Origin of the sequence: Virgibacillus halodenitrificans (genome assembly GCF_001878675.1) — a bacterium.
Classification (GTDB): Bacteria; Bacillota; Bacilli; order Bacillales; family Amphibacillaceae; genus Virgibacillus_Q; species Virgibacillus_Q halodenitrificans.
In genome coordinates this window covers 748,625-806,295 of the sequence record NZ_CP017962.1, presented here as the reverse complement: position 1 = coordinate 806,295, position 57,671 = coordinate 748,625, and the positions used below count along the sequence as shown (strand labels likewise).

Below are 57,671 nucleotides of genomic sequence, written 5' to 3'. Positions count from 1 at the left end.
TGTAGTTCTATTTTTCTTAAGAACTTCCAATGCTTGCTGAATAATTGCCTCTGTTTCAGTATCTATATTAGCAGTAGCTTCATCAAGAATTAGAATTGCCGGATCAAATGCAAGAGCTCTTGCAAAAGATAACAATTGTCTTTCACCTAAGGAGAATGTACTTCCACCTTCTGTTACCTCTTCATGATATTGATTAGGCAGTTTTTTAATAAACCGATCAGCACCTACAGCTTTTAAAGCATGTATCGCCATTTCTTCAGTTATTTCAGGATCGTTCATCGTAATATTTGTAAGGATGGTACCAGTAAATAAAAACGGATCCTGTAACACGATTCCCATATGGCTCCTTACCTGCTGTCGCGACCACTCCTCTGTAGTATACCCATCAATGGTTATCTTTCCTTTTTGCGGATCATAGAAACGGAAAAGCAAATTCATTATCGAGCTTTTTCCAGAACCAGTGTGACCGACAAAAGCAGCTGTCGTTCCCGCTTTTACTGTAAAAGATAAATCATGTAAAACATCTTCTTTCCCATCATACGAAAAAGTGACATGGTCAAACTCAATTCTTCCTCGATACCTTTCAATTGGCTGATTATCTACATCCTCACCATCCTGATCAAGCAATTCAAATACACGTCCACCAGCGACCCTTGCCTGTTCAATTAATGGCAGTTGATTCACTATATCAGTTACTGGTTCGAATAGCCGTGTCAGATAATCAACAATCGCATAAAGCATTCCAATGGAAATAAGACTTCCAGGATCTAAAGACATCGAACCGAAATACCAAATAAACCCTACAAAAGTTAGATTACGAAAAACTGTAACAAGGTTATAGGAAGTTAAGGCACTTAATTTTACAAGCTTGCGCTGGAAGGTAAAATGCCGTTCATTCAATACTTCAAAGTCTTCCTTTGTTTTCTTTTCTCTACGAAAAGCCTGAATAATAGGCATTCCTTGAATTGCTTCATTAATATTGGCATTGATTTCACTAATCGTTGAGCGAATTACTTTATTGTATTTTGATCCAAAGTGCTTATATACCTTCATCCAACCGATAATTAAAGGAATAATAAATAAGCACATTATTGCCAGTTTTACATCAAGGATAAATAAGGCCACAAATATTCCCGCCATATAAATAACACTTGTTACGACAATGGACAATACCCGCTCATACAAATCCCGGATCGCTTCTGTATCATTCGTAATTCTCGCAACAATTTTACCTGCAGGTTGATCAACAAAATACGTAATAGGAATGCGTTGTGTCTGGGTAAATAGATCGTTTCGCATTTTTTTCACTATTTGATTGGATGATTTCTGTAGTAAATAGGTTTTGAAAAATTGAAAAAAACCTGCTACTAACAACAGTATTATATATAAACTTAGTAAGAATATAATAGGCTTTTTCTCTGGAGTAAAAAATGGATAGACTTCTGAGAAAGTTAGTTTTTCACCATTAAATTCCGTGACTTTTTCACCTTCTGTTATTTTAATCGTGCCATTATCCACAGTTCGTTTTCCTTTTGTAGGAACTTCAGCGTCAACGAAGTAATAAGAAGTGCCAATTTGTAATAAGGAAACGGGGGAACCGACTGTTTTGTCTTGTGCTTGCACACGATCTTCCCGTTTATAATAATCTCCTTCAAACGCTACTGAATTCTCATCCTTATCGGCAACTTGCTGCCAAGTACCTTCTACTCCAACAATATGTTCATCAATTACTTTTTTGGCAATTAGTGGTCCGGCAAGCTCCAATGCTACCGCTACCATTAAGCAGGCTAAACCTATAAATATTTGTTTTTTATATTGTAGCGCATAATTAAATAATCTTCTTTCAGTTGATGGTTTACTCATTATTCCACCTCCCCATCTTCCAATTGTTGTTGAATATACTGTTCTTTATACCAGCCATTATTATTCAGCAATTGTTCGTGCGTACCTTCTTCAGCAATCTTGCCATCTTCCAGTACAATAATATGATCAGCATGTGTGACAGCAGACAAACGATGTGCTGCTATAAATGTTGTTTTGCTTTTTCTTACCTGTCTTAAGTGATCAATAATTTTTGATTCTGTTTTCCCGTCCACAGCGGATAAGGAATCATCTAAAATCAAGATTTCAGGCTCCTTAATAAAGGCACGAGCTAAAGCAACACGCTGCTTTTGGCCACCCGATAAGGTAACTCCACTTTCTCCTACCTGTGTATCCAGTCCATTTGGTAGTTGTTTTATATCATTTAGAAAATGTGCGAGCTCCATTACACGGAAAATTTCTTTGTCTGTTGCATTTCCTTTACCAAACTGAATATTTTCCCTGATGGACTTGGAGAACATAATTTGATCTTGAGGGACATACCCGATCCAAGAGCGAATTTGATCCAAGCTTAATTGATGTAAATCTACATCAGAAATCTTTATTTCTCCTTTCACTCCAGGATACTGTCTGAGTAACAATTTAAATAAAGTGGTCTTACCTGCTCCAGTTTTCCCTACCACACCTATCGTCTGCCCCTGTTTCACATGTAGAGAAATATGGGATAACTGATCAATTGAGCTGGTAGGATACGCAAAAGAAACATCTTTAAACTCAATGTTACTCACTTGGTTTACGTAGAAAGGATCTCTTGCTTCACGTATATCTGCTTTGTAGTCTAATGTTTCATTTACCCTATCAAGGGACGCATTTCCCCGTTGAAGAATATTAATCAGCTCTCCTACAGCAAACATTGGCCAGATCAGCATACCTAGATATACGTTAAAAGTAACTAAATCACCGAGTGTCATTTGGTTTTCAAATACCAGCATTGCCCCATATCCAAGGCCTATAGTATAGGACAGACCAACTAAGATTTTCATTGTAGGCTCAAATAAAGCATCTATTTTTGCTACTTCAATATTTTTTTCATACACCTCATTAGTCATATTCTCAAAACGTTTGGCATCCTGTTTTTCCTGTACAAAAGCTCGAATCACCCGAACACCTCGTATTGATTCCAAAACATCATTATTCATTTCGCCAAAAGCTTCCTGTGCTTTAGTGAATCTGGAATGAATAGCTGCCCCATATTTATTCATTACAATTGCCATTACAGGCAAAGGGATCAGTGCAGCCAACGTAAGGTTCCAGCTAATTGTAAACCCCATCATTGCAATAATCATTAACATAAATATACTGGAATCGACTAGGGTAAGTACTCCGAAACCTGCTGTAAGACTAATTGCTTTTAAATCATTGGTTGATCTTGCCATTAGATCACCGGTACGATATTTCCCAAAAAATGTTGGGGTCATAGATAAAAAGTGCGACATTAACTTGCTCCGTGTCCACCTTTCAAGAATAACCGCCCCTCCAAATAAGGTATAATCCCATAAAAATGATATGGCATAATGAACAACGATTAATATAAGATATCCTAAAATAAGCGCAATTAATAATTTAGAAGTCAGTGTATCAAATTGAATGTGATCAATTGTATACCCAGCCAGCTTTGGCGGGATCAAGCCAATAGCGCTTGCAATAATTAACGCAATGATTGCAAATAAATATCTCTTCCAATAATGTTTAAAAAACCAATCCAGTTTTTTAAATACCGCAAACATGTTATCACCTTCTCTATCTCTCTAGATTTGCATAGTGAAAATCATCGATGGAGCTTTTTCGTTACAAAATGTCCTTGCTCCAATTTAGACAATTTGCTTACCTGATTTCTGCCAACTGAACGAATGATGGCTTAGCCTTGTTCTGTAAATATTCGCTAGTATACGGGTTTATAATAAATAAAAAAAGCATGTGTTTGTGACAACACATGCTTAAAGGTTAGAAAAATTCGTAACTACCCTATATAACAACAAAAAGGCCACAAATAAATTGTGACCTTTTTAGTACAGAAACAATAAGCCATAGTTAGCTAATTATTCCATAATCCGTCCAAGGCAGGTCACAGCAAGTATGAAGTTGTTGGTTTGAATAATTACATTGTTTTCCATGGTCTATGACCTCCTTTCTTTTTTTGTTCTCAATAATTATATTATTTATATTTTTTAAAGTCAACTACTTTTCAAATTATTTTTAATTTAGTGTGACTTTAAATTATAAAACAAAAGAGAACTACTCCTTACGTGAAGTAATTCTCTTTTTAATCTATTTGAGTATTTTATTTTCATGTTTGCTGCTTAATCCTAATTTAACCATATTTTTAACCTTCTCTACATCTACATTTGTTGACGTAGATATTTCTTCAACAGAAACAAGTGGGTGCTTCCTGATGAAGCTACGAACGCGATCTCCTTCTATCAGGCACGTTGGGCACATCATAAATGGACTGCTTTCCATTGGTTCTTTGCACAATCGACAATTACGTACAAACTCTCCCATACTCCCACCCCTCAACAAATTGTTACTCTCATCATAACTCACTTAATATGGACAAACAATACGTATGTTTAAATTTTCCAAAAATGAGTCTTTGGGCTTAAGAGAAAAAAGTAAATTTTGTCGAAATTAGCTTTCTACTGTACACTTACTAAAAAAAACTGCTATATTTTAATAGGAAAAACTATTTTAAAGGAGTGGAAATATGCACTTGGAAGAAATGCTGGAATATAATAAACAATTTGTAGAAGGAAAATCCTACGAACCATACAAAACGGATAGTATCCCTAACAAACGAATGGTTATTTTCACTTGCATGGAATCTCGTTTAGTAGAACTTCTGCCACGGGCATTAAACATTCAAAACGGAGATGTAAAAATGCTCAAGAACGCTGGAGCAATTATCCGCAAGCCTTTTGACAGTATTATGAAAAGTATTCTTGTAGCAGTGTACCAACTTCAGGCTGAAGAAGTAACCGTAATTGGTCACCATGATTGCGGTATGTCACATGTTGACACAGAAGCATTAGCAGAAAAAATGGAAGCACGTGGCGTCGATAAAAAGACACTTGATACTATTACACATAGTGGAATAAATTTGGATGAGGAGTTCCATGGCTTTGATACTGTTGAAGAATCTGTCATGCAAAGTGTCTCTATTATACGTAACCATCCATTACTTCCTAAAGAAGTGAAGGTTCACGGATTGGTTATTGATCCACACACTGGTAAAGTCGATGTTGTTTCAAAAGAAGATTAGTTTTTCATTATCTGCAGAGATTAATTTCTCTGCATTTTTTATGGCTTAATCATTGTTATTCCTTCCTATTTACCCCTCCATCAATACTTCATTTTCTGCCTATACTTCATCTACATAAAATACTATTTTAGCAACATACTATTATGGATTGGATAAATTCAGGAGGAAGAAAATGAAGACAAGGAATAAAAAGAAACTCCCAATGAAGGTAGATGATCTGGAATCCTTTTTAAAAGAAAAATTTGAGAAGAACCCAGATTTAGTATTTTCCAAATATGAGCAGCAAAACGGTAAAAAAGTCGGTGTATGTTTTATAGGGTATCAAGTAGACACGGACAAAGTGGAAGAATTTTTATTACAGCCACTCTTATCCATGGAAGAAAAATGGACAAATAAAGAGATTATAAATCGGACACCTTTAAACGATGTAAAAACTTCTCATTCATTAGAAGAGATACTTCAAAAATTATTAGTTGGAGAGGTATTTGTTTATGTAGAGGGAGAAAAAGAAGTACTCTCTTATCTGCTATTAAATAAGGAAAAACGTTCTCTGGAAAAAGCAGAGACCGAATCACTTGTATTGGGGCCTAAAATTGGATTCACAGAGTCGATTGTAACGAATATGAATATCGTTAGGTGGAGAATAAAATCCACCGATTTAGTGCTAGAAGATTATACCATTGGTAAGTTAAATCCACGAGATATTCGTTTAATCTATCTAAAATCTATTGCTAATGAAGAAGATGTAAATACTATGAGACAACGAATTAAAGAACTTGATGTGGATGAAGTGGAGGACAGTGCTGTTCTCTCACAGTATCTTGCTGATTCGCAATCTAATATTTTCCCTTCTTTTCAATCAACGGAATTGCCTGACAGATTCACTTATGCCATTACTAAGGGTAAAGTAGGGATTTTAATGGAAAATAGCCCTACAGGTATCATTGCCCCTGCAAACTTATTTAGTTTTATCGAATCTACGGAAGACTTGTACATGAATTGGTATGCAGGTACATTTTTAAGGCTTCTTCGCTTTATTGCAATGTTCTTTACAGTCATTGTTACACCCTTATATGTTGCTATTATTACTTATCAATATAGTATTATTCCTACACAGTTATTAATTTCTATCGGGCAGTCACGAGCAGCAGTACCCTTCCCTCCCTTAATAGAGGCTCTGATTTTGGAATTCTTAATTGAGCTTTTACGAGAGGCTGGCGCTCGTCTTCCAACGAAGGTGGGGCAGACAATGGGTATTGTCGGAGGTATTGTTATTGGACAGGCAGCAGTTGCAGCTGGTTTAACTAGTAATATTCTAATTATTGTTGTAGCTATGAGTGCTTTAGCATCGTATACTTCACCAAGTTATTTATTGGGAACAACCATTCGAATAATTCGATTTCCGCTTATAATATTAGCTGGGCTTTTTGGTTTAATAGGAATTATGTTTGGATTATGCTTTCTTATCATCCATTTGCTACGTCTCACTTCATTAGGTCGGTCATACTTGATTCCACTGTATCCATTACAATTACAAGATTTTAATAAAGTTTTTTATCGCACTCCCTTTAAATTTGAATATAAGCGAGCAAAATCTTATTTACCAAAACGTCTCTACCGTTTTAGTAAAAAGGATGCAGGTCAAAAACGAGACATAGACGAGTAGGTGACATATGAAAATAACGAACGTAATTGCACCTGGAAAAAGAATACGAGCTTTTTATCTCTTTTTTATTATCTGCACTGTTCAACTTGGCGCAGGTATAATGGGGGCACCATCATACATTTTTGGTTATGCCCGTCAAGATGCATGGATATCTATTCTTATTGCAGGAGTGGCTCTAATCCTAATCCTTTCAGTTATCATCTATATTCTAAGTCAATATGAAAACTCAGATATATTTGGTATTCAAGTAGACATATTTGGATCTTTTATAGGCAAGGTATTAGGTTCTATTTATATAATTTATTTAGCAATGGCTTTGCTATCAGTTATGTTAACTTATATTGAAGTTGTTCAAGTATTTATACGTCCAACCATGCCCTCCTATGTTATAGGCGGTCTTATACTAATCCTTGTTATTTATTGTATCTGGGGCGGAGTCAAAGTAATAGTAGGAGTAGCTTTTTTATTTTTCATCCTGTCTCAGTGGTTACTTATTTTATTATATGATCCTATTTTGCGAATGGATTGGTCTCATTTACTTCCAGTTTTAGACGCTTCTCTTATCGAGCTTTTAAAAGGAGCAAAAGCAAGCAGTTATACTTTACTTGGTTTTGAAATCCTCCTTATTATTTATCCTTATATTGATAATAAAAAAGAAATTAAATTACCAGTATTTCTTGCTATTATCTATTCTGTTTCGACCCTATTAATAACTACAATAATAAGCATTGGATATTACAGTTTAGAAAACCTGCGGGATAGCGAGTGGACGGTTATCACACTATTTAAAAGCGCCTCATTTAGTTTTGCTGAAAGACTAGATTATATAGTTGTAATGGAATGGATGATGATTGTAGTTCCTAATAATATTTTTTTAGCCTGGGCTACTACTTACGGAATTAAACGATTATACAACATTCAGCAAAGAAAAAGCTTGTATATACTTTGTAGTTTGTTATTAGTGAGTATTAGCATTTTAAAATATGACTATATGATACTTCAATTTACCACTATTGTCAGCAATATGGGGTTTTGGATTAATTGTGTGTATCCTTTTATCTTGGCAACCCTTGTTTTTTTTAAAAAGAAAAGGTCTAAACATAAAGGAATGAATACTACATGAAAAGCAAACTAATTATTTATACGTTCATTATATGTTTATTCTTAACAGGATGCTTTAAAGAAAATCAAATTGAAAAAATGGGAATTATTAATGCACGCGGAATAGATAAACAAGAAGATGGTCTAGTTCAAGCTTCCCTTGTACTCTTCCAGTTTGAGGCCCAAGCCAAGGATATAACAAAATTAGTAAAAGGAACAGGTAATTCCACAAAAGGGGCTATTAACAATGCAAACTTGGAAACAAACTTCCTTTTAGATTCAGGGAAGCTACAAATTGAGTTGTACGGAAAAGAAACTGCTCAAGAAGGAATTTCACCATACTTAGACACCTTGCTAAGGGATGCCCGCGTGCCTGATACCAGTTATATGGCAATTGGAGAACCCACTGCAGAAGACATACTTACCGTTCAGGAGAGTGGTATATCTATGAATATCGGGCAGTATCTCCATGGAGTTATTGAAAACAGTGCTAGTGACAAATTATTTCCAAAGGTCTCCTTAGTTAAATTTAGCAGACTGAAGAATGATATTGGGGTGGACCCGATTTTACCTGTCTTTGAAATAAAAGAAGGTATCCCAAAAATTACTAATATTGGCGTATTCCAAGATGACAAATATGTAGGAGATATATCCATAGAAAATAAAATCCTATTTAATCTTTTAGACGAAAGCTTACTTAGTGAGTGGTTAGAAATAACTCTTCCCTTTGAACCTTTTAAAAAATATAAAAGAAACTCTTCTAGCTCAACTACAGAAAAATTACATGTTGCGCTAAACACTTTACGAAACGATTCAACGATAAGAGTAACTGATTTGGAAGACCTTACATTTAAAATAAATTTGAACATAGAAGCAAGTCTTTTAGAAATTTCTAATCAGATTAAATTAGAAGATAAGCGGGTATTGAAGTTACTTGAAAAAGAAATAGAAAAGAACATAGAAAAAAAGTACGAAGAATTATTAAAAAAACTTCAGGAGTTCAACTCTGACGCAATGGGGTTCGGATCAGTCTATCGTTATAGTAAGAAGGGGAAACCATTAACTAGAGCGGAATGGAGAAAAAAATATCCGGAAGTAAAAGCTGATTTTAATGTGAATTTAAAGATAATTCACCACGGTGAAACTTTTTAAATAGACAGATTTAGCAAGGAAATCATAGTAAAGATACATTACAGCAGTTAGTACCCTCCTCTTGATTTTCAAGAAGAGGGTACTTATTTATTTCTGCACTTCGCTAATAATTTCCATTACTCGATCACGTGATTTTTCACTTTTAAATTCCTTCATATGATCGATCATTATAGGGGCCATCTCACTTAACTGGTTAACTTCTTTAATCAGAGTTTCTTCCGTAAGGTTCTCTTCCTCCACCACTCTGGCATAACGTTTTTCCGCAAATGATTTTGCATTAATAATTTGGTCACCTCTGCTTGCTTGTCTGGATAATGGAACAAGCAGCATTGGGATTCTTAATGCAAGAAATTCAAAGATGGCATTAGAACCTGCCCTGGATAAAATATAATCTGTCGCAGCAAATATATCTTTTAATTCCTCATTAATATATTCAAACTGTGTATATCCTTCTGCTTCTATAGATGCATCAACTTTGCCCTGACCGCAAAGATGAATAATCTGAAAGTACTTTAGGAGTTCCGGTAGTGCTGCTCTTACTGTTTCGTTTATTTTTTTGGCACCACCACTACCTCCCATTATTAATAGAACTGGCTTTTTATTCGTCAGACTGGCAAATTTCAGACCCGCCTCCCTGTTTCCTTTAAATAACTCCTCACGGATCACCGCTCCTACATACTCCGCCTTTTTCTCCGGTAAGTATTGCATTGTTTCCGGAAAAGTTGCCAGTACTTTCTTGGCAAATGGAATAGCTATTTTATTTGCCAGACCAGGAGTATAATCCGATTCGTGAATAATGACCGGTACCCCTCGTAGTTTAGCTGCAAGTACTACCGGAACTGAAACAAACCCACCTTTAGAGAAGATAACCCTTGGTTTTCTTTTACCAATGAAACTGGCAGCCTGGAAAATACCTTTTATAACTTTAAAAGGATCTTTCATATTTTCTTTGGAAATATAACGTCTGAGTTTCCCTGTAGATATCGGGTGATAAGTAACTCCTTCTAATTCCCCAATCAGCTTCCTTTCAATACCATCATATGACCCTATATAATCAATTTCCCATCCTTGTTCCTGATACTTTGGAATAAGTGCCAGATTCACAATAACGTGTCCGGCAGTTCCTCCACCAGTAAAAAGAATTCGTTTATTTTTCATACATGTACGTCCTTTCTTTCCTACTGCAAAATAAAACGGTATAATAGTGCTTATTATTCTCTATTATATCCTATTAGAAAAACGAAGAAAAAGGAAGTATATTATGTATGTTACCTCAAGTTTAAAAGAAAAATTAAAGCTTTTTACCGTTATATTAATTCCTATCCTTATTACACAGGTTAGCATGTATATGATGAACATCTTTGACACAGTCATGTCAGGCAGGGCAAGTGCAGAGGATTTGGCTGGTGTCGCTATCGGCTCCAGTCTATGGGTACCCATTTTCACAGGAGTTAATGGAATATTATTAGCAATTACACCCATCATTGCCCATTTAACCGGGGCTCACTCAAATAAAGAGATCTCCAATAAGGTGCAGCAGGGGATTTATTTGTCCGTAGCATTGAGCATAGTAGTATTTATTATTGGGGCATTTGCGTTAAATCCTGTTCTTGAAATCATGGATCTCGAACCCAAAGTCCGGCACATTGCAAAATATTATTTAATTGCTCTTGGTTCAGGACTAATACCACTGTTTATTTTTAATACATTGCGTTGTTTTATAGATGCCCTTGGCCAGACAAGAATTTCCATGGTAATTATTTTGATTTCTTTACCATTGAACCTTTTATTTAATTATGTATTTATATTCGGTAAGTTTGGTGTCCCTGCATTTGGTGGTATTGGAGCAGGGATTGCTACTTCAATTACATACTGGCTTGTTTGTATTATTGCTTTAGGGGTTGTATATCGAGTTGCACCCTTTCGCCAATTCCATGTATTTTCCAATTGGATTAAGCCATCCATTCAAGCATGGAGAGAGCAGCTTAAAATTGGTGTTCCAATTGGGGTTGCAATGTTCTTCGAAACGAGTATTTTTTCAGCAGTCACATTATTAATGAGTGTGTATAGTACGTATACAATTGCTGCACATCAGGCGGCAATTAACTTTGCTTCCTTACTTTATATGATCCCATTAAGTGTAGGTATGGCATTAACTATCGCGATTGGCTTTGAATTGGGTGGCCAACGATTGAAGGATGCTCGAATTTATGGATATATTGGAATCAGTGGCGGCCTTTTTATTGCCTTATTTGCAGGAGCGGTTTTATATGTAACAAGAGATTGGGTAGCTGAAATGTATAATTCTAACCCGGAAGTAATTGAACTAACAAAGCACTTCATTAATTACGCGATTTTCTTTCAATTAGCAGATGCTTTTGGGGCGCCTATTCAAGGAGCCTTACGAGGATATAAAGATGTAAATGTAACATTAATATTAGCCTTGATTTCTTATTGGATTATCGGATTACCTGTCGGCTGGATTCTGGCTAACTATACATCATTGGAGCCATTTGGTTACTGGGTAGGAATTATTGTTGGCTTAAGCTGTGGGGCGATCGCGTTATTAGCCAGATTGTTTCACATACAAAAACATTATACGAACAAGGTACAATCACAGACATAAAGAAACTATTCATGTTGATGATTTTAGATCATTTAAAAAAAAGCGAGGCTTACACCTCGCTTTTTTTATAGGTTTAACACAATTAATCTTTCTTCTGTCATTTCTTCAATGGAGAACTTAGGTCCCTCTTTTCCCCAACCACTATCTTTTACACCACCATATGGCATAAGGTCAACACGGTATTGGGAAGAATCATTAACCATAAGTCCTCCTACTTCCACATTTCGCGCAGCATAAAACGCAGTATCAAGATTCTCAGTGAAAATACCACCTTGCAACCCATATGGAGATTCATTTACCTCACTTATACAGGACTGCAGATCCGAATATGGAATTATAGTAACAACTGGTCCAAATATCTCTTTACTCACTACGTTCATGTCTTTAGTTACTTGAGATAATACAGTTGGTTCGTACATGGCGCCTTCCCGTTTTCCACCTGTTAAAATATTCGCACCTGCTTGAACGGCGGTATCCACCCAGTTTTCAACACGTTTTGCTTCTTCTTCTGAAATTAAGGGGCCAACAACAGTATCTTCATCAAATGGGTCTCCTACTTTTAGATTTTGCATCTGATCTAGTAGCTTTTCCTGGAATTCTTCCAATACATTCTGATGTACATAAATACGCTGTGGTGTGATACATGTTTGGCCTGCATATGCGAATCCTGCTACTGCAAGTGTCTCTGCTGCTTTGTCGATAGCTGCATCTTTGTCTACAATGACTGGTGAATTATTCCCCAGTTCGAGAATTAGCTTGTTAAGACCTGTATTTTGTTTCAGCTTCAATCCAATTTCAGCACTTCCTGTAAAAGTGTATGTGGAAATCCGCTCATCTTCCTGCATTTGCTTTCCTACTTCAGAACCGGATCCGATAATTACCTGAAGATAACCTTTTGGCAGTCCTGCTTTTGCAAATAGCTGAGCTAGTTTTAATGAAGTAACCGGTGTTGCGCTCGCAGGCTTTAAAACCACCGAATTACCTGCAGCCAATGCCGGACCAATTTTATGTGCAACCAAATTAAGCGGGAAATTAAATGGCGTAATTGCGCCTACCACCCCAACTGGGACTCGAATAGTGAATGCCATACGGTTTTCTGATCCTGGCGCAGCCTCTACTGGTACCCCTTGACCACTGATTCGTTTCGCTTCTTCTGCAGCTACTTCAAAGGTTTGAATCGCACGGTCTACTTCCGTACTTGCTTGCTTACGTGGCTTCCCAGCTTCACTTATAATAGAGTCTGTGAACGATTCTTTTTCTTCCTGCAACAACTCGGATACTTTTTTAATTATTTCATAACGCTTATAAGGTGGAAGTTCTTCTTGCTTAAATGCTTTTTCTGCTCCTTCTATTGCCTTATTTACTTCTCTTTCCCCAGCTTTAGAAACCTCCGCATATGTTTCTCCACTATATTTATTCAATACCTTCAATTTGTCATTTGTTTCTATCCATTCTCCATCTATAAATAAATTCAACTGATTATTCATTATATAGCCACTCCTCTCTGCTAATTATCTTTCCTTTCATAGAAGTGTCTAAACATTGTTATCCTTATTAATTTCTGAAGCACAATCATCTTACCTTAAGATTAACTATTACTAAAAGACCATTCAATAAATGATAGTTACTGATATGCCTTAGTTACTAGTGAGAGATTAAGCCACAGTAGAAGCGGGATAACCCCATTGATTTCCGCTGCAGGGGGACGCTTTCCACCGGCATGGCTTCAGCCGCTCCCGAAAAGCGCAGTATTTTACGTAGCGGTGGCGTAATCAGACTCAATATTTCAGTGGACTTTCCAGCAATAAATTTATTTTTCATACTTAGATTAAGCATCAAAAGTTATTTCATATTTATATATTTTGTGCTTTAGATGAAAGCTCGATACAACAAAAAAGACCACCCATAAGGGTAGCCTTCAACATTTATAAAAATAGTCCAACAATAGTGGCGGATAGAATAGAAGCTAGTGTAGCACCTACTAATAACTTAAGACCAAAACCGGATACGCTGACAGCTTTCTCACTATCAATTCCTTTAACTGTACCAGCAATAATACCGATTGAGGAGAAGTTAGCAAAACTTGTAAGGAATACGGATACAATCCCTACTGTTTTTTCAGACATATCTGCAATCATAGGTTGGAAATCAAGCATAGCTACAAATTCGTTTGTAACAATTTTTGTACCCATAACAGAACCGGCTTGTACCACTTCTCCCGGTGAAATTCCCATTAAAATTCCAATTGGTGATAAGATATACCCTAGTATTTCCTGTAACGTTATACCAGCGAATACCAATTGAATTAACCAGTTAACGAGTTCCAAGGAGGCAATAAAGGCTATTAACATAGCAGCAACGATTAAAGCAATTTTACCACCTTCTAATGCCCCGTTACCCATTGCTTCAAAAATACTTTTATCATTAGTAACATCTTTAATATCAACAATATCTTTTTCTTTTGGCACGCGAACAGGAGCAATAATGGATGCAACCATTAAAGCACTAAACATATTTAGTGGTAGTGCTACCAAAACATACTCTGGGGGAAGCATTTGCAGATACGCTCCAACAATGGAAGCTGATACAGATCCCATCGCGGAAGCACTTACAATATAAAGACGATTATCATTTAAATGATGGAACTGTGTCCGTATTGCAATTAGTGCTTCTGATTGACCAAAAAAGATACTGTTAACCGCATTAAAGGATTCAACTTTAGGAAGTCCGGTAATTTTTGAAATTAAACCACCCAAATACTTTATAATTGGAGGAAGGATTTTCAAATAAGTTAGTACAGATAAAATTGTTGCGAAGAAAATTATAAGTAATAGAACGTTAAAAAAGAAAACGCCTCCTTCTTCAACAACAAATCCACCAACAACAAAATTAACCCCTTCTGTCCCAAATTCAATTAATTTATTAAAACCTGCAGAGATTTTATTAATGATAAATTGACCAATCTCGGTTGTAAACATGAACCAGGTTGTTAACAATTGTAAAACTAACATTATTCCTATGCCTTTATAATTAATATTTCTTTTGTCATTAGACATTAGAAATGCTAGCCCGAGGACCACGATAATTGCTACTATTCCAAGAAGAATTGCCACGGAATGAGCCTCCCTTATTTTTTGTAAATGTTTTCATTTCTACTTTCTATGCCAATTGTACCAAGTTGTCAGACGTCTTTCAAGTGAAAGTTTTTTCTGTAAATTTCTTTAACATCTTATCAATTCCCTACTTTACGCCTTTTTAACATAGAGATTCAGTTAAATTTCATATGAATACTTATATTCTACAATACTATAAAAACAGTACTTTTTTCAGAGGACTTCCGATTTACTAAATGATTGACTATCGAAATGCTCTCGTATTTTATCTAGACTTGCGACAACCACAAACATTATAGACAAAAAACAACCGCTATCTGCTTGTCCAGATAACGGTTGTTTTCTTTCATTATATTAGCCTTCCAATAGAAGGTCATATGGATCTTCAAGTAATTGTTTCACTCTAACTAGGAACTGTACTGCTTCCTTTCCATCAACAATGCGATGATCATAAGAAAGAGCTAAATACATCATTGGGCGTACTTCAATTGTATCATCTGGCATCACCATAGCACGCTTTTGAATATTATGCATTCCTAAAATACCAACCTGTGGCGCATTTAGGATAGGGGTAGATAGCATGGAACCAAATGTGCCACCATTTGTAATTGTAAATGAACCACCTTGTAGGTCCTCCATTGCTAACTTCTTATCCCGTGCTTTTTTACCGAGATTTCCGATTTCACGTTCTACGCCTGCAAAATCAAGACGGTCAGCGTCACGTACTACCGGAACTACTAATCCATCATCTGTGGACACAGCAATACCAATATCATAGAATTTTTTAAGAACAAGCTCATTACCTTGAATCTCAGCATTTAATAGTGGGAATTCTTTTAATGCGCCCACAACTGCTTTGGTAAAGAAGGACATAAATCCAAGCTTTACTCCATGCTTGTCAATAAACTTTTCTTTTCTCTCACTACGAAGCTTCATTACATTGGTTAAGTCAACTTCGTTAAATGTAGTAAGCATTGCTGCTTCATGTTGTACTTCTACAAGACGCTTTGCAATTGTCTGACGACGACGTGACATCTTCACACGTTCTACTGGCTTATCAAATTCTGTTTTTTCCTCTGTCTTTGGTGCTTCTTTTTTAGCTGGCTTGGATTCTTTCTTCTCTGATGTATCCTTGGCAGCAGCATCTACGTCTTCCGGACGGATCCTTCCAAGTGGATCACGGGAGCTGACTGTGCTTAAATCAATTCCAAGTTCTCTAGCTCGTTTTCTCGCTGCTGGAGAGGCAATTACGTCTCCTTTTTTGTCGTCCTTTTGATCCTTCTTTGATGCTTCTTCCGTGTTTTCAACTGTAGCTTCTTCTTTATCTTCTTTTTTCTTATCTTCTTTCGGTTCTTCTTTTACATCTTCTTGCTTCTCTTCTTTTGGCTCTTCATTGCTGGAAGTATCAGCGCCAGCTTCCCCATTTTCATCTAGCTTGGCAATAATATCTCCCACTTCAACGTCTTCACCTTCACCTTGAACAATTTCAGTGATGACACCCGCATAGTCGGAGTTCACTTCGACATTAACTTTGTCTGTTTCTAATTCAACTACTGGATCACCTTTTTCTACTTTGTCGCCTTCTTTGACTAACCACTCTGCAATAGTACCTTCAGTAATGGATTCGGCTAGCTCTGGTATTTTAATTTCTTTCACTGGAATCTCCTCCTTTAGACGGGTTAATTGCTTGTTGTACAATCTGATTTTGCTCTGTTTTATGCACATTCGGCACACCAACAGCAGGTGATGAACGATCCGGCCGTCCAATATACCGTAATGACTGGTTTTCTTGTAAAAGATCTCTTAAATAATCATCTACAAAATCCCAGCTCCCCATATTTTTTGGTTCTTCCTGTACCCAAACTATTTGTTCCAGATTAGGCAGTTCTTTTATCTCTTTTTCTAGTTCCTTTTTAGGGAATGGATAAATTTGTTCAAGTCGCAACACGCGTAACCAATCAAATTTTTCTTCAGAATTAGCAATAGCCTCTTCAATATCGACCATTACTTTCCCACTTCCAATTAATAACCGTTTGGCATTCTTTTTACTTACCTTTAAGTTTGGCTGAGAACGTAAGGGCTGGAATTTACCATTTGTGAATTCCTCTGCAACAGAAGCTACGCGCTGGTTTCTCAATAAGCTTTTAGGTGTCATTAATATTAATGGTCTAGCTTCTTCTTTCCCACGCATTGCTGCCTGCCTACGGATCAAATGGAAGAATTGAGCAGAAGAAGTCACATTAGCTACAATCCAGTTATTTTCTGCAGCCATCTGCAAAAATCTTTCCAAGCGAGCACTTGAATGCTCAGGTCCCTGCCCTTCATATCCGTGCGGAAGCAACATAACCATATTGGATTTTTCACCCCACTTGGCACGAGAGGCTGAAATAAACTGATCAAAGATTACCTGACCAGCGTTTGCAAAATCTCCGAATTGCGCTTCCCAAATTACTAGAGTATTCGGTGATTCAACACTATAGCCATATTCAAAGCCTAGTACGCCTGCTTCAGATAAAGGACTGTTTCGGATATCGAACGATGCCTTCGCCTGTTCAAGACCATGCATCGGACAATATTTTTCATTTGTTTCCACATCATGAAGTACTAGATGGCGATGTGCAAATGTTCCTCGCTCTGAATCTTGACCAGTCAATCGAATTGGAATACCATCTTGAAGAATGGAAGCATAAGTTAACGCCTCTCCAGCGCCCCAATCCGCTTTGTTACCTTCCTCAAGCACATTTTTGCGTCGGCTTAAAATCTTTTCCAATTTTTTAAAACCGTTAAAGCCTTCAGGTCTGTTCAATAATCCCTCATTCAGAGCTTTTAACGTATCCAAATCCACAGCTGTTTCAAATCGATCCAATCCATTTGCCAATACTTTTGGCATGTTTGGAACTTCTACAGAGCCTGCTTCATTTTCTTTCATACTATCATAAATTCCACGAAGATGATCCTCTACATCCTCTTGTATTTTTTTGAAAGTATCTTCCCCAATAACACCTTTATCTCTTAACACTCCAGCATAAACATTCGCTACAGTAGGATGCTCATCAATCTTCTGATAAAGCGCCGGCTGTGTAGTTCGAGGTTCATCCATTTCATTGTGACCGTAACGACGATATCCTACTAAATCAATCAAGAAATCTTTATTAAATTTTTGACGATAATCATATGCAATCTTAATTGCTGAAATACAAGCAATTGGATCATCTGCATTAACGTGAATAATTGGAATTTCAAATCCTTTGGCTAAATCACTTGCATATCTGGTTGAACGGCCATCTGTTTGATTTGTCGTATAACCTACCAAGTTGTTTGCAATGATATGGAGCGTTCCTCCTGTGGAATACCCAGGTAATCCACTCAAATTCAACGTCTCTGCTACTACACCTTCTCCAATAAAGGCAGCATCGCCATGAATAAGTACACTGAATGCCTTATTCAAATCACCTTTTGGATATCCCTTTTGAGATCGTTCATCCTGTGCAGCACGCGCAAACCCCTCCACCACAGGGTTCACGAACTCAAGATGAGAAGGATTATGAGCGAGTGTTATACGTGTTTTTGTCTCATCGCCTTCTTTAACATCTCTAGTAGCTCCAAAGTGGTATTTCACATCTCCAGTCCAACCGTAATTAATTCCCATAGAACCTTCAGATGGTATTAATTCTTTATCAGGTGAATGGTGAAACTCAGAGAAAATTTTATCATACGGTTTCCCCAATACATGTGCAAGTACAGACAAACGTCCGCGATGCGCCATTCCCATCATTATATTTTCAATTTTATCTTCCGTAGCATATTTTACAATCTGATCAAGCATCGGAACCATTGATTCCAATCCTTCAATTGAAAAACGTTTCTGACCAACGAAAGTTTTTTGAAGGAAGCTTTCAAAACCTTCTACATGTGAAAGTCGTTCAAGTAGTTGCTTCTTCTCTTCATCTGAAAGATCAAGACGTGCATGCCCTGCTTCAATCAAATCAAGAAGCCACTTACGCTCCTCATCATTATTCATATGGTCATACTCAAAAGTAATTGTTCCTGAATAATATTTCTTTAATTCCTTAATAACATCCAGCCCATTCTTAACATTACTTGGCGCTTTCTCCCATAGCCAAGCTGCTGGCATGTTTGCCAAATCATCCTCACTTAAACCGTAAGTTTGCGGCTCAACTAAAGGTGATTTTCTTACTTCCTTAGGCCCAACTGGATAAATATCCGCCTCTAGATGACCAAAACGACGAATAGCCTCAACAAGTTTCATTGCTGAGGTAAGCTTCTTAATATCCTTTATTGAGGTCCCTTGTTGCTCTTCTTGCACACTGCTATTAGGTTGTGTTAACCATTCAGGAGCCCCGTGCCGATCGAACATTTGCTTAATAGATTGATCGACAAGATTTGGATCCTCTTTGTAAAGCTCATATTGTTCCTCAACATACCCCATGTTAGGACCATGAAATTCTGCCCAGAATCTTTCATTAGATTCTACATTCTGTGCCACGTTTTTATACCCCCATTAGAAGTTAGCGTTATCCGTTATGTAACGGTTATTCACATCCATCTACATTATAGAACTGACGAATGACTTCATCAACTAATATACCCTATTTTATTACCTTAAACAATATAATGTTACCAGTATTTTTATTGTAAGTTTTTTCAAACTACCTGTAGGGAAAAATAATGGATTTCTCTGGTTCACATAAAGCGAATATTTAGGTATAATAAGGACATAATTACATCTAATCGTTCTTTTACATACAAAGGAGGAGTTTCGCATGAAATTAGCATTACTAATGGGAGTCGTTTTAACTTTTATTATCTCAACCTTCACTTCCGGATATGAAGCAAAGCCGGCAGTCCCAAAGAAAAATCAATAATGTTTATCTAATTCCAAAAGCCGTGATGTATAGTTGCATCACGGCTTTTCATGTTATTGAAATAGTTTATCAGATTACATTTTTCTCCAAACAGGAGCCTCCCTAAGAATTATAATAGTCGGTGCAGGTCATTTTTACTAAGACAAATCTGGAAAACCTTGCTGACGCAGTACCTCATATATAATAATAGCCGCCGTATTCGATAGATTTAAAGACCGTACTTTATCGTTCATATGAATACGGAGGCATTGCTCTTCTTTTCCCTCTAATAATTGAAGTGGGATCCCATCTGTTTCCCGGCCGAAAACAAAAAACAAATCTTCCTCTTTGTTAGAAAAATCATAGTCTGTATAATGTTTGGTTCCAAAGTTTTCTATATAATAATATTCACCTTCAGGATATGTGTTGTAAAGCTCCGTTATGTTCTTATACTCCTTGATATCCACATTCTTCCAATAGTCCAATCCAGCTCGACGAAGCATTTTATCATCTGTTGAAAACCCTAGCGGATGAACTAAATGAAGTGTTGTATCTGTTGCTAAACAAGTTCTGGCAATATTTCCAGTGTTCGCTGGTATTTCTGGTTGAAATAGAACGACATGTAAACTCACTTTTCTAATCTCCTTACGTTGTTTGTACTGTTCTAGTATATCACTTACTTGTCACCAATGCGGAAAAATTTATACTTAATATCAGGTGTCCATGCTGCTGAATCCTCATAAGACCAATAGCGGTTCCGGCTATTATTTGTATGTGCATTAACCAACGGCATTCCATAAGCATCTTTAGTCACAACAATCGTGTTATGGTTCCAACTCCCATCCCCTTCGAAGTCATAACAAATAATATCACCCGGGAGCAGTTCTGAGGCATTATCTAATTCCGTGCCTTGTAGTCCTTGGGTGGAACCACTTAAATACCAGCGTAATGAATGGGCTACTGCCCAGCTAAAACTCCAATTATCGTTTTGATACCACCATCCTTTTTCTCTAGAAGGCGCCCCTCTCATTGGGGCGCCCCCAGCATATAAGCATTGAGAAACATAATTTGTACAATCGACATCAAATTTTTTATATGCAGGATTATAACTATTCCACCATCTCTCTGCATAGCGGACAGCTTCGTTGCGATCATAAGAAAACCTTTCTAATAAAGCATCATCTCCACGAATTTCCTCAGGTAAAATACTGGGTTTGTCAGGCTGTTCATATTGTATTGGATAATGATTAGTTACCGCTCCGCCATCATACCGAAATTCATACGGGATTAATTCCTCCTCCAGATAAAAAAACTCATCTTGCTTAATGAGGTATGATAAATGGATAAGATAGTGGTATATACGTTGATTATCAGAGGAAAACTCTCTGTATAGCCGACCATCCCCATGAAGACGAACAATTTCAGCATTTCTTTCTTTACACAAGCTGCGTTTTTTTTGCCACCAACCGGTTGTTTGTTTTTCAGATAAGAAATAATCCAGCCATACCTTTTTAATTTTTTCCATAAAAATCCCCTCCATTAAATATATATGGAGAGGATGCTTGTCAGATTGCCTTAATTTCAATCTGTTGCTTCATGTTTCAAAAGAAATTCCTTTTTATCCAAACCGCCATTATAACCAACTAGTTTTCCGTTTGCTCCAATTACGCGATGACAAGGGACTACAATAGAAAATGGATTCTTATTAACAGCCCCTCCCACCGCTCTCACTGCTTTCGGGTTACCGATTATTTCTGCAATCTCTTTATAGGTTTTGGTCTCCTTGTATTCAATACAGTCATAGAGTGCTTGCCAAACCTTTTGTTGAAAGCTGGTCCCATAAAACTTAAAAGGAATAGAGAACGTCTGCTTCTGATGTTTAAAATAAGCCTCCAGCTCCTCTTTAGCAGAAGCAATCAATTCAGGTTGATGAACAAAATAGGGTTCCCCAATAAATCTTTTAGCCCAGGTTGTTAACTTTTCTTCTAAGTCAGCAAGTCTTCCATACTCGATTCGAACTATTGCTTCTCCATCACTTAGCAACAGCAACGTTCCTATCGGTGAATCCATTTCGTCATAAAACAATGTGATTTTCTTCATAATAAGTCGCTCCCACCTAATTAACTTCTGCTGGCTTCTTTTTCAAAGGCAAGACCCTTTTCCATTTCATAAATAACTTGCTCATCTTTTTCTTTCTTCATCGCCTCATGTATGGCATTATAGGCTCTCTCCGTTCCGATTTTGCCAAGCGACCATGCAGCTGTTCCACGTATTACCGGCCGAGGATCAGTCTGCATCACCTCAATAACTTCTTCAACTGCTGTTATGTCTTTATAGTGGCCCAAGGCAATTAAGGCATTTCGCTGTAGTGGCTTCTTCCCTCGCCAAGAACCAGCGATGGAGCCAAATGTGTTTTTAAATTCACGATTGGAAATCCGTAACATTGGTTTGAGCTTTGGCTTTGCGATTTCATGGTCCGGTTCAAATTCAGGATGGTGATGAAAATCTACTTTTTTGTTTTTTGGACAAACTACCTGACATGTATCACAACCATAAACTCTATTACCTATTTTTGTTCGAAACTCATCAGGCAAGAAATCTTTTGTTTGAGTGAGAAAAGCAATACATCGCTGTGCATTCAATTGCCCGCCTTGTACCAAAGCACCTGTTGGACACGCATCCAAGCATTTTGTGCAATCACCGCAGCTATCTTCCACAGGACTATCAGGGAGAAATGGAATATTCGTAATTAACTCTCCCAAATAGACAAAGGATCCAAATTCAGGTGTAATAATCGCTGTGTTTTTCCCACTGAACCCGATGCCTGCACGTTCAGCAACAGCACGATCAGATAACTCACCTGTATCTACCATCACCCTATTGCTTACATCAGGCACCTTTTCTTTAAGAAAATCAGCAAGCTTATCCAATTTTTCACGCATAACAACATGGTAATCTATTCCCCATGAAGCACGTGCAAAAATTCCTCTACGTTCTTCCTTTGTACTTTTTGGGGCATCCTTCATCCGAGAAGGATAGGCAAGGGCAATGGAAATTATGGATTGAGCTTCTGGCAACAAACGGGTTGGCTCCGTTCGTTCGTCCACACTTCCTTTCTCAAATCCAGACTGATAACCTAGTGTTTGCTGCCTTTTCAATCTTTCCTTCAATTCGGAGAAGACATCCGCGGAGGCAAAGCCAATTTTATCAATACCTATTTCTTTGCTGTATTCTATAACTTCCTGCTTAAGTTTGTTGATATCCATCGGCTAACCCTCCTTATAATAAAAGTGTTTAGTCTTATTCTTATTTTACCATAGCCGTACGCATTCGGTTCAGCACTGCAGCAATCTCGTATCTGCGTGGTCGTGCAATATCGCCAGGATGCTGGTCTTTAAATATTGTAAAGGAAGCAAGTCCTTCTGTATCCATCTTTTTCTCCAGTTCATTCAATATAGTATGGAGCGACTTGTTTTCGAGTGTGTTACTACGATCCAAATAACTGATAATTTCAGCAATCATCCTTGTTTGTGAAGAGTCAACAAGTTGTTCAGTATGATGAAAAGTAATATCTGTTCTACCCATTAATATCGTTGATAATCCTTTAGCCTGTGTTTTGGCTCTTTTCCCTTTTTTTGTTTGTAGGGTGGATTGCTGAAAATAACGATCTCTTACTTTTCCAAACGTGTCGGCTTTAGACATGTCTCTTTCCAATGGGTTTTCCTTCATAATTTGCTTTGCCTTTTCTGTTACATTATGTGGCAAATAGGATTCCATCATAATTACTGTATCTGCAACAGCAAAGTAATCACCTGAGCCACCCATTACAATTATTGTAGAAATTCCTAATTGGCTATATAGCTGACTTATTTTATCAATAAATGGCGTAATAGGTTCCTTCTCCTTTTGGACTAGTTGCTGCATTCGATGGTCTCTGATCATGAAATTAGTCGCACTTGTATCTTCATCAATAAGTAAGGTCGAGGCTCCTGCTTCCAAAGATTCCATCACATTAGCCGCCTGTGATGTACTTCCACTTGCATTTTCCGTCATAAAAAAACTTGTATCTTTTTTATGTGGCAAATTGGAAATAAAAGGTGAAATATCGACACCTGTAACTTGTCGGCCATCTTCAGCACGAATCTTAACTGCATCAGGATCTGTAAGCACATATTCTCTACCATCCCCGTCTGTATGAGCATATACTCCTTTTTCAATCGCTTCTAGAATAGTGCTTTTCCCATGATAACCTCCACCAACAATTAGGGTAATCCCTTTAGAAATAGCCATTCCACGGATCGGTTCTTTCTGATGTGGTATAGTTATTTCTACTTCGTCTCCCTTAGGACTTTGAAAAGGGACCGCATTTTTTAATGGACGGTTACTTACACCACTTTCTCGAGGTAGTATAGCTCCATTGTTAATAAATGCAACCCATCCATTTTTTTGCATAGCCTCCCGAATGGCAACCTGTTGATCGGCCAGTTGAACGGGTGCTTCTACCTCCACGTCTTTTATTGTAAATATGGAGTTTTCTATTATAGTAGGGATAGCCTCTCCAAATAGCTTCTCTGCCTCTTTACCATTAATCCGCCGACCGTTTGCAGGCAATCCAACAGATATGCAAACAGTAATAGCCTGTGAGTCTAATTGGACAGCACTTCGTTCAATAACTTCCTGTCCGGGCTGATCGAATAAAATTAGTCCACTTTTTCCTGATCCTTTTATAAAGGTCTTTTGCTTGTGAATCGCGCTTGCTACAACTCTTGCCATTTTATCTTCTGCTGCTATTTTTCTCTCATAAGAGGAAAGCCACTCCTCTTTGATTGGTCGCTGTTTAGCTGGAATAACTATCCTAATTTTAGATGGGGTGGCAAATGGATCACCCTGTACATAATCTATGAATAAATCAAACTTCGTGTAGCTATATTTCCCCTGAATGTCTTTGTAAGCCTTATACCCTTTATTATCAATTCTTTTAAGCTCGTTCATTAATCGTTTCATCGAATATCCCTCGCTCTTAAAAAGTTATTGGTTTAAGAATACTATGCAGGAAAAGCGGTTTTCAAGTGAAGTGGTAAAAGAAGAATACTGAAAAATGAAGTATGTTTAGTTCTATTTTGAAATCAAGTGTACTAAATTAATAACTATAGCTCTTTTTAAAGGGTTGGAGTAAAATGCGAACTAGAGGAAACTTATTTCTCTGTTAATACAAAATGGCTAAATAACACCGCTACGGAAAAACACTGCGCTTTTCGGGGGCGGCTGATGAGCCTCCTCATGCTAACGCATTCCGGGGTCTCACCTATGCCTCATCTCCCCCAGAAGTCTCCGTATTTTTCCTACGCTAAGGTTTACTTCTAAAAAGATTAAAAGAGAGAAGTATTTTTCCAGTTATTATAGTCACTGAAAAATGTGCTTTATTAATCAATAGCATATACCAATTGATTGGAATGGAAGATGACGACTCCTACCGGAATAGCATGAGCTGAAGACCCTGGACGGAGCGTAGCGGAGGAAGCGGCTGAAGCCATGCCGGTGGAAAGCGTTCATCTGCAATGGAAATCAATGGCGATAGATGATCATCAAAACGTATCTAAATGAATTCTAGTAGTGTATTTTCAGAAAAAGCAATTTACAATACTTGCAAGTTAGTTCTTAGTTTATCTATTTTGTGAATTAGTTAGAACTATACTGTAGAACAGGAAGTCTCGTACGAAACCACCAATCTACTTTAATTTTCTTACTAGGAATGCTAGCGTAGTTTACACATATAATAAAAGTAAAAAACGCAACACTTCGTAAAAACTTTACGAAACACTGCGTTATGACATATGTATGGAGCGGGTGAAGGGAATCGAACCCTCATCATCAGCTTGGAAGGCTGAGGTTTTACCACTAAACTACACCCGCACATTACTAATTATTAAATTGTCTACGTTCAAATTATTTATGTTAATAAAATACGTGTTTTTCGAACGCATTTTTAATTATAACAAGCACATTTTAAAAAATCAATAAAAAATTTCTTTTTTCGACAGAATTTTTATAGGAGCTATCATAAATAAAAATAGCTCCTATAAAACACAGTTTTCGACGCCACAATTTTCACATAGAAGCAACTTCCTAAAATAATGAATATCTTTAATCAGGTAAAATTTGTTGTCATTGATGATTAATCCTTGCTCTTTCCACTTATTAACAACACGACTTACTGTTTCTCTTGAAATACCTATATGCTTACTAATATCTCTAACTCGAATCGGTTCTGTTATCCGGATACCTTTTTTGGTAACAATTCCATACATATTAGAATACCGAATAAATACAGAAGCTATTGCAGCTTCTGAGCCAAATGCAATATAATCCCGAATCTTAGCTTTACTTGCCTCTAATGATTCCGCTACCCACCGCGTAAAATGTAAACCAAGTGATCCGTCCTGTTTAATAAGCTCCTCTGCCTTGGCTTTTGTAATACGATAAAGAATTGCATCTTGAGTAACTATTGCGGTATTTGAATATTTCGTTCCACTAAATATACCTATTTCACCAAAACAATCATTTTCTTTTCTGGTAAAAATAGTAATTTCCTTGTCAGCACCCATGCCCTTATAAATTCGAACTGTGCCACTCTTAATAAAGTAAAGTGCTTCTGCCGGTGTTCCTTCACTAAATACAATAGTATTTTTCATGTATTCTTTGCGAAAGCTATTCATCATCAATTTTTCATAAGTAGTTTTATCCAATCTATTTAACAAAGGTTCCATGATCTCACACCTCTCTACGTATCTAAAATTATACACGGACAACCGGGAATGGTTCTGTGAGATTTCTCACTTTAATATACATTTACAAGTAGCGTGAGAAGTATTAGAATAGTCATAACTTTAGGAGGGAAAATTTCATGTCTGTTTATCCAATTATTTTAGCGCAAGACAAATTTACACATCGAGATGAATTAAATTATCCGTATGAAGAAAGAGGCCTGCAGTTTGGTGATGGTGTTTATGAAGTAATCCGCATCTATAACGGTGACTACTATTTACTGAATGAGCACGTTGATCGCCTCTTCCGTTCTGCTGAAGCTATTAAGATTAACTTATCATTAACGAAAGATGAACTCAAGAAGCTTCTATTAGAACTATTAACAAAAAATAAGATGACAGCAGATGGAAAAGTTTATTTGCAGGTATCACGAGGCTCTGCACCTAGAGACCATGTTTTTCCATTAAATGTTCCTGCAAATATGTATGCGTATCTACAGGATCTACCGCGTAATCTGGAAAACTTGGAAAATGGCGTATGCACAATTACTCAGCGTGATGTCCGCTGGGAAAATTGCTATATTAAGAGCTTAAATCTTCTTCCAAACGTATTGGCTAAGCAAGAAGCAAAGGAACAGGGGTGTTATGAAGCTATTCTTCATAGAGATGGATTGGTAACAGAATGTAGTTCCTCAAACGCATATTTAGTAAAAGACGGAAAAATCCACACCCATCCTGCAACGAATAATATTTTGCATGGTTGTGTGCGAATGCGTGTAGAAAAATTTGCTAATGACTTAAACATTCCTTTTATAGAAGAAGGATTTTCTGTTGAGGATATTGCTATGGCTGATGAGATCTTTTTATCCAGCAGTACATCCGAGGTTATGCCTGTAATTAAAGTTGATAACAAAGAAATTAATGATGGAAAACCTGGTACAATTACAAGAAAGCTACAAGATGCATACATAGCAGATGCTAATATCACTAGTGAAGATGCCTTAAAACCTTCTGTTTAATCAGCTTCATAGGAAAGCACACAGCTGCCAAGGTAAAGATTAACTTGGCAGTTGTTTTTAGATTGTAATTTTCTAAAAATTATGCTAAGTTAATTTATCCAAATACTATATGTGATAGGTGATGCTATGAGGAAAATTGCAATTATTGGAAGTGGAGGATCCGGAAAATCTACATTAGCAGGAAAACTAGGAATTATACTGAACCTTCCTGTTTTTCATCTTGATGCTATTTTCTGGAAGCCTGGATGGAAACCAATTGAACGAGAAGCACTTATAAAAGCGAATCAATCAATTGTTGAAAAGGATGCTTGGATTATCGATGGGAACTATGGCTCCACAATGGATATGCGTCTTCAACATGCTGACACGATCATCTTTCTTCATTATAGAACCACTGTATGTCTGTACGGAATTGTAAAACGCAGAATTCAGTTCCACAATAAGACCAGGCCTGATATGGGTGAAAATTGTAAGGAAAAGCTGGATTGGGAGTTTTTCCAATGGGTACGCAACTTTAATAAAACAAAAGCACCTGTCATTTATGAAAAACTCTCTAAATTAGAAGGTAAGGATATCCTTGTTTTTAAGAACCGAAAAGATTTAAACCTTTTTTTACAAAATCTGAAGCGTTCCTCTTCTACTAACTGAAATGAACATAATTATATTTAAGCTCAAGGAAATTAATTTATTCAGAAGCTACTAACATAAATGAGATTTATACACATTTGATTTTATTTAAAAGTATAAGACGTTAATTAAAGGAGCTAAAATAATGAATAAAAAAAGACCACTTCAAGCAGAAGACTTGCTGGAATATGAAATTGTAAGTGACCCTAATTTCACACCAAGTGGAAATGCCTACACCTATGTATCTACAACTATTAACGAAAAGAAAGAATACGAGTCACAGCTATTTTTCCAAAAATTGGACTCCAATCAAAGACAACAGTGGACATTCAGCAAAAATAAACACACCAACATACTAATTTCACCGGATGGAAAAAAGGCTGTTTTCCAGTCCGACAGAAGCGGAACACAGCAGTTGTGGCTCCTGCCTATGCAAGGAGGAGAGGCACAGCAACTTACCAAACTTAAACATGGGGCTAGCAATCCTATTTGGGGTCCGGACAGTAATACCCTTATTTTTAGCGCACCCATAGAACCGGAAGAAGATATTAACAATCTCACCGAAATATCGACAGAGGAAAAAGACAAAGAACAGAAAGAATTGGCTAAACGACCACTTGTAGTAAATCGGCTCAAATATAAATCTGACTCTAACGGTTTTCATGATCAGAAACGGAGCCAGTTATTTGTTTTAGATATAAGAACAGGTAACTTGGAGCAGCTAACAAATGCACCTGCTGACCATCTACTGCAAGATGTATCACCTAACGGTAATGAAATTTTATTTATTGCCAACCTTAGAGAAGAAGAAGATTATGAACAAGTTGACGATCTCTTCGTTTTAGAACGCTCCTCCAAGAAAGTCAAAAAACTTACAGATAGTAAATGTACATATCAGCGCGCAGTCTATTCCCCAGACGGCAATAAAATTGCTGCATTTGGCCATAACTTTACTTATGCCGGCGCGACACTTACTGACTTATACATTTTCAATACAGGAAGCTATGAAAAAAGCAACTTGAGTGCTGAATGGGATATTCAACTTGGTGATGCCATGATTGGAGATACTCGCTTAGGCAAATCTGAAAGTGGACCAATTTGGGCAAAGGATGGAAAAAATATCTTTTTTCTTGCAACAGATTATGGGGTGACCGGGCTTTACCAGGTAAACTTAACTGGGGAATTGGATGTACTGTACAAGGGGAGCCATCATGTGTTCAGTTTCAGTTATAATGGCCACTCCGACTCATTTATTCTTGGGATTAGTACACCAACAAACCCTTGTAATTTTTATCATTTGAAGAAAAATGGAGAGTTCAATAGATTAACAGATTTTAATTCGGCTCTTTTATCCAAGCTAACTTTAGCTGAACCGGAAACAATTACTGTTCCAACTATGGATGGCGAAGAAATTCAAGGATGGCTATTGCACCCATCAGTATATCAGGATGGGGAAAAGTATCCAATGATTTTGGAGATTCATGGCGGGCCACATGCTATGTATGGTCAAACTTATTTTCATGAATTACAACTGTTAGCAGCAAAAGGATATGTTGTAGTGTATGCAAATCCACGTGGAAGTCATGGTTATGGCCAGGAATTTGTTAATGCTTGTCGTACTGATTACGGTAACGGAGATTATACAGACCTGATGGAGGTAGTGGATTATGTACTGACAAACTTCGATTTTATTGATAAAGATAGACTTGGGGTGACTGGTGGAAGTTATGGAGGATTCATGACAAATTGGATTGTAGGACATACAAACCGCTTTAAGGCTGCGGTTACCCAACGTTCTATTTCTAATTGGCTAAGCTTTTATGGCGTTAGTGATATTGGTTTCTTTTTTAATGAGTGGGAACACGGTTTAAACCTATTAGATGACCCAAAAAAGCTATGGGATATCTCTCCTCTAAAATATGCTAAAAATGTAGAAACTCCTTTGCTGATTTTGCATGGGGAAAAAGACTTTCGTTGCCCAGTGGAACAAGGTGAACAGTTATTTATAACGCTAAAGCATCTACGAAAAGAAGTTGAATTCGTCCGCTTTCCTGATGCCAATCATGAATTAAGCAGAAGTGGTAAACCAGAGATGAGAATAGAGAGATTAAACCACATTTGCCGTTGGTTTGAGAAATTATAGAAAAACGCATATCTGTTTATGTTAATGCAGCAGCACTACGTTTTGTGCTGCTGCTAATTCGTTAGTTATGCTTCCGTAAACAATCGTTTATACGTAAATATTTATTTCCATGGTTACTCCTTTTACGTTTACTTTCCGGCATGTAAGATTTTATCTTTATTTAATTGATGCAAATACTCTTGCAAAGATTTCGGTTTGATAACTTGCTCTGCATTACGAAGCCAGCTATAAAGCACTTGTAATGTATCAAGGCTAGTAAAATAAGGGGTCTGATACCGGACAGCAAGCTCACGAAGATAAAATCCTGTCTTTTCTTTTTTCCTGCCTTGGCTCGGTATATTCAGCACTAGATCAGGCGTATTTGAACGCCAAAGGCCATGTATTTCTTCCTTTGTATAAACCGTATTATATACCGGAATACCCATTTCCTCTAAATAGGCTGTTGTCCCCTTTGTAGCGGTGATTACAGCACCTTCCACTATAAGCTTTTTAAGTAAATCTATACAATTTGGCTTCTCCCTTTCCGAAATGGATACAATCACGTTTAACGGTTTTTTACTCTTAAACATCTTCTGAACATTTTCAGGCAAAGCATTAGCTAAGGCTACTTCTTTTGTTTCTCCTATACCAATAGCTTCTCCGGTCGATTTCATTTCAGGCCCAAGTACATGATCTACTCCTTTTAGCTTCCCTGCTGAAAACACAGGAGCTTTTACCATATAATATTCAGGTTCATTAGCTAGATTCAACTCCGAGCTGATATCATCCAGCGCTTCACCTAACTGCGCCCTTACTCCCCACTCAACCATCAGTATATCCATTATTTTACTGAGCATAGGTACAGTTCTGGAGGAACGTGGGTTGACTTCCAATACATAAATCGTATCTCCATCGATGACAAATTGAATATTCATCATCCCAATAATAGGTACTTGTTGACTAATAATACGCGCAATGTTGATTATTCTTTCCTTCATTTTATCAGTAAGGGAAATGGCTGGAAAGATATTCATACTGTCTCCGGAATGGACACCTGCCCTCTCTATATGTTCAACAATTCCAGGCACAATGATTTGCTGCCCGTCACTGATTACATCGATTTCGCACTCTACTCCCGGAATATATGAATCAATAAGTAGTGGCCAACAACGATCCTTTGTATCCTGCTGAATCCGTTTGACATATGTTTGCAATTCTATTTCATTATTGCAAATAAACATCGATTGTCCGCCTATAACATAGGATGGGCGAATAAGTACCGGGAAACCCAAGTCATTTGCGGTTGTCGCAATGTTCTCATGTTCGTTTACAACAAAACCAGGCACATGATTGATGTTTAATTTATTCAACACTTCATAAAATTGCTCTCTGTCTTCCATTTGATCAATATGTTTTGGCGCAGTTCCAAAAATATGGACGCCTTCCTCCTGAAGAGAGTTTGCTAAGTTAACAGCCGTTTGGCCGCCAAATTGAATAAGAACGCCAGCGGGTTTCTCCTTTTCAATTACTGCTAACACATCTTCCAGGGCCAATGGTTCAAAATACAGTCGATCCGCAATTGTGTAATCGGTACTTACTGTTTCTGGATTGTTATTAATTACAATTGCTTCATATCCCATTTTCTTTACCGCAAGAGCAGCATGTACAGAACAATAATCAAATTCTACCCCTTGCCCAATACGTATCGGACCAGAGCCCAGGACAAGTATTTTTTCCGTTTCAGTTTCATACGCTGACTCCTCGTTATCGTTCCCCCAGGAGGAGTAATAGCACGAAGCTATTGGTTGCGTGCTGGATTGGGAGGTTTTCATTAAGTGATAAGACAAATGGAAATCCATGCTTTTATACAAGCTTCTTACTTTCTTCCCCGTTGTTTCCAGTAATTCTGCAATTCGTTCATCACTAATATTTAGCAACTTTGCTTCCTTAAGCAATTCTGATGAAACGTTAGACAGACTGTACCTTTCTATCTTCTGTTCGCAAGTAATTACTTTATTAATTTCTTCAATGAACCAGGAATTAATTTGTGTTATTTCTTGTATCTCATTTACCTCTATTCCCCTCGTTAAAGCCTCCGCAATGGCGAAAAGTCGGAGATCATTTGGTACTGCTATGGACTCCATTAAGTCTTCTTTAGAGAGAACGGACATTTCCTTCCAATTTAAGCTATTCATATGAAGTTCAAGTGAACGCACAGCCTTATTCAAGGCTCCGATAAAGGTACGGTCTATAGCCATTACTTCACCCGTTGCTTTCATTTGCGTACCTAATCTACGATCTGCTTCTGTAAATTTATCGAAAGGAAATCGTGGTGCTTTTACTACTACATAATCCAATACTGGTGCTTCGCTTGCGTATGCGTTGCCAGCAACCGGATTGACTATTTCATCTAATGTGTAGCCAATTGCACATTTAGTAGCCACTAAGGCAATTGGATATGCTGTCGCTTTAGAAGCTAGTGCAGAGGAACGGCTGACCCGGGGATTGACTTCAATAATATAATACGCATTCGTCTCTGGATGCAAAGCAAATTGAATATTACACCCGCCAATGACATGCAAAGCCCGAATAATTTTCACCGAAGCACGCTCTAGTAATTCCTTTTGTTCCGTCGTGATCGTTTGCGAGGGCGCTACGACAATGGAATCACCTGTATGCACACCAACTGGGTCTACGTTCTCCATGTCACACACAACTACACAATTATCCGCAGCATCACGAATTACTTCAAATTCAATTTCTTTCCATCCTTTTATACTTTTTTCCACCAGCACCTGATCAATGGGACTCAGGTTTAACCCATTCTCCAAGAGTTCTTTGTATTCATCTTCATTTTCTGCAAAACCGCCACCTTCTCCTCCAAGGGTGTAGGCAGGGCGCAAAATGACTGGGTATCCAGTAGATTGGATAAATGATTTTCCTTCTTCCACTGATTGAATAATTGTTGATTCGCAAACAGGCTCATTTATTTCAAGCATCAGCTCACGGAATTTTTCTCTGTCCTCGCCTTGCTGTATGGAAGGGACAGATGAACCTAACAATTTAACTTGATACTTTTCTAAGATACCTTGTTCATGAAGCTCAACGGTTAAGTTTAAGCCTGTTTGACCTCCCAATGTGCCAATTAGACCATCTGGTTTTTCTATGGATATAATGCTTTCAAGTGATTCAATAGTCAATGGCTCCATATAGACATGATCTGCTATTTGTTTATCTGTCATCATAGTGGCAGGATTATTGTTTACGAGTATAACTTCTATTCCTTCTTCTTTTAGCGCTATGCATGCTTGTGTTCCCGCGTAATCAAACTCAGCAGCCTGACCAATAACTATGGGACCTGAACCAATGACTATTACTTTCTTTAATTGATTAATTTTTGTCATAGCTGGTTCGCCCCTTTAGCCTGTAAAATTTCTTTAAAAACAGTAATAAATGTTGTCAATTCTTCCTGTGATACAGTTAAAGGTGGCAGGATTCGCAACACATGAGACCCTGCAAGAAGCACCAGAATTCCTTTTTCTCTAAATGCGGTAACCAAAGGAGCAGCCTCTTCTTTCATTTGTACACCAATTAATAAGCCACTCATTTTCACTTCTTCAATAGAAGAGAATTGTTGCTTTAGGGTTGCTAATTGTTCAGCCATCCATCTACTTTTATTGTCCACTTCATTTAATATGCTATTGTTCATAATTGTTTCTATTGTTGCCAGGCCGGCAGCCATCGCTAAGGGGTTCCCTCCAAAAGTACTACCATGCGTTCCAGGCTGAAATGACTCCGCTACCGTTTTCTTTGCAAGAAGTGCACCTACAGGAAAACCTGAACCAAGCCCTTTTGCTAATGTAATGACATCTGGATCAACACCGAACTGCTCATAAGCAAACAACTCCCCGGTTCTACCCATTCCTGTCTGTATTTCATCTACCATAAAAAGGATATCATGCTCATGGCATAGATCACGAAGGTTAGTTAACCATTCTATATTTGCAGGATTAACTCCCCCTTCTCCTTGAATCAATTCCAATAGAACTGCTATTGTTTTACCGTTGTGCACTTGCTTCAAGGCTTCGATATTGTTGTAAGGAAGATAGCGAAATCCAGGCGTCAACGGAGTGAATCCTTGATGAATTTTTTCTTGTGCGGTTGCTGCCATGGTGGAACCTGTACGGCCATGGAAGGATTGAGTAAATGTTACAATCTCTGTCCTGTCTTCCCCCCCCTTATCCTTTGCATATTTCTTTGCCAATTTAATCGCGGCCTCGTTTGCTTCTGCACCACTATTACAAAAAAATACCTGATCAAGGCAGCTATATTTTACTAGCTGTTCAGCAAGCTTTTTCTGAGCCGGGATATGGTATAGATTAGAACAATGCCAAAGTTGCTCCAATTGCTCCTTTACTGCTTCTTCTACACTATCAGGTATATGACCAAGATTGCATGTTGCTATCCCAGAAGTAAAATCAAGGTAGTTAGCTCCTTCATCATCCCATACATAACTACCCTTTCCTTTTACAAGTGTGAGCGGAAATCTGTTATAAACATTCATTAAGGCAGATGAAGCTTGTTCAGTTACAGTTTCAGACATGATTGGCCTCCTTTTCTATAATTAGCTTTGTGCCCGCTTGTTTTCCATCCAAATAAGCTTCTATATCTTTGGATTCCCATCCATTTAAAATAACTGTTTCAGTTACCCCACCACTTAATGCTTTTATAGCGGATTGCACCTTTGGTATCATTCCTCCGTGAATAATTCCCGTTTTGATCATCGTTTCGGTCTGTTCCTTTGTTAAACTCGGATGAATAATTGTACGCCCAGCACGTTCCTCTTTCACGCCTGGTATATCACTAATAAAGGCAAGCTTGGCATTCATCGCCTCAGCCACCGCTGCAGCGGCAATATCTCCATTGATATTATAATGCTGCCCATCTGAACCTAGCCCTATGGGTGATATCACCGGAATGGCACCATGCTGAATGATAAGGTGGAGCCATTCCGTATCTACATTTTCCACTTCACCTACATACCCGATTTCTTCTTGTATTCCCAGAGGTTTCGCCTGTAAAATCGCCGCATCTACGCCACTTAAACCAATTGCCTTGCCATCTATTGTTTGAATAGAGGTAACAATGTGTTTATTAATTGATCCACTCATCACCATTTCAGCAATTTCTAAAACATCTTTGGATGTTTTTCGAAGCCCTTTAACAAATTCATGTTCTATTTTCAAGTGATCCAGTAACTTATTAATCGCCGGTCCACCACCATGTACGATAATCGGATTACATTTGGCCGACCTTTTTAAATGTACAAGCATGTCATAAAAGGAATTGGGAAGCTCTGCTATAATACTTCCGCCTAATTTAAATACAATATTACTCAGTTCTCTCACCTCACGTCCGATAGGATGCATTTATTTTTACGTAGTCATAGGTTAAATCACAGCCCCATGCCAGAGCCTTTTCTTTACCATTTTGTAAATCCACAAATAGTTGTACCTCTTCATTTTGCAAATAGCTCGTTGCCTTTACCTCATCAAATTCGAGTGGGACTCCATTCTTAACTACATTTATGTTACCTAAACTTACATTTACTTTTTGCGGATCGAGTGGTTGTTCACTGTAGCCGACTGCACAAACAATTCTTCCCCAATTCGGATCAGAACCAAAAATCGCTGTCTTTACAAGATTAGAAGATATTACTGCCTTTGCTACCTGTCCTGCAGCACGCTCCGTTGGCGCTCCCTCTACATGTATTTCTATCAACTTGGTTGCTCCTTCTCCATCTCTTGCAATCTGCTTGGCTAAAGCCTCACAAACGAATTTGAATGCCTCCAAAAATATGGACCAGTCAGGATGATCTTCATTTAAAGGGGTATTACCTTGCTGGCCATTTGCCAAAGCCAACACCATATCATTTGTACTGCAATCCCCATCTACAGTAATCCTGTTAAAAGAACAGTCCGTCATAGATTTTAGCGCCTGTTGAAGAGCACTCTCCTCAATAGCTGCATCTGTAGTAATAAAAGCAAGCATTGTAGCCATATTGGGGCATATCATTCCAGAACCTTTTGCCGCTCCGCCGATAGTGACTGTTTTTCCTTCCACTTCTATTTGAACACCAATATGCTTCGTAACCGTATCAGTTGTTAAGATAGCCTTCTCAAAATTTTCTGCTGATGAATTGTTTTCTTCTCCTATTTCTGCTATACCAACTTTAATTTTCTCCATTGGTAATGTTTTACCGATCAAACCGGTGGAAGCTACTGCCACATAATCTTTATGTATTCCCATTTTATCTGCGGCCAACCTTTGGGTTTCCAATGCATCCAGATATCCCTGGTTTCCTGTACACGCATTAGCTATTCCGGAATTAACAACAACTGTTTGAATCCGCTTTTCCTTTTCGATACTACTTTTTGTTAATTTAAGTGGAGCTGCCTGAAAAGCATTTAAGGTGTACACTCCTGCTGCAACTGCTGGAATGTTAGAGTGTATCCAACCAAAATCCAGCTTTGTTTTACGTATCCCACAATGTACTCCGCCTGCGGTATACCCTTTTGGGCTGGCTATATTTCCGTTTTCCAATACCTTTATCTGATTTATCTTGGTAGTGATCATTTCCATGCCCCTTTCCTATGGATAGATTGGTAATTGAGCTAAACCTTCTTCCTCTTTCCAGTCATTCATCAAATTTGCATTTTGGATTGCTTGACCAGCTGCTCCCTTAACTAAGTTGTCTATTGCCGAAACAATAATTAGCTGATTCGTCCTTTCATCAACATGAATACTAATATCGCAAAAATTACTTCCATATACATTTTTCGTAGTTGGTGTTTGGTCTTCTTCCAATACACGTATAAATGGATGATTTGCGTAGAAGTCCTGATATAAATGTATTATTTCTTTCGTAGTTACATTTTTGGTAAGCCTTCCATAAATAGTGCATAGCAATCCGCGTGTCATTGGTATCAGATGTGTAGTGAATGTGGCGTTAATTGATTCACCAGCTGTGATGGAAAGGTAATGCTCTATTTCAGGAATGTGCTGATGTTTCCCTATTTTATAAGGCTGAATATTTTCATTTGTCTCTGAGAAATGAGTCATTTTAGAAGGCGACCCACCTGCACCAGAAAGCCCCGTTTTTCCGTCTATAATGATAGATTGTGTGTCTATAATTTTTTCTTTTATACTTGGCGTTAATCCTAGTAAACTAGCGGTGGGAAAGCAGCCTGGATTAGATACTACTTCGGCATCTTTAATTTGATTAGGAAATACCTCTGTTAAACCATAAACCGCTTTATCTAAGATCTCTTGTGGAGCTCCCAACTGACCATACCATTTTTGATATAAGTCGCGATTGGGCAAGCGTAAATCCCCTGATAAATCAATACATTGAACATGGTTACCCTCTAGCTGTGGAATTAATTCTTTGGCTATGCCTGCAGGAGTAGCAAAAAAAATAATATCGACTTCATTCGCTAATACCCTGACATCCAGTGCCTCCATCTTTAAATCCATATAAGTATGCATGTGAGGATAGTGTGTTGAAATATTTTCTCCATATTGAGAATGTGAAATAATTTTACTTACTTCTAAATTTTTGTGGAGATGAATTAAGCGTATCAGCTCTGCCGCTCCATACCCTGTTCCTCCAATAATCGCTGCACGTTTCACCACAATTTCCCTCTCTTCATATTTTCGAATTATTCATTATTATAGTTTTATTGAAGAAATTAATCAAGTATAAATATTAATATTTATTTATAAATATACAATATAAACGTAGTTTTTTGCTTTTAAATCTTATTAATATGCATTTTATTGTATATAACATCAAATAAAAAAAGATCAACTACACAAGGCAGATGATCTTTAAATAAGGAATTTATTACATATAGAAAAATTATTAGTTTATATATTTCTCCAAAAAGCTGTTCAGTTTATCTACATATTTATCCTTTTTTGTTACAAAGGCTTCGCCGTGCCCGGCATTATCAAATGATATGAAATCTTTTTCACTGCTAGTATTTTTGTACAGCTTTTCAGCCATCGAAGTAGGTACAAATGTATCAGCATTGCCATGGATATACAGAATCGGAACTTCTGCTTTTTGTACTTGTTTTAACGCGGAAGCCTCTTTCAAGGAATATCCGGCTTTTATTTTTGTAACTACACTCGTTGTTGGTAACACAGGAAATGCCGGTACGTGATACATTCGACCTAATTGGTACTTAAACATATCATATACACTTGTATAAGGGCTATCAGAAATAATTGCTTTTACACTTTTCGGTAATTCTTCTTCTCCACTTGCCATTAAAACGGATGCTGCGCCCATGGATACACCATGTAAAACATACTCTGAGTCTGGTCCAAGTTTAGTAGATAGTATATGAATCCAATCTATTAAATCAAGGCGATCATGCCAACCAAAACCAATATAATCGCCTTCACTTTGACCGTGACCACGGAAATCAGGCATAAAAATGTTGTATCCTAAGTTTTCATAATAATATTGGCCATATAACCCCATATCTGTGGCCCGACCTAAGTAACCGTGTGCTAAAACAACTGTTTTGTCTGTAGGCTTTTTAGCTTTCAAAAAATATCCTTTTAGCTTCAAACCATCATAAGAGGTCATTTCCATTTGTTCAAATTCCTGATCTCTTACCCAGTCTCTCCAATCTCCTTCAGTAAAGACATCCATTGCCTCTGCAGAGACTTCAAGGTCCGAATTGCCAACCAGAAAATCTTTTACATTACGCTCAATTGCCAAGTTATAAAAATAAACCCCAGCAATTACATCTATAATTAGTAGGATAGTAATTAAACTGACCCCTGCTTGTAACCAACGTTTTTTCTTTTTAGTCAATGCAACACCTCCTCTATGATCCTATATATCTATTATACAGAAAATAAATCGGGATAAAAGAACGATCCATTGGTAGATGTTAACAACACTATGAACTGTAATTTGTTGAACTGTATCAATAATTCGTTTTGATATTAATATACAACCAAGTTAGTCCGGAGTTTATCTACATGGTGAATTATTATATGTCTTTAGCTAATATTTCACAGCAACAAAGAAACGGACAGCAAAGGGCTGTCCGTTTCTTTGTAGTTATATTCCTAACTTCTTTTTCACTTCTTTTATTTGGTCGGTATGTCGCATTTCATGATATGCGATAAAGGGGATCCACTGGTCCAAACTCATATCTCCAAAAACAGGATGGGGGAATGCTTTATTTTTCATTGCCATTTTATCTTCATTTTCAACTAGTTTTTCCAAATTCCCATGTGTATAAGCAAGCTTTTCTTTCAATTCGTCAAGAGTAGCGTAATCCTCGCTTGGTACAGCAAATGATGGAGCATCCACCTTTGTATCACGATTAACCGTAAGCTCTATTGGTTTTTCCTTCACCACATTTATTTCTGGGGAGGCCAACTGTTTCTGAATTGATTCAGTAATGGCGCCTTCCATTAAATAAAGATGTTCGAGTATTTCCTTAATAGACCATTCATTTTTCGAAGGTTTCTGATTCAAATGCTCTGCTGTCAGTCCATTTACTTCTGAAAGTAATTCATTTCTAGCCTGCTCATTAATTTGCAAAGTATCACTCCTTCATTACCTATACCCTATTTTACCATAATTTATCTTAATACTCTGGCAAAAAAGATATACCCTCTTTGACTTACTTTATAAACCACTAACTAAAGGAAAGCTCAAAAGTTAATCTTCGTTAGTTTCCCTTTATATAGATCTTTAATGAAACAAACCTGCTTTTTTTGATTTCTCCATTAACTTATGTGTTTGCCTGTTAATTCTTTCTTTAAAAAGTGTACCTAAAATCAAGAACGCCAAACCAAACAGGAGAAGAAATAACAAGTCATGTATTGCTCGATCCCAGACAATACCACCAACTGCCTCTCTCATTAAGTCAATAGCATAAGTGAAAGGAAGGAAAGGATTAATTTTCTGGAAGAAGCTTGGTAGTAATACCACAGGATAAGTCCCGCCTGCACCAGCGATTTGTAGTACCAGCATTATAATCGCCATCGCTTTTCCAACATCACCAAACACAGTAACTACTGTATATACAATCGACATAAATACCAGGCTAATGATTAGACCGAAAAGAATAAACCAGCCCGGTTCAGCTACATATGCATCCAATAGCAAAATATCTCCACTTGTAACAATCAGAGTTTGTAATATACCAATTGAGAAGAAAGTGAATAATTTACCATAATATCTTTCTCTTGCTGTATAGGAATTTATATCATGTACATCCGTGGCTAATAAAGAAATTAGCAGTAATGCTCCCACCCAAATAGCAAGCACCGTATAGAAAGGAGTCATACCTGATCCATAGTTTGGGATGGGGAATAACTCATTTTTATTTAATTTTACTGGCTCAGCAAAAAATCCTTTCTCGGCTTTCGGATCGTTTTGCAGTAACTGTATTATTTCGTTAATATCTGTTTCTCCTTGTATATTACGAATTTTATCCGCCAGTTCATTTATTTTATCATTTACATAAGGATATTGGCCTTCCATGTATTCCAACATATCTTTTCCGTCAGAAAGATTTGCTTCTGTGCTGTTTAAAATTCTTTCAACTTCCGGGATTGTCTTCTTAATATCTACAAGTATTGCTCGACCATTTTTTAATGTTTCTTTAGCAGAGCTAATTTGTTTCCGAACTGTAGGTTCTATTTCTTCCTCATATTCCGTCAGAAAGTCTCCAATTCGGTTATTTGTATTTGCAGATAACTCCTGTAAATCTTTAAAAATGCTATTCACTTGATCTTTTTTCTCATTTGCAAAGTTGGAAATTTCTTGAGCATTGCCCTGTACTTCTTTAAGTGCATCTTTTAATGTACTTACATTGGTTATTGCTCTATCGATTATTTCCTGTTGCTCTTCTTTTCCGCTAGGGTTCTCGGCTTCAGAAGGTTGTTCTTCCTCTTGATTCCCATTATTTTGTTCATCATTATTTAATTGTTTCAGTTGTTTTAGCGCTTCTTCCACTGTTCCCAGACTGCCTATCGCCTCGTCTACACGTTCATCCAACAGTTTATTTAATTCTTCTTGTTTAGAGAAATCAACCTCCACGTTATCCACATCTGAAAGAAAATTATTAACATCACTTGCTACTTGTTGAGCCTTCTTTAAGTCTTGCTTTATTTTGGGTGCCATCTCATTAAGCTTTTTCTCTCCTTCTGAGAGGATGGCAGTAGTATCATCAATAGTTTGGAGACCTTGGTTCGTAACGTCCTTTGCCTGTGGAAGTTTATTTTGTGCATTGTCTATAACAGTTTGCGCTTTTTTTGCATCACCTAGGGAATCCTGAATAAGCTCGTAGGACTTTGGCAATTGTTTTTCCATTTCAAATATGTAGTTCTCAAACTTTTGAATATCTGGCAAATCCTTCTCTAATTCCACTCCCAAATTATTAAACATTTCAAAAATAACTCCATTGACAGTAGAAATAAACTTACTGCTTATTTCATTAACAATAACGCTTGCTCCCTTATCGGTAATTTTTGGGGCGATGGCGTTTATCTTTTCATTCACATAATATTCCATTTCTGACTTTCTGGGTTTTCCTGATACGACTGAAGTCAGCTTTTCGGAAAAGTCTTTTGGTATTACAATTACCGCATAATAATCTCCATATTCCACTTTATCCATAGCTTTATCCCTCGTTGTAAATTGCCAGTCCATGGATTTATTTTTTTTGAGTGTTTTGACGAGTTCCTTACCTACGTCAATATTTTCACCCTCCACTTCAGCACCTATATCTTCATTTACGATTCCGATAGGGATTTGATCGGTCTGCCCATAAGGATCCCACGATGCTTTAATATTGAACCATGCATACAAAGATGGAAGCACAATTAATCCACCGATTAAAATTGCTGCCACCCAGTTTTTACTAATATTTCTCATGTCTCTACTGTATATTTTCCAACTATTTTTCATAAATTCTACCTCTATTCCTAAATATCCTTAAACCTAGCGTTTATCCATAATAAAATAATATGCATTTCCAATTATATACCTTATATTGAAATTTCCTAAAGAAAAAACTCTCCCATCCAGGAGAGTTTTCATTTTACTTTATTTTTATATAGTATAATGCCAATAAAAAAAGCTAACTGACTAACTAAAAAGATAACTCCACCTTTTATTTGTTCAATCACTGGGTTAAAAGGTAATAAAGAAGCAAAAAAGTCTTCTGGTATCGTATCCCAATCAGGTAAGCAGAGAGCAAGGGCACTCATAAAAAGATTTATGTCTGTGTAAACTGAATACAAACTGTTTTTTGCTACCATTAATACAAGTATAAAAGGTAGGAATGCAAGTATATTGGCAAAGATGTATAAGCCGATTCGCTTTATTTTTCCATACAAAATAGAAATCCATAACAACAGAGCAGCATTAAATAATATAAGTATATAGACATAATTCAAAAATAAGTCAATACGCACATAATTGAAGATTACTGGTATATGGTAGAGATAAAATAGGCTATAAAACAATAGAAAGGCTACTACCGGATTTGTCGAGATGGAGATAATTTTATCCAATAATCTATATTCTCTTACCAATTTAATAATTTCAGGCTTAAAGCCTGCAAGAAAAAGTGGTGGTACTACCAGTAGCAATAACACCAATTGAATCACATGACTACTGAATTTAATTCTAGCTATAACGTTTAACGGACTAGCTATTGCAAGAAACAATATGATCATACTTGCAATAAACAAGACGGCTTTTCCACGAGAAGCCTGCCCGTCATTAGGTAAAAGAAAAAAGTAAATAATCAGGCCAAATAAAAGAAATAATAATATTCCACCATTCCATAACGTAGAAAAGTGAAATTCATCTAAAATAATATCAATCAATAGGAACACCTACTTTATAAGCTTCACTAATATTATAATAGATAAAAACTCTAGCTATCTGTAATATATATCACAAATCCATGACAGTTTAATTTTCACTATTTAACTTTTCGATGAATTTTTTTAGAACATGAATGGTTTGAACACAATCATTTAAATCAGACCACTCAGCAGGATTATGACTGACCCCTTCTTTACTTCTGGTAAATAGCATTGCTACAGGAATTTCACTTCCAAGAATCATTGCATCATGACCTGCACCACTTGGTAAATGATAAGGCCGAATAAGCTCTTCTTCCATTGTTTCAACTAATAACGCTTGCTTACCTTCATCAATTGGGACAGGGGCTACACGCATTTTTTCATCATGTTCTACAGTTACTTTATAATCAGCAGCAATTTTATTTGCCGTTGCCAACACTAGTGTGACTAAACTATCTCTTCGCTCTTGTGTAATATCACGTATATCCACATATAAAGAAACTTCCCCAGGAATTACATTTACTCCGTTGGGCTTGACCTTCATTTTACCTATTGTAGCAACTGCAGAATCACTCACTTGCTGTGGTAAGGTATGAACTGTTTGAATGAAGGCTGCTGCTGCCACCAAAGCATCTTTACGGTCTTCCATAGGTGTGTTTCCAGCATGACCTGCCTCTCCATGAAAGGTAACCTCTAGCCAACATGGTCCTGCAATACCAGTTACAATCCCACATGGGAGATTTTCTTTTTCCAGCCGCTTCCCTTGTTCAATATGTACTTCAACAAATAATTCTATTTCCTCCATATCTCTCTTAGCCCCAGCATAGCTGTCTACAGATAATCCAACATCCTGCAAAACTTCTGAAAAGCTCCTACCTTCTCCGTCTACAAGCTCCATTTTTTCTGCTAAGCTGCCTTTTCCGACAATTGCTTCACTGCCATTAAGCCCTCCATTAAAACGAGCACCCTCCTCGTCACTGAAAACAGCTATTTCAAAAGGCTTCTCAGGGTTATACCCTGTTTCCTTCCATGCTTCCACAACCTCTAAAGCAGCTATTACCCCAAGGGGGCCGTCAAAATGGCCACCATTTGGAACACTATCGAGATGTGAGCCACACAGGATTGCAGGTTGTGTCACCTTATTACCTTTGCATCTTCCGAAAACATTCCCTGCACCATCCATATAAACATCTAAACCAGCCTTATGCATCCAATCCGAAACTAAATCCTTGGCTTCCTTTTCTGCTCGGGAATATCCTGGGCGGTTTGAACCTCTATCTTCTGTAAGACCAATCATTGCAAGCTGTCCTAACCTACTTGCTATCCTTTCACCTGACACCCCGTTATAATCATATATATCATCATAGCTCCTGCATAACGCTTCTTTGAGAAAGTTTTCCTTCACTTCTCGCCCTCCTCCTGTTGACTATATGTAAGGTGAATTTTCCAATTAGATCCTGTACGAATATTATATGCTTGAGCAAATGAACCCTGATTAAGCGCAATTGCCAAATTATCAACAGAGTTTACATAGACAAGCGGTTCCCCTAATCTGCTATCTGCAAAAGAACGACCAAATGACATATTATTTCTATATACCTGATTACCATTATGAGTAATAGTTACTTCCAATTGATCCCCGTATTGGATACCTGTATCCCGAAGAAGCTCCTTATGAATATTTGTCCATAAATTTCCGAAGCGAACATCCAATATATCAATCGTTCCATTAATTTGTTGGTTTTCCATTATTGCATCATGAATTGAAAGTCTAACCAATTCATCTACCTTAACCATTGGTCCTACATTTTCATAAGGAATTTTAGCAGATGCAAGCCTAGCACCAGTATACACATATACATCTCGTCCGTGAAACGTGTATGATTCACCTGACTTTGGCAGCCGGTTAACTTCTTCATCAATAACACGCGCTTCTACAATACCTATATGATGATCAATGTGGGTTAATGTACCATTATCAGGTGTTACGATATAATGATTACTTTTTGTTCTAGCTACCACACTGAGCCTCTCTGTTCCGACTCCCGGATCAACCACAGAGACAAATACCGTACCTTCAGGCCAATAACTGATTGTCTGATATAGCCTATAAGAAGCTTCCCAAATATTAAACTGAGGTATATCATGAGTTAAATCAAAAATAGATAGATCTGGCTGTACAGATATGGCTACACCATACATAGCACTGACTGCCCCATCACTTAATCCAAAATCGGTTTGTAATACCAAGCTGTTATTCACATAATCCCCCCAACTATATTTCCCTCATGAAGCACACATTGAATATGATAAGTCCATTTAAAAATTTTTAATTAAAAATAGTATACGGAAGTTATCTATGCAATGCAATGGAAGAGTATATAAAAATTAGAATATTCAAGGTTCATGGTATACTATAATTAGCTTAGATACATAACCAAGGAGGCGGCCTGATATGAATTACCATTTTTTTGTGACAGGATTCCCAGGCTTTATCGCCGGAAATCTTATTAACCAACTTATTAAAGATTATAAACCAAGTATTGACAAGATTTCTTTGCTAGTTTTACCTAACCAAGAGAAAAAAGCACTACAGGAAATAAGTTATTTTTGTTTAGAAAACCGAATAGAGGAGAGTCTCTTCGAAGTTATTGTGGGAGATATTACAAAGGAAGACCTCGGTATCAACTTCGACAAAAACAATGAGCTACAGTGGAAAATAACCCATATTTTCCATTTAGCAGCCATTTATGACCTTGCGGTGGAAAAAGACCTTGCCTTCCAAGTAAATGTAAAAGGAACCGAAAATGTAACCAAATGGGCTCATACTATTAAAGCATTACAGCGATATGTTTACTTTAGTACTGCCTATGTTTCCGGTAAGAGAGAGGGTAGGATTTATGAGAAAGAGTTAATGAAAGGTCAAGCTTTTAAAAATTATTATGAACAAACAAAATACGAAGCAGAAGTAGTGGTAGAAAATGAAAAAGAAGTACTCCCTATAACCATTATCCGACCTGGAATTGTTCGAGGGCATTCAGAAACAGGGAAAACAACTAAATTTGATGGAATTTACTTCATGTTGAACTTACTCGATCACCTTCGTTTTTCGCCAACAATACCCTACATTGGCCATGGAAATGCGGAAGGCAACTTTGTTCCAGTTGATTATGTATTAAAAGCTACAAGCTACCTTTCTTTAGCCACTGTAGGAACAGGTAAAACCTATCATCTTACTGATCCAAAACCGTATACAATGAGAGAACTACAAAAAATGTTATCAGAGACTTACCTGACAAAGATTCCACGTGGTGTACTACCACTACAGCTAGCAAGATTTGGCCTTTCATTTACGATGATACGCAAATGGCTACAAGTTGAAAAAGAAGCAATGGACTACTTCACAACTTATTCCTCATATGATTGTTCACAAACACTTGCGGATCTAAAATCGACTACTATTCTTTGCCCTGATTTCAAAATGTCACTCGAATCTATGATTACCTATTATAGAAAATATAAAGATGAGGCGGAAAAGCATATAAATATTAAATAATAAAAGCAAACCTGCTAACCTAAATAATTAACAAGCCACGAAGGATGGATTATATCCTTCGTGGCTTGTTAATTGATTATGTACACTTCATAGCATCAAGGTAAAACTACCTATATTTTCTGAATTTGTGAATAATGTACCATTTTCTGTAAATTAAACCTATTATTGACTTGTTTGTAGTATAATGATAATGACATGCTATGCAGGGTGAGGCTTCGGTTTCAGTTAAGCATATCTTTTACTTGGCGAAAAAACCCTAAGAAAGGGGGGACAAATATGATACCGTTTGACACAACTCTTCAGTTGATGTTCATGTTTGCCACATTGGTATTACTGATCGTAAACAGCCGAGAAAAAAAGTAAGCGCCCTGCCGACAGGAACAGGAGAATCTGGATTGATTTAACCCCTGAACCAGTCGCCACACCTTGTGGATAGCAGTCCGAGTCGCAGGATGCCGCTTGCGACTCGTTTATGGAGCGATTTTTTACAACCAATGTAAGTTTATTAATTCGCTGAGCAATTTATTCATCATTTCAGCAAATAGGAAATATAGTTCAAAATACTTACTATTTATTAAGATTACTCATAAATAACCTCTTCTGCTTCCATTGTACCATTTTTTCGACAATTAAACTAACTTATCTTTCACTACCCTTTTTATTTGCCTTCTAAAACAATTTCTAATTATCCAGGTGATCGAAAATGACTTTCCATTCCTCTACTTTACCAGCAAAAGTTTTTGTATATCTACCAGGTATTGGGCTTGTAGAAGGTAGCTTTCTAACATCTACTTTGCCAAATAATTCTTTGGAAAAATGCTTTTTAAATGTTTGATACGACTTCCCTCCATTACAAACAATCAAACCTAGAGATGGATATTTACTCACCAATTCTGCAATAGCATTCGGCTCCTCATTTACTATATTCGTGTCCAAGCTACCCTCTCGATAACAACTGCCGATCGTATCCCAAAGTGCAATCCCTTGTTTTTTTATAAAGGCTAACTTTGCTTCATAGTCTTCTAAGGTCTCTTGATGGAATAATTCAAACATAATAGGCCAAAAATGATTTCTGGGGTTCCCATAATATTGTTGCTTCTTTAAAGACATCCCCCCAGGCATTGATCCGAGTATTAGAACCTTTGGTCGTTCTGGTAAAACTGGAGCAAAGGAATATATTTTTTCACTCATATTCATCCCTTCTTTCATGATTAATTTTTCTCATATCCGGGAAACTACTATATTAAACATATGTTTTGGCAAATAAGCAGAAAAAGTTGCCAAACTACTGTAATTCATAGGAGAGAAGGTTTTAGAATGAAAGCAATTATTATAGATGAATATGGTCCTGCTGACAAATTAACTGAAAGCAATGTAGCAGTACCTACTATAAAGGATAATCAAGTTTTAGTTGAATTGCACGCGACATCAATTAACCCTATTGATTGGAAGATCAGAGCAGGTTATTTAAAGGATAATATTCCTTTTGAATTCCCTATCATCCTTGGCTGGGACGCAGCAGGCATAATAAAGGAGATTGGTAGTAATGTAACTGACTTTACTGTTGGAGACCGCGTCTTTGCACGTCCTGCTACGACCGCCAACGGTACCTATGCCGAATACGTTCCTGTAGAAGAGGATTTACTTGCAAAGCTCCCTGAAAATATTACATTCGATGAAGCTGCTGCAGTTCCACTAGCTGGTCTCACTGCATGGCAGTGCCTTGTCGATTTCTCCGAAGTGAAAGAAGGTGACAAAGTATTAATACATGCGGGAGCAGGCGGTGTTGGAAGTTTTGCTATTCAAATTGCCAAACACTTCGGCGCATATGTTGCTTCTACAGCAAGCGAAAAAAATAAAGCTTTATTAAAAGAACTAGGTGTAGATGAATTTATTAATTATAAAGAAGAAGATTTTTCAGACAAGCTGTCTGATTACGATATTGTAGTAGATACGATGGGTGGAGAAATCCAGGAGAAAAGCTTTAAGGTTTTAAAAAATGGCGGTAAGCTAGTCTCCATTGTACAAGCACCAAATAAAGAATTAGCTACTGAAAAAGATATTAAAGCAGACTCAATTTGGTTAAAAGAAAATGGTAAGCAATTAAGTGAAATTGCTGAGTTAATGGAAAAAGGAGTAATTAAGCCAGTGATTGGGAATACATTTCCATTGGGTGAAGAAGGCTTAAGAAAAGCACACGAGCTTAGTGAAACCCATCATGCTAAGGGGAAAATCATTATTAAAATTAAATAGAATAAAAAGCGATCAATTATGATCGCTTTTTTCCATTTTTTACTTATTACCGTCATTCAACCTTCTAGCTTCCTCTGGACCTGACATCTTTGTAGCACCCTTATAACGTAATCCTACATCACGATCAGATTCTACACGGCCGCTTTGTTTTAACTTTTTTTCTTGTCGATCTCTTCCCATTCATAGCACCTCCTCACTTTAAATTGAGTATTGTGAGGAATTTTTATTCATAGGATTTAATGTTTTATGCACCGTCCTGTTTTCTGTGCAGGTATGGTGAATTTTTGATTTTTGTGGTCAACAACCCAGATAATTTAGAAATGTATTGTCCAAAGTTATCCTTTATAAAAAGTACCAACCAAGTTGTTAAATAAATATACCCTAAAATAAGCATAATAGCAGTCAGGCTGCCATCTGCCACCTCTTTCATCATATAAGAAAATTCGTTGTCATTATCCCCTCTACCAATGCTGAATAAAAAACTCACCAAAGGTAAAGCAAAAGAGAGAATAATGGTTATATAAGCAAGTGGTATTCTATCCTCTTTGAAATTACTAAATATAGCAGTCCCTAGAGTGAGCAGGATAAAGGTAGAATAAACAATCCAGAACCATATCGGCAAAGTTTCCACAAGATCACTTCCTTCTTCGTTGTTGTAACGCTGCTCATCGTATCCTATTTATATAATTCGCCACATATTTCCATCATCCTGCTTCTCTTTAAAAAACCATTGAATAAGCATTCGTTATTTTATAATTTTATTCTCCCTTTAAATAGCGATACGCTAACATAGTATGAATTAAACAGCATCTCTATGCTATTTATATTTGCGCCCTGTAAAATAACTGAAAATTTATTATTTTCTATTGACCGATTTATTAATATTCGATATATTGTATTTATTGCACAAAATTTTAAACACGGAATTAATGTTTTAGTTTCACAGAAGCAAAGTATGTTTAGTTTTATAAGGTAGAGCAGGCGGGATTAATCTCCCCCTGCTCATCTATTTTTATTGAGGTGAATACATCATGAAAGCAATCTTAATTGGCCTTTTGGCAGCATTATTTTTTTCGGTAACATTTGTATTAAATCGCTTAATGGAATTGGAAGGTGGACACTGGGTTTGGAGTGCTTCCCTGCGCTTTATGTTTATGTTACCTATTTTGGGAATTTTCTTGGGAACAACCCGGAAAATAAAACCAGTAATTAACCATATAAAGAGGCACCCTATACCCTGGTTCTTATGGAGTACAATAGGGTTTGGTCTCTTCTATGCTCCACTTACTTTCGCAACAATATATGGGCCTGGCTGGCTAGTCGCTGCTACATTTCAATTAACCATTATTGCAGGGTCTTTGCTTGTTCCTTTTTTAAGTCAAAAAGTGAAACAACGCATCCCCATTCAAAGTGTTTTCATTTCACTGATTATCCTTGCAGGAATATTCATTATGCAAATGGAGCACGCTACCACAGTTCCAATGACGAATGTATTACTATGTGTTATTCCACTCGTTATTTCTGCGTTTGCTTACCCACTTGGCAATCGCAAAATGATGCTTTTAGTTCAAGGTGAGCTAACCACTTTTCAACGTCTCCTTGGTATGACAATTGCCTCCATGCCTTTTTGGATCGTTTTGGCTGTGTACGGAATCTTCGTAGATGGTTTACCTTCCGGTGCCCAGGTGGGGCAAACATTTATTGTTGCAGTGTCCTCAGGCATTATCGCTACTGCTTTATTTTTTTATGCTGCAGAGCTTGTGCAAGATGATAATCATAAGCTTGCCGGCGTGGAGGCTACTCAATCCGGAGAGGTTATTTTCGCGTTATTTGGCGAGCTACTGTTGTTAAGTGCACCATTACCAAGTGCTTTATCATTTATCGGAATAGGACTAGTGATTTTTGGAATGCTTTTACATAGTGTTGTTTCTGTTCTTGGAAATCGAAAGAAACGGCTGATTATAAAAAAACAGCAAAGCATTTAGATTAATTTTCAAGAAAAAAACGGTAGAAGAAAATGAACTTTCTTCTACCGTTCTGCGTTATTGTCTCTAACCTTCTTCTTGTTCTACTCTAGCACGATCTTCATGTGGTGTCGTTCCTTTAATGTAAAGAGCTAAGATAAGTCCAACAAACGAGAGACCTGTCGCAACATAGAACGCCACATTCACGCCATGAATCAGTTCACTCGGAGTGGCGTTTTTACCTGTATTCAATGCTGTGGCTGTCATAATTGTGATGAGGAGAGCTGTACCAATTGAAGCTGCTACCTGTCGCATTGTATTTACCATGGCAGAACCATGTGGGATTAATTTATTTGAAAGTTGATTTAACCCCGCAGTAGTTGAAGGCATCATAATCATGGAAATGCCAAACATCCTTACAGCAAACACCACCGTGATATAGGATAATGACGTATCAGGGGTGAGATTTGTATATAAAAATGATGTTATTGTTAAAATCAGCAACCCAACAATCACAAGGTATCTAGCGCCAAATCTATCAAAGATTCGTCCATTAATTGGTGACATGATTCCCATAATCAACGCACCTGGTAAAATCATCAAACCGGAATCCAATGCGGAATAGCCTGCCATATTCTGCATGTAAATAGGCAAAATCGTTTCTGCAGCAATCAACCCAATAAATGCAATCATCCCAATTACTGTTGTTATTGTGAAAATTTTATTTTTAAATACACGAAATTCTAATATAGGTTGCGCAAGCTTAAATTGCCTGAGGATAAAGATAGTTAAACAAATAGCACCTATTGCTAATGACAGGAGAACAATGGTATTAGACCACCCACTATTTCCTGCACTACTAAAGCCATAGAGAAGTCCGCCAAATCCAAGTGTCGATAATATGATGGAAATATAATCCACCTTTGGGAAAGTACGGGTAGTAATATTCTTCATAATAAAAAATGCTACAATAACATCGATAATTGCAAGCGGAAGAACAATTAGAAATAAAGATCTCCAAGGGTAATGTTCAACAAGCCAGCCAGAAATCACTGGTCCTAGAGCTGGTGCAAAGGAGATAACCAAACCAACTGTCCCCATCGCAGAGCCTCTTTTTTCAACAGGAAAAATTAATAAAAAGATAGTCATCATTAATGGCATCATAATTCCTGCTCCAGCTGCTTGAACAATTCTACCAGTCATAAGTATTCCAAAATTTGGAGACACAGCACAAATAAGTGTTCCAAATGCAAAAATAGACATTGCGGTTAAAAATAGCCTTCTAGTAGTAAAGGTTTCTATCAAAAAAGCTGTTATTGGTATCATAATACCGTTAACTAGCATGAAAATAGTAGTGACCCACTGGGCCGTATTTTCTGTTAAATGTAAATCCTCCATAATATGTGGTATCGCTGTTGCCAGCAAAGTCTGATTTAGAATGGCAAGAAAAGCACCTGTTATTAGAACTGCAACAATTGGCAGTTTGTTTATATTTTGAATATCTGTTACTTCTTCATTTCTCAATCTATCAACCCCTAAGTTTAAACCGCGCTAGCATCTTCAATAAAAGACAACCAGCACACGTAACAACCGATTCTTCTAAATTTTTTTCGCTATTCACCTATCATACTATAGCTTTATAGATTGCACAAAGCAATGGAATAGGAAAAATCAGCTGCAGAGCGAATTAATCAGCAGTAGAGCGAGATAATACGCCGCAGAGAAAATTAATCGGCTGCAGAGCGAAACTATCCGCCGCAGAGCGAATTAATCGGCAGTAGAGTAAAAGTATTCACCGAAAACATTCCCAAACTAGCTATAGTGTGTTCACCATAAGTTATTTTCCGTAACGGCCGTTTACAGTACTATCAAGTTACCTCGCATTTCATCTGAACTACGGATTGTTTTTCATCTTTATACGCAAAAAAATACAGTGATCGCACTGTATTTTTTCACTTAATTATGCTTCTTGTTCTGTTAATGCTTGTGGTACAGTTTTGTTTGCTTCTTTTTTCTTTGGTTTCATATTAAATAATATATTTAAAGTAATGGCGGTAACACTTCCTGCAACAATTCCATTGCTTGTCAGTATTTGAACACTATTTGGAAAGTGAGAGAATAACTCAGGAACTACAGTTACACCAAGACCCATTCCCACCGAACAGGCAATTATCATAGAATTCTCTGGTGAGTTTGCAATGACACTGCTTAGCATTTTAATTCCTTGAGAGACTACCATACCGAACATAGCAATCATAGCACCACCGAGAACCGCAGTAGGTATGATCGTGGTAAATGCAGCGATTTTAGGAATAAAACCAAGAAGAATTAGAATTACCCCAGCTACACCTACTACTTTACGGGATTTTACACCAGTTAGCTGAATTAACCCCACGTTTTGCGAGAAAGCTGTATATTGAAATGCATTAAATATACCACCAAGCAAAATTGCTAAACCTTCTGCACGGTATCCATTAGACAGATCTTTTTCCGTTAGTTTTTTTTCTGTAATATCACTGAGTGCAAAATAGACACCAGTAGATTCAACTAGGGAAACCATTGCTACAAGACACATGGTAATAATGGCCGACCATTCAAACGTAGGCATTCCAAAGTAAAATGGTTGGACCATATGGAAATAAGATGCGTCTGTTACTGCTTGAAAATCAACTTTACCCATAACAGCAGCAATAATGGTACCTGCAAGCAAACCAATTAAAATAGAAATAGAACGGATAAATCCTGTAGAAAAACGATACATAAGAATAATAAATAGTAATGTCCCAAATGACAAAGCAATATTGGAGAGAGAACCAAAATCACTTGCTCCTTGCCCTCCTCCCATATTATTAATTGCTACAGGGATAAGAGTGATTCCAATTATAGTGACAACTGAACCAGTAACAACCGGAGGGAAGAAACGTACAAGTTTGCCAAAATATTTGCTGATTAAAACAACAAATAGTCCTGAAACTAAAATGGAGCCATAGATTGCTGATATTCCATATTCACCACCGATTGCAATCATCGGTCCTACTGCTGTAAAGGTACAACCGAGAACGACGGGGAGGCCTATACCAAAAAAGCGATTCTTAATTACTTGAAGTAATGTAGCAACACCACACATTAAAATATCGACAGCAACTAAATATGTTAGTTGCTCAGGATTCAAGCCAATTCCTCCCCCAACGATCAAGGGAACTAAGATAGCTCCTGCGTACATTGCAAGTACATGTTGTAATCCTAATGCTGTGGTTTTCATATTGTTTCTTCCTCCTCAAAAGTAACATTACCTTTGCTTAATGAAGCAATTTTTGCTAAAGATTCCAGACGAATCCCTTGCTCTTCTATAAGACTGCCACCTTCTTGAAAAGCTTTTTCAATAACGATGCCTACTCCCGCAATTTTTGCGCCTGCTTGCTTTACTAAATCAATTAAGCCGAGCGCAGCTTGTCCATTTGCAAGAAAATCGTCAATAACCAGTACCGTATCCTCACTTGTAATAAAATCTGAGGAAATAGAAATTTCACTTGTTTCCTGTTTTGTAAATGAGTAAACGCTCGCGGAATAGAGGTTTTCAATTAGGGTAAGCGACTTTCGCTTTCTCGCAAATATCACAGGCACATCCAGCTGCAATCCTGTCATAACTGAGGGAGCAATGCCAGAAGATTCGAGTGTTAGTATTTTAGTAATACCAGATTCTTGAAATAGCGATGCAAACTCTTTACCAATTTCTTGCATCAATTGAGGATCGATCTGATGATTTAAAAATCGGTCCACCTTTAAGACGGTATCTGATAACGCCTTACCTTCGTTTACTATCTTTTGCTTTAAAAGTTCCATTTTATTTTCCTCCAAGATTACAGATAAAGTGTTTATATTCGAAATGCTGTTTAGTGAAATATAGTGGTAGCAAAATCATGAAGCTTAGAAAAGTTGACACCAATATTTTCCTTCAAAACAAAAAAAGCTTGAAGAGATACGGACTGCATTCCAACTATGAGCAGAACAATATCCTTCAAGCTTTATAAAAAATGCTGAAAGAAATGAAGGAATATACTAAATATAGTATATACCAACACTGAATTATTTCTCATAGTCGGTTCATTTACGGTAAACCGGTAGAAACTTGCAGGCCATATCCCCGCGATTATATGATGTTAGTATTCAATTAATGTAACTAGTATAGCATGTGAGGTGTCAGTTACAACCCCTCATAAAAATTTAATAATTTTCTAACTTTTATCCTTGTTCACTACTTATCCATTCCAAAAACTCAATTCTGTTCCCAAAGGGGTCATTTACATAGAAACGCGAAGCACCAGGCAATCGATCATCAGTAATAACTTCTATGCCTTGATCAGTTAAATGTTTTTTCAAACTTTCTAATTGATGCACTTGAATAGCAGGATGAGCTTTTGTTGCTGGTCTAAATGGGTCCTCAATTCCAATGTGGATATGAACATCACCTGCTCGAAACCAAGCACCTCCATTTTTCTTTAATAACGGTGGCTTTTCAAGCTCGGTAAACCCTAGTTTTTTAATATAAAATTCCTTTGCCTTTTCTTCTCCACCCTTTGGAGCAGCTAATTGAACATGGTCAATTTTATTGTACTGAAAATCCATTACCATCCCCCCTCCCTTAAATATATCGTGACTTGTGAGGAAAATCTAATACTGAAAACAAATCACGTTTATAAACATTTACTTATTTAAACTAGGAAGTTGATATTTGTAACTACTCCTTTTATAAGTTTCATCAAATTAGGTCGGGATTTTATATTATTTTCTAATCAATGGGTGCCATATTTATTTTAGTTTCTCTTTTACAAAAAACAATTTCCAAAATATGAAAAAGCCAGCTTCCAATAAGGAAACTGGCTTTGATTATTTGTATAAGTATACAGGCCACAATTGCCGTATTTTAAATAAAAAGTTTTAAACCACCACTTCACCAAGTGGGTGTTTGCAGAAACCTTCCTGTCTTCCGTTACATAATGACGGCGCGACATTAGAGCTTCAATGTAAAACTCCCTATTATCTAATTAGAGGTTAAAACTTAATTGAATACGTACATTGCAGCTTGTAAATTTATAATACACCTATACACAAAAAAATTCAATGGAAATTATATACTTGCTACTAAAAAAGTAACTCATATACTTCTGTTAATTCTTTTACACGCTGATCATGTTCAACGCTCTTAGCGTAGTGGAGTTCATTCTCAAGGACATCATTTAGGTAAGTCATTTCTTCTTCATCCAGTGCTTTTACAAACATTTCCTCATTGGAATAAATCTTTTCATCGAGTTTTTGGAAGATCTGTTGACACATTTCATTTTCTGAGTAATTAGCCAAAGATTCTCTTAAATAGTTCAATGTGTAGTCGATTATTCCCACCTCTTAAATCTTTGTATTTTTCTTTTTTGCTCGCTGTTCCAGTTGAGATTTTGGCCGTTGATCTGCATCATCTTCTGTTAGGCCCTGTGGGTTAACACTGGATTGCAACTGCTTATTACTATAATTATTTCTTTTCTTACTCAATCAAACCACCTCCATCAATAGTCTTTGAAAATTCCCAAGAAACTATTCAAGCAAATGGGGTGGCTCAAAATTTTGATTAGTAAACCTTGAACAGTGAATTTTCATTAGAAATACTCCCAGTTAAATAAATTAATTTCCCGAGTTTTCGTATCGATCTCTTAACGATCTTTTCAATACTTTTCCACTTGGGTTTTTTGGTAATTCATCAGCGAATTCTACATTTTTAGGAACTTTAAATGACGATAATTTCTCACGACAAAATGTAATAACTGCTTGCTTCGTTAGCTTCGCATCTTTTTTAGGTACAATAATTGCTGTCACCGCTTCAACCCAATATGCGTCAGGTATACTGATGACCGCAACCTCAGAAACACCCTCCAATTGATATATCGTTTCCTCGACTTCTCTGCTCGAAACATTGACTCCACCTGTGTTAATCATATCTTTTTTACGGTCAACGATGGTAATATACCCTTCTTCATCCATTGTTCCAAGGTCACCACTATGAAACCATCCGTTACGAAACGCTTCAGCTGTTTTTTCAGGGTCATGTAAGTAGCCCTTCATGGCGTGAGGTGTACGATGCACAATTTCTCCTACATCTCCTCTAGCAACTTCTATTCCCTTTTCATCCACAATTTTGGTTTGCACATGTAACGTCGCCACACCCGCTGAACCGAGTTTACGAAGCTGGTCTTCTGGTTGCAATGCAGTAGCAAGAGGGGCTACTTCTGTCTGCCCATAAAAATTCCAAAATTTTGCGTTTGGAAGTCTTTCTGCAAGCTCCTTCAAAATCTCTCTCGGCATTATAGCTGCACCATAATAACATTTTTCCAATGTAGATAGATTCCTTTTATCAAAATCGGGATGTCGCAGCAAAGCAATCCATACAGTTGGCGGACAAAACAGCTGTGTAGCTCCCTCTTCTTCAATAGTTTTTAAAATAACTTCTGGCGTTGCCGCGCCTAGAATTATTCCACTTGAGCCAATATAAACGCTCGGCCCTAAAAACACATGAAGCTGGGCACTATGATATAAGGGTAGTGCATGGATTGCGATATCCCTCGCCTCCATCTTTCCATCAAAAATACAACTTACATATTCGCTTATTATACTTTTATGAGTAAGCATAACTCCCTTAGGCCGAGACTCTGTTCCACTTGTGTAAAGAACCTGCGCTAAATCATCATCCTCAATCACAACATCTACAAAGTCTGAAGACTGTTGAGTACTTATTACAGATA

At 37.2% G+C, this 57,671-nt stretch carries 46 protein-coding genes, 1 tRNA gene, 1 other RNA gene and 1 riboswitch (2 of these 49 running past the window's edge); of the genes, 11 read left to right on the top strand and 37 right to left on the bottom strand.

The window, feature by feature from the left end; all coding sequences use genetic code 11:
* From BME96_RS04115 to BME96_RS04105, 3 genes are all read right to left on the bottom strand, one after another.
* A protein-coding gene (locus BME96_RS04115; RefSeq protein WP_071648375.1) for an ABC transporter ATP-binding protein crosses the window boundary here: on the bottom strand, positions 1-1,863 show its 5' portion. 171 nt of this gene lie to the left of the window's left edge; only the first 1,863 of its 2,034 coding nucleotides appear in the window; the start codon lies at positions 1,861-1,863; the stop codon falls past the left edge of the window.
* Complete coding sequence (locus BME96_RS04110; protein ID WP_019377128.1) at positions 1,863-3,608, bottom strand: ABC transporter ATP-binding protein; 1,746 nt, start codon at positions 3,606-3,608, stop codon at positions 1,863-1,865. Before BME96_RS04110 ends, BME96_RS04115 begins: the two co-directional genes overlap by 1 nt.
* Positions 3,609-4,149: 541 nt before the next feature.
* Positions 4,150-4,383 carry a hypothetical protein gene (locus BME96_RS04105; protein WP_019377127.1) on the bottom strand — a complete coding sequence of 78 codons (234 nt, stop codon included), beginning with the start codon at positions 4,381-4,383 and terminating at the stop codon, positions 4,150-4,152.
* 202 nt (positions 4,384-4,585) lie between these two features.
* Between BME96_RS04105 and BME96_RS04100 the strand changes: the two genes are divergently transcribed.
* The 4 genes from BME96_RS04100 to BME96_RS04085 all read left to right on the top strand — a co-directional run bounded on the left by BME96_RS04100 (position 4,586) and on the right by BME96_RS04085 (position 9,059).
* Positions 4,586-5,140 carry a beta-class carbonic anhydrase gene (locus tag BME96_RS04100; RefSeq protein ID WP_071648374.1) on the top strand — a complete coding sequence of 185 codons (555 nt, stop codon included), beginning with the start codon at positions 4,586-4,588 and terminating at the stop codon, positions 5,138-5,140.
* 172 nt (positions 5,141-5,312) lie between these two features.
* Positions 5,313-6,806: a spore germination protein gene (locus tag BME96_RS04095; protein ID WP_071648372.1), complete on the top strand. Its 1,494-nt coding sequence runs from the start codon at positions 5,313-5,315 to the stop codon at positions 6,804-6,806.
* A 7-nt stretch (positions 6,807-6,813) separates the two neighbouring features.
* On the top strand, positions 6,814-7,929 hold the full coding sequence (locus tag BME96_RS04090) for a GerAB/ArcD/ProY family transporter (RefSeq protein WP_071648370.1): 1,116 nt from the start codon (positions 6,814-6,816) through the stop codon (positions 7,927-7,929).
* Positions 7,926-9,059 (top strand): Ger(x)C family spore germination protein, encoded by a 1,134-nt coding sequence (locus tag BME96_RS04085; protein ID WP_060680337.1) that lies wholly within the window; start codon positions 7,926-7,928, stop codon positions 9,057-9,059. The genes BME96_RS04090 and BME96_RS04085 overlap by 4 nt, the downstream gene beginning before the upstream one ends.
* A gap of 87 nt (positions 9,060-9,146) precedes the next feature.
* On the opposite strand, the gene BME96_RS04080 is transcribed toward BME96_RS04085, so the two are convergent.
* On the bottom strand, positions 9,147-10,217 hold the full coding sequence (locus BME96_RS04080; protein ID WP_071648369.1) for an undecaprenyldiphospho-muramoylpentapeptide beta-N-acetylglucosaminyltransferase: 1,071 nt from the start codon (positions 10,215-10,217) through the stop codon (positions 9,147-9,149).
* Positions 10,218-10,320: 103 nt separating this feature from the next.
* Here BME96_RS04080 and BME96_RS04075 point away from each other — a divergent pair, with 103 nt between their 5' ends.
* Positions 10,321-11,685, top strand: a complete 1,365-nt coding sequence (locus BME96_RS04075; protein WP_071648367.1) for an MATE family efflux transporter — start codon at positions 10,321-10,323, stop codon at positions 11,683-11,685.
* 65 nt (positions 11,686-11,750) lie between these two features.
* Here the strand turns inward: BME96_RS04075 and BME96_RS04070 are convergent, their stop codons facing one another.
* The 11 genes from BME96_RS04070 to BME96_RS04020 form a co-directional block, all read right to left on the bottom strand.
* A complete protein-coding gene (locus BME96_RS04070) occupies positions 11,751-13,172 on the bottom strand; it encodes an aldehyde dehydrogenase family protein (RefSeq protein WP_071648365.1) in 1,422 nt (473 codons plus the stop codon).
* Positions 13,173-13,610: 438 nt separating this feature from the next.
* A complete protein-coding gene (locus BME96_RS04065) occupies positions 13,611-14,798 on the bottom strand; it encodes a NupC/NupG family nucleoside CNT transporter (RefSeq protein ID WP_019377119.1) in 1,188 nt (395 codons plus the stop codon).
* A gap of 354 nt (positions 14,799-15,152) precedes the next feature.
* Positions 15,153-16,454 (bottom strand): 2-oxoglutarate dehydrogenase complex dihydrolipoyllysine-residue succinyltransferase, encoded by a 1,302-nt coding sequence (odhB, locus tag BME96_RS04060; RefSeq protein WP_071648363.1) that lies wholly within the window; start codon positions 16,452-16,454, stop codon positions 15,153-15,155.
* Positions 16,441-19,305 carry a 2-oxoglutarate dehydrogenase E1 component gene (locus BME96_RS04055; RefSeq protein ID WP_071648361.1) on the bottom strand — a complete coding sequence of 955 codons (2,865 nt, stop codon included), beginning with the start codon at positions 19,303-19,305 and terminating at the stop codon, positions 16,441-16,443. The genes odhB and BME96_RS04055 overlap by 14 nt, the downstream gene beginning before the upstream one ends.
* Positions 19,306-19,821: 516 nt before the next feature.
* Positions 19,822-20,295, bottom strand: coding sequence for a tRNA (uridine(34)/cytosine(34)/5-carboxymethylaminomethyluridine(34)-2'-O)-methyltransferase TrmL (gene trmL / locus BME96_RS04050; protein WP_019377115.1), 474 nt, complete (start codon positions 20,293-20,295; stop codon positions 19,822-19,824).
* 44 nt (positions 20,296-20,339) lie between these two features.
* The gene (locus BME96_RS04045) at positions 20,340-21,188 is read right to left on the bottom strand and encodes an amidase domain-containing protein (RefSeq protein WP_019377114.1); all 849 of its coding nucleotides are present in this window, start codon (positions 21,186-21,188) and stop codon (positions 20,340-20,342) included.
* 56 nt (positions 21,189-21,244) lie between these two features.
* Positions 21,245-21,763, bottom strand: coding sequence for a methylated-DNA--[protein]-cysteine S-methyltransferase (locus BME96_RS04040; RefSeq protein ID WP_071648359.1), 519 nt, complete (start codon positions 21,761-21,763; stop codon positions 21,245-21,247).
* 20 nt (positions 21,764-21,783) lie between these two features.
* The gene (gene queG / locus BME96_RS04035; RefSeq protein WP_071648358.1) at positions 21,784-22,929 is read right to left on the bottom strand and encodes a tRNA epoxyqueuosine(34) reductase QueG; all 1,146 of its coding nucleotides are present in this window, start codon (positions 22,927-22,929) and stop codon (positions 21,784-21,786) included.
* A 40-nt stretch (positions 22,930-22,969) separates the two neighbouring features.
* Positions 22,970-24,667 (bottom strand): ABC-ATPase domain-containing protein, encoded by a 1,698-nt coding sequence (locus tag BME96_RS04030; protein ID WP_071648357.1) that lies wholly within the window; start codon positions 24,665-24,667, stop codon positions 22,970-22,972.
* A gap of 835 nt (positions 24,668-25,502) precedes the next feature.
* Positions 25,503-25,576 (bottom strand) — tRNA-Gly (locus BME96_RS04025).
* 164 nt (positions 25,577-25,740) lie between these two features.
* Positions 25,741-26,430, bottom strand: a complete 690-nt coding sequence (locus BME96_RS04020) for a Crp/Fnr family transcriptional regulator (RefSeq protein ID WP_071648355.1) — start codon at positions 26,428-26,430, stop codon at positions 25,741-25,743.
* A gap of 137 nt (positions 26,431-26,567) precedes the next feature.
* Here BME96_RS04020 and dat point away from each other — a divergent pair, with 137 nt between their 5' ends.
* From dat to BME96_RS04005, 3 genes are all read left to right on the top strand, one after another.
* Complete coding sequence (gene dat, locus BME96_RS04015; protein WP_071648353.1) at positions 26,568-27,446, top strand: D-amino-acid transaminase; 879 nt, start codon at positions 26,568-26,570, stop codon at positions 27,444-27,446.
* A 126-nt stretch (positions 27,447-27,572) separates the two neighbouring features.
* Positions 27,573-28,094 (top strand): DNA topology modulation protein, encoded by a 522-nt coding sequence (locus BME96_RS04010; protein ID WP_071648352.1) that lies wholly within the window; start codon positions 27,573-27,575, stop codon positions 28,092-28,094.
* A gap of 124 nt (positions 28,095-28,218) precedes the next feature.
* On the top strand, positions 28,219-30,216 hold the full coding sequence (locus BME96_RS04005; RefSeq protein ID WP_071648350.1) for a S9 family peptidase: 1,998 nt from the start codon (positions 28,219-28,221) through the stop codon (positions 30,214-30,216).
* A 128-nt stretch (positions 30,217-30,344) separates the two neighbouring features.
* Here BME96_RS04005 and carB read toward each other — a convergent pair whose 3' ends face one another.
* The 11 genes from carB to BME96_RS03950 all read right to left on the bottom strand — a co-directional run bounded on the left by carB (position 30,345) and on the right by BME96_RS03950 (position 45,372).
* Positions 30,345-33,599 carry a carbamoyl-phosphate synthase (glutamine-hydrolyzing) large subunit gene (gene carB, locus BME96_RS04000; protein WP_071648348.1) on the bottom strand — a complete coding sequence of 1,085 codons (3,255 nt, stop codon included), beginning with the start codon at positions 33,597-33,599 and terminating at the stop codon, positions 30,345-30,347.
* Complete coding sequence (locus BME96_RS03995; RefSeq protein WP_071648346.1) at positions 33,596-34,798, bottom strand: acetylornithine transaminase; 1,203 nt, start codon at positions 34,796-34,798, stop codon at positions 33,596-33,598. The genes carB and BME96_RS03995 overlap by 4 nt, the downstream gene beginning before the upstream one ends.
* The gene (gene argB / locus BME96_RS03990; RefSeq protein WP_231478668.1) at positions 34,791-35,603 is read right to left on the bottom strand and encodes an acetylglutamate kinase; all 813 of its coding nucleotides are present in this window, start codon (positions 35,601-35,603) and stop codon (positions 34,791-34,793) included. The genes BME96_RS03995 and argB overlap by 8 nt, the downstream gene beginning before the upstream one ends.
* A gap of 1 nt (position 35,604) precedes the next feature.
* Positions 35,605-36,831: a bifunctional ornithine acetyltransferase/N-acetylglutamate synthase gene (gene argJ, locus BME96_RS03985; RefSeq protein ID WP_071648342.1), complete on the bottom strand. Its 1,227-nt coding sequence runs from the start codon at positions 36,829-36,831 to the stop codon at positions 35,605-35,607.
* Positions 36,832-36,846: 15 nt separating this feature from the next.
* Positions 36,847-37,890 (bottom strand): N-acetyl-gamma-glutamyl-phosphate reductase, encoded by a 1,044-nt coding sequence (gene argC, locus BME96_RS03980; RefSeq protein WP_083547410.1) that lies wholly within the window; start codon positions 37,888-37,890, stop codon positions 36,847-36,849.
* A 229-nt stretch (positions 37,891-38,119) separates the two neighbouring features.
* On the bottom strand, positions 38,120-39,085 hold the full coding sequence (locus BME96_RS03975; RefSeq protein ID WP_071648339.1) for an alpha/beta hydrolase: 966 nt from the start codon (positions 39,083-39,085) through the stop codon (positions 38,120-38,122).
* A 252-nt stretch (positions 39,086-39,337) separates the two neighbouring features.
* Positions 39,338-39,826: a DinB family protein gene (locus BME96_RS03970; RefSeq protein ID WP_060680310.1), complete on the bottom strand. Its 489-nt coding sequence runs from the start codon at positions 39,824-39,826 to the stop codon at positions 39,338-39,340.
* 153 nt (positions 39,827-39,979) lie between these two features.
* Positions 39,980-42,202 (bottom strand): YhgE/Pip domain-containing protein, encoded by a 2,223-nt coding sequence (locus tag BME96_RS03965; RefSeq protein ID WP_071648337.1) that lies wholly within the window; start codon positions 42,200-42,202, stop codon positions 39,980-39,982.
* A 128-nt stretch (positions 42,203-42,330) separates the two neighbouring features.
* Complete coding sequence (locus BME96_RS03960; protein WP_071648335.1) at positions 42,331-43,128, bottom strand: cytochrome c oxidase assembly protein; 798 nt, start codon at positions 43,126-43,128, stop codon at positions 42,331-42,333.
* Between the two features lie 88 nt (positions 43,129-43,216).
* Positions 43,217-44,515 carry a M20 family metallo-hydrolase gene (locus BME96_RS03955; RefSeq protein ID WP_071648334.1) on the bottom strand — a complete coding sequence of 433 codons (1,299 nt, stop codon included), beginning with the start codon at positions 44,513-44,515 and terminating at the stop codon, positions 43,217-43,219.
* A complete protein-coding gene (locus BME96_RS03950) occupies positions 44,512-45,372 on the bottom strand; it encodes an SAM hydrolase/SAM-dependent halogenase family protein (RefSeq protein WP_071648333.1) in 861 nt (286 codons plus the stop codon). The genes BME96_RS03955 and BME96_RS03950 overlap by 4 nt, the downstream gene beginning before the upstream one ends.
* 193 nt (positions 45,373-45,565) lie before the next feature.
* Between BME96_RS03950 and BME96_RS03945 the strand changes: the two genes are divergently transcribed.
* Entirely contained in the window at positions 45,566-46,666 is a 1,101-nt protein-coding gene (locus BME96_RS03945) for an SDR family oxidoreductase (protein WP_071648332.1), read from the top strand.
* A gap of 681 nt (positions 46,667-47,347) precedes the next feature.
* On the opposite strand, the gene BME96_RS03940 is transcribed toward BME96_RS03945, so the two are convergent.
* Entirely contained in the window at positions 47,348-47,857 is a 510-nt protein-coding gene (locus tag BME96_RS03940; protein WP_071648331.1) for a DNA-deoxyinosine glycosylase, read from the bottom strand.
* A gap of 126 nt (positions 47,858-47,983) precedes the next feature.
* Between BME96_RS03940 and BME96_RS03935 the strand changes: the two genes are divergently transcribed.
* Entirely contained in the window at positions 47,984-48,919 is a 936-nt protein-coding gene (locus BME96_RS03935) for an NADP-dependent oxidoreductase (RefSeq protein WP_071648330.1), read from the top strand.
* Positions 48,920-48,958: 39 nt separating this feature from the next.
* Here BME96_RS03935 and BME96_RS03930 read toward each other — a convergent pair whose 3' ends face one another.
* Together BME96_RS03930 and BME96_RS03925 are read right to left on the bottom strand one after the other, a co-directional pair.
* Positions 48,959-49,099: a YpzI family protein gene (locus tag BME96_RS03930; protein ID WP_019377092.1), complete on the bottom strand. Its 141-nt coding sequence runs from the start codon at positions 49,097-49,099 to the stop codon at positions 48,959-48,961.
* A 64-nt stretch (positions 49,100-49,163) separates the two neighbouring features.
* Positions 49,164-49,550: a hypothetical protein gene (locus tag BME96_RS03925; protein ID WP_071648329.1), complete on the bottom strand. Its 387-nt coding sequence runs from the start codon at positions 49,548-49,550 to the stop codon at positions 49,164-49,166.
* A 400-nt stretch (positions 49,551-49,950) separates the two neighbouring features.
* Here BME96_RS03925 and BME96_RS03920 point away from each other — a divergent pair, with 400 nt between their 5' ends.
* Positions 49,951-50,904: a DMT family transporter gene (locus tag BME96_RS03920; protein WP_071648328.1), complete on the top strand. Its 954-nt coding sequence runs from the start codon at positions 49,951-49,953 to the stop codon at positions 50,902-50,904.
* A 66-nt stretch (positions 50,905-50,970) separates the two neighbouring features.
* Here the strand turns inward: BME96_RS03920 and BME96_RS03915 are convergent, their stop codons facing one another.
* The 8 genes from BME96_RS03915 to BME96_RS03880 form a co-directional block, all read right to left on the bottom strand.
* Positions 50,971-52,407 (bottom strand): DHA2 family efflux MFS transporter permease subunit, encoded by a 1,437-nt coding sequence (locus tag BME96_RS03915; RefSeq protein ID WP_071648327.1) that lies wholly within the window; start codon positions 52,405-52,407, stop codon positions 50,971-50,973.
* Between the two features lie 436 nt (positions 52,408-52,843).
* Entirely contained in the window at positions 52,844-54,145 is a 1,302-nt protein-coding gene (locus BME96_RS03910; RefSeq protein WP_071648326.1) for a nucleobase:cation symporter-2 family protein, read from the bottom strand.
* Positions 54,142-54,726, bottom strand: a complete 585-nt coding sequence (locus tag BME96_RS03905; protein WP_071648325.1) for a xanthine phosphoribosyltransferase — start codon at positions 54,724-54,726, stop codon at positions 54,142-54,144. The genes BME96_RS03910 and BME96_RS03905 overlap by 4 nt, the downstream gene beginning before the upstream one ends.
* Before the next feature lie 233 nt (positions 54,727-54,959).
* A riboswitch (purine riboswitch) is annotated at positions 54,960-55,061 on the bottom strand.
* Between the two features lie 64 nt (positions 55,062-55,125).
* Positions 55,126-55,509, bottom strand: a complete 384-nt coding sequence (locus tag BME96_RS03900; protein WP_071648324.1) for a VOC family protein — start codon at positions 55,507-55,509, stop codon at positions 55,126-55,128.
* Between the two features lie 275 nt (positions 55,510-55,784).
* A non-coding RNA gene (gene ssrS, locus BME96_RS03895) (6S RNA) lies at positions 55,785-55,971 on the bottom strand.
* Between the two features lie 54 nt (positions 55,972-56,025).
* Positions 56,026-56,241, bottom strand: coding sequence for a sporulation protein (locus BME96_RS03890; RefSeq protein ID WP_408068405.1), 216 nt, complete (start codon positions 56,239-56,241; stop codon positions 56,026-56,028).
* Positions 56,242-56,286: 45 nt separating this feature from the next.
* Positions 56,287-56,427 (bottom strand): small, acid-soluble spore protein L, encoded by a 141-nt coding sequence (gene sspL / locus BME96_RS03885; protein ID WP_019377084.1) that lies wholly within the window; start codon positions 56,425-56,427, stop codon positions 56,287-56,289.
* Between the two features lie 129 nt (positions 56,428-56,556).
* Positions 56,557-57,671, bottom strand: the 3' portion of a protein-coding gene (locus tag BME96_RS03880) for an acyl-CoA synthetase (protein ID WP_197035842.1). Its footprint extends 484 nt past the window's final position; only the last 1,115 of its 1,599 coding nucleotides appear in the window; its start codon lies beyond the right edge, outside the window; its stop codon occupies positions 56,557-56,559.

What these genes read in the sequence shown, in the direction of transcription:
- BME96_RS03905 (WP_071648325.1), bottom strand. Translation starts at nt 54,726, where the DNA reads ATGGAACTTTTAAAGCAAAAGATAGTAAACGAAGGTAAGGCGTTATCA.
- BME96_RS03995 (WP_071648346.1), bottom strand. Translation starts at nt 34,798, where the DNA reads ATGTCTGAAACTGTAACTGAACAAGCTTCATCTGCCTTAATGAATGTT.
- BME96_RS04090 (WP_071648370.1), top strand. Translation starts at nt 6,814, where the DNA reads ATGAAAATAACGAACGTAATTGCACCTGGAAAAAGAATACGAGCTTTT.
- BME96_RS03945 (WP_071648332.1), top strand. Translation starts at nt 45,566, where the DNA reads ATGAATTACCATTTTTTTGTGACAGGATTCCCAGGCTTTATCGCCGGA.
- dat (WP_071648353.1), top strand. Translation starts at nt 26,568, where the DNA reads ATGTCTGTTTATCCAATTATTTTAGCGCAAGACAAATTTACACATCGA.
- BME96_RS03935 (WP_071648330.1), top strand. Translation starts at nt 47,984, where the DNA reads ATGAAAGCAATTATTATAGATGAATATGGTCCTGCTGACAAATTAACT.
- BME96_RS04100 (WP_071648374.1), top strand. Translation starts at nt 4,586, where the DNA reads ATGCACTTGGAAGAAATGCTGGAATATAATAAACAATTTGTAGAAGGA.
- BME96_RS03930 (WP_019377092.1), bottom strand. Translation starts at nt 49,099, where the DNA reads ATGGGAAGAGATCGACAAGAAAAAAAGTTAAAACAAAGCGGCCGTGTA.
- BME96_RS04080 (WP_071648369.1), bottom strand. Translation starts at nt 10,217, where the DNA reads ATGAAAAATAAACGAATTCTTTTTACTGGTGGAGGAACTGCCGGACAC.
- BME96_RS04085 (WP_060680337.1), top strand. Translation starts at nt 7,926, where the DNA reads ATGAAAAGCAAACTAATTATTTATACGTTCATTATATGTTTATTCTTA.
- BME96_RS04020 (WP_071648355.1), bottom strand. Translation starts at nt 26,430, where the DNA reads ATGGAACCTTTGTTAAATAGATTGGATAAAACTACTTATGAAAAATTG.
- BME96_RS03920 (WP_071648328.1), top strand. Translation starts at nt 49,951, where the DNA reads ATGAAAGCAATCTTAATTGGCCTTTTGGCAGCATTATTTTTTTCGGTA.
- BME96_RS04110 (WP_019377128.1), bottom strand. Translation starts at nt 3,608, where the DNA reads ATGTTTGCGGTATTTAAAAAACTGGATTGGTTTTTTAAACATTATTGG.
- BME96_RS04045 (WP_019377114.1), bottom strand. Translation starts at nt 21,188, where the DNA reads ATGGAAAAAATTAAAAAGGTATGGCTGGATTATTTCTTATCTGAAAAA.
- BME96_RS04070 (WP_071648365.1), bottom strand. Translation starts at nt 13,172, where the DNA reads ATGAATAATCAGTTGAATTTATTTATAGATGGAGAATGGATAGAAACA.
- BME96_RS04010 (WP_071648352.1), top strand. Translation starts at nt 27,573, where the DNA reads ATGAGGAAAATTGCAATTATTGGAAGTGGAGGATCCGGAAAATCTACA.
- BME96_RS03900 (WP_071648324.1), bottom strand. Translation starts at nt 55,509, where the DNA reads ATGGATTTTCAGTACAATAAAATTGACCATGTTCAATTAGCTGCTCCA.
- BME96_RS04030 (WP_071648357.1), bottom strand. Translation starts at nt 24,667, where the DNA reads ATGAAACGATTAATGAACGAGCTTAAAAGAATTGATAATAAAGGGTAT.
- carB (WP_071648348.1), bottom strand. Translation starts at nt 33,599, where the DNA reads ATGACAAAAATTAATCAATTAAAGAAAGTAATAGTCATTGGTTCAGGT.
- BME96_RS04095 (WP_071648372.1), top strand. Translation starts at nt 5,313, where the DNA reads ATGAAGACAAGGAATAAAAAGAAACTCCCAATGAAGGTAGATGATCTG.
- BME96_RS03910 (WP_071648326.1), bottom strand. Translation starts at nt 54,145, where the DNA reads ATGAAAACCACAGCATTAGGATTACAACATGTACTTGCAATGTACGCA.
- BME96_RS04040 (WP_071648359.1), bottom strand. Translation starts at nt 21,763, where the DNA reads ATGAAGAAAATCACATTGTTTTATGACGAAATGGATTCACCGATAGGA.
- BME96_RS03965 (WP_071648337.1), bottom strand. Translation starts at nt 42,202, where the DNA reads ATGAAAAATAGTTGGAAAATATACAGTAGAGACATGAGAAATATTAGT.
- queG (WP_071648358.1), bottom strand. Translation starts at nt 22,929, where the DNA reads ATGGATATCAACAAACTTAAGCAGGAAGTTATAGAATACAGCAAAGAA.
- BME96_RS04075 (WP_071648367.1), top strand. Translation starts at nt 10,321, where the DNA reads ATGTATGTTACCTCAAGTTTAAAAGAAAAATTAAAGCTTTTTACCGTT.
- BME96_RS04005 (WP_071648350.1), top strand. Translation starts at nt 28,219, where the DNA reads ATGAATAAAAAAAGACCACTTCAAGCAGAAGACTTGCTGGAATATGAA.
- BME96_RS03940 (WP_071648331.1), bottom strand. Translation starts at nt 47,857, where the DNA reads ATGAGTGAAAAAATATATTCCTTTGCTCCAGTTTTACCAGAACGACCA.
- argJ (WP_071648342.1), bottom strand. Translation starts at nt 36,831, where the DNA reads ATGATCACTACCAAGATAAATCAGATAAAGGTATTGGAAAACGGAAAT.
- BME96_RS04105 (WP_019377127.1), bottom strand. Translation starts at nt 4,383, where the DNA reads ATGGGAGAGTTTGTACGTAATTGTCGATTGTGCAAAGAACCAATGGAA.